The following is a 40,935-nucleotide window of genomic DNA, read 5'->3' on the forward strand; positions in this document are numbered from 1 at the left end:
TACATATTCTGTCTTACCACCTTTATTAGTGATAAACTCATATGGAGGATAATCAGCAGAAGTACCAACTACCAATTTATCTTTATTGTTTAATAACTTTTTCACTTCTTCATTGCCAGATTTATTCCCACTACAGGCCGTCAATAGCAGAATAAAAACTGTTAATATTGCAAATACCTTCTTTTTCATTTCCTCTCCTTCTGTATATTTCTCAAAGTGTTAACTTTTTTATATGAAATCAATTTTTAAGTAATAAATTTCAGTAAAATTTTTGATTTTTTATTTTATACTGTCACTCCATTTTAAAGTTCAGCTTATTTTTCATTTTCTAAATTTATACTGAGCATTTTCTCCATTTCTTCAGCATAATGTACAACTATTGCTTTTTATACTGTTTTTTAGGAATGTCTAACATTCTTTTTTCAGTTTATTTCTTATAAATACCAAATTATACTGTCTTTTGAAGAATTTTCCTCAGTATAAATTTGATATTTTAATTTTATACTGTCTTTAAATTTTTCCATTCAGCTTAATTTTCAATTCCTAGGATTTATACTGATTTTGCTTAGTCGTTTAAGTAGGTCTCATGCCAGGCTCTCCCAAATCTTTGATTTGGTGAAAGCTACGGCAAGTACTTTAGCCGTCAGCTAATCTTCGATTAGCTGAGAGGCTTCTTTACTTTATTATCGTATGTTACGTCATTTTCCGCCTGCTTACATCAATTCAAAGCTCCCTACTCGGTCGCTTTTCATTGTGTAGCAATGCGTTTGACCTACCTAAGGCTCCAGCGATTTTTCAAATCGCTGGGTGCCTGGTTAGGTCATAAAAAAAAAGTAATTCATCTTACAAGAAGACGAATTACTTTCCGCGGTACCACTTCAATAATCACAATACGATTGTGATCTCTCTTAATATAACGCCATTTAGCGAAGTAGGATACTCGAATGTTTTCTTTGTCCTACTCATCTCAACAACTCTCTTCGCTATAAGTCTGTTTGCTGCCTCTCACCATCTGCAACTCTCTGTATAACATTGTTATAGTTACTCTTTGTTTCAAAGATTTTGTTTTTTCCATTAATTGGGTATATTTTATTGTCACAATAAATTTAGTACTTATTCTATAAAAAATAGAATGATTTGTCAAAATTTTTTATTCTACAGTTTTACTTAAAACATCTAGGGTCATTCGATTAGCTTTTTCCATTCTTTCTAATTCTTCACTTAACGCTTCATCGGATTTTGGACCACCATTGATAAAATCTGAAATTAGATAAACTCTTGTACGTTTACCGTATTCATCAGGTCTGTTCATTGTCCAAATTGGATGATCTATTAGTTCGACAAATTCTACTTTATTGTCTCTGCTAGATTTTCTAATTTTAACTTCAACGGCTAGACCTTGTTCTGTTCTCCAATCACCTAATGAATTGTAGTTTTGGTTAGAAAAGACATTTCCTAAAGCGTAGTAAATGTGACCGATTCTTCCATCTGATGTTACATATTTTTCTTTTGGTTGTACGACATGAGGATGATTTCCAATGACTAGGTCTGCTCCCCATTCAATCATGTTTCTGGCCAATTTTATTTGATCTTGTCTTGGGTATGATTCGTATTCGTTTCCCCAGTGAGGGTAGACAAAGACAAATTCAGCACCTTCGGCTCTGATGTTTTCAATATCTTTTTTGATTTCTTCTGGAACAAGCATATTGATTTTTGCTTTTTGTTCTTCCGTTTTGACTATGGATTCAAAACCATTTAGCTGTTCGGCGTAGGAAAGCATTCCGACTTTTATGCCATTTACATCCATTATTAGATATGGTTCGGAGCTGTCCTTTTGTGTGCCTGTGTGTTTGATCCCATATTGGTCAAGATAGTCAATTGTGGAGTCTATTCCCTCAAATCTCGTGTCCATGCAATGATTGTTTGCTGTGCTTACCGCATCAACACCCGCATTTTTCAAAGCTTCAAAAATTGCAGGAGGAATGTTGAACGTTGGGTATGCTGATATTTCCCAATTTGGGTTTGATGTGAATTCATTGTTTAAGACGGTTAGGTCTGCATCACTCATGAAGTCTTTGATTAATTCAAAACCATAATTAAAGTCATATCCATTCCCACCAGCCATCGCCTTTGCATATCTAATTTCTGTTTTATGTGGAAATACATCTCCTAGAAGTTTCAATCTCGCTTCATGGATGACTTCTTCCTCAGTCTCTGTCTCTATTATTTCTTGTCTCGATTCCTCTTCTTTAATTGTTTCTTCGTCTGTTGTATCTATACTTTCTTTATCGGTTTCTATATTTGTTTCATATTTCGTATCTACTCCGATTATCTCATTTCCTTCTTCAAAGATATAGCAACCTGATAATAGCAAAGCGAATAACAACATCATCACTATAAATCTCTTTTTCATCTCTTCTCCTATCATCCGTAAATTATTGGACATATATATAAAATATACTACAAAATGAGGATAATGTCACATTTATATTTTCTAACTATTTACAAAATATTTTACTTGACAGTTGAATGGTTGTTCAATTATAATAAAATTAACATATGAATGAATGTTCAACTATGACATTTCTAGATACATATATTCAAAATATTTAAGGAGCTTTTTATGAATGCTGAACAACAAATAGAAAAGAATATCATTGATAGTACATCTGAATTCTTTAAGATTCTTGCAGATAACACAAGACTACATATTATAAATTTATTACTAGATAGAGAAATGTTTGTAAATGACATCGCTAATGCACTTAATATGACAAACTCATCTATATCGCATCAACTAAAAAAAATGAAAGATAACGATGTGGTAAAAAGTCGAAAAGACGGCAAGGAAGTGTATTACTCATTAAATGATGATCATGTCAAATCTATATTTTTAACTACAATTGATCATATTAAACATAGCCAAGAAGGTAAATAATGAAAACACAAAAAAATATTTTAATTGCATTTTTACTAAATTTGTCATTCTCAATTTTTGAATTTATCGGCGGGACTTTAACAGGTAGTGTTGCCATTGCATCAGATGCCATTCACGATTTGGGCGATGCTATGAGTATTGGTCTTGCTTATTTATTAGAAAGAAAAAGCAAGGAAAAACCTGATGAAAACTATACTTACGGATATGCAAGATATTCCGTTTTAGGAAGTTTTATCACAACAATGATTTTGATTTTTGGATCTGTCTTCGTAATTTATAGCGCAATTAAAAGACTATTTTATCCAGAAGTAATAAACTATAACGGAATGATTATTTTTGCGATATTTGGGGTCATTGTGAACGTCGCTGCTGCATATGTTACAAGAGATACAAGCTCATTAAACCAAAGAGCTGTAAATTTACATATGTTAGAAGACGTACTTGGATGGATTGTAGTTTTAATTGGTTCAATAGTAATGAAGTTTACTGATTTTAGTGCAATTGACTCAATTCTTTCACTATTAGTTGCAAGCTACATTTTATATAACGCGATTGGAAATCTTAATTCCGTACTTAATCTATTTTTAGAAAAATCTCCGGACGATATTAAAATAGGTGAAATTAAATCACATTTATTGGCATTAGATGGAGTAAAAGATGTTCATCACATTCATTTTTGGAGTTTAGATGGAAATAACCACTTTATAACAATGCATGTAGTGACCTGTGTAGAAGGTGATATCATTAAGGAAAAAATTCGTGAGGAACTAAAAGAACTAGGCATCTGCCATGCTACATTAGAACTTGAACTACCTGGAGAAAAATGTGAACATGATGAATGTGAATTAGAATTTGAAGTTGACACTCATCATCACCATCACCACCATCATGGACATTCACATACACATTAAAATAGCAATGGAGCTGTTGCATAATGAAATATTACGCAATGGCCCCATTTTTTTATTTCTTTAATTCAATCCTAATTACCGTATCCGCATCATTTACTTTATTTCTCGAATTCAAATCTTCTGCCAAATCAATGAAAGTAATATCATAGCTTTTGACAAATAAATTATTGGAAACATGTAATTCAGAATAATCTCTTAATAAATCAACCCAATTAATTTTTTCCTTTTGAATTTCCACAAGTGGCAGTGGACCAATTGGCTGATCAAAAATGTGCGCATATAAATATCTATCTGATTGAGTAAAATAGCCCCATTCCGGCTTATTAAATTCAGCAATGCCGCAGTTATATATCGACTCAGAATTATATTTCATCCATTCCCCAATCTCCTCCAATATTTTTATACTCTCTTGAGGAATGTTTCCCTTAGCATCTGGCCCAACATTCAACAGCATATTTCCGCCTTTGCTCACACATTCAACCAGCTTTCTAATCAATCGCTTTGAAGTTTTAAATGAATGGTCATTTGCACTATATCCCCAATTATAGTTCATTGTCAGGCACATTTCCCAAGGAATAAATTCCCCCTTCTTATTTGTTAGAGGCTTATACGGTAGGACTTGCTCAGGATTTAGAAAATCTCCAGCATATTCAGAAATTTCCTCTTCAATTAGAGATCCCATTGATTCTCCAGAAGATTCCAATCTATTATCAATAATAATTTCAGGCTGATGCTTTCTCACCATCTCTATCAATTTTGATGCCTTCCATTTTTCACCAGACATTTCATCATATGAAAAATCAAACCACATAATGTCAATCTTCCCATAATTTGTCACAATCTCTTCAATCTGATTAAACATATATTTAATATAATTATCAAAATTTATTTTTTCATCCCTAAAATTCACATTGCCACTCATTGGATGAAACGCATCATCATATTTTGGATAATCCTCATGATTCCAATCTAAAAGGCTATAATACAAGCCCGCCTTCATATCTTCCTCTCTACAAGCATCCAAAAATTCCTTCACAATATCTCTTCCAAATTGCGTATTAGTAGACTTGAAATCAGTATACTTCGAATCAAATAGACAAAATCCATCATGATGCTTCGCCGTCAAAACAACATACTTCATCCCTGCTTGTTTCGCTAATCTCACCCATTTTCTTGCATCAAAATTTATCGGATTAAACATTTCAAAATATTTATAATACTTTTCCTTTTCAATCCTCTCTCTATTTTGCACCCATTCCCCTCTAGCTGGAATGGCATACAATCCGAAATGGATAAACATCCCAAATCTTTCATTTCTGAACCATTCAGTCCTTTTCATTATATCTTCATACTTCTGTCCCATGTCGCACCTCTTTATTTAGTAGTTGTTTATTTTGTAGTTAACTTCATTATAACGTAATGGGGATATTAATAAAGGGGAATGGAGTTGAAAGGTTGGAATTTTGAATGACCTCCTAACCCCTGAACCGCATTTGAGGGAATAAATTATATTTTGTATGGTCCTAATATACCCCCCTACCGTATATTTTAGACCATGCTCAATTTTTTATGGTCCGTATATACCCCCACCCAGTATATTTGGGACCATAGAATTTCTCAGGATTCATTATTTTTGATTATTATACTTCCCTTTTTCCCCTCAACTCTATAAAACTACTCGCGATTCAATATGTTAGGGCAATAATATCTGTTAGCTTAATTTCCCTCAACTAAAAATATTCCAAATTAGGCCCCCGGCACATACGAGGGTATTATTGCTGTAAACCCTCAAACAAAAAAAAACCGATACACCCCCATTTGTAGCAGTCTTTTTTCAACAGTTCATTTTTACCTACTTGAGGTACCCCCAATGAACCTTTTTTATTAACTTTGGACTATTTTCTTTCTTTTGATTTGTGGTTTATTGAAACAAATAGTAGGATAACTGAGATGCCACCAAGTGCAACAAATGTCCAAATTCCATTATCGCCTGTGTTTGGATTGTTTTTATTGTTGTTTATAGGAACAATTTCTTTATTTGTTTCTTTATCTGTTTCATTTTCCTTTGTTTCTTCAAAATTTACTGTTTCTACTTCTTTTGGTGTTTCTAATTCTGTTTCTGTCTCAACTACGGTTTCTTCTTCCGTTTCTATATTTGTTTCGACTTCTGTTTCATTCACAGTTTCTTCTTCTGTTTCTTTTTCTGTTTCATCTACAGCTTCTTCATGGTACAGCCAACCCAATTTCATTGCACGGGATTTTGCACCATCCATAAACCAGTATGTTGGTAGATAGTTATTAATTGCTTTTTTAGCTATTGCAAATCCTTCATTGTTTTCTGTCACATCAAAGTCTGCTGGAGCTTTATAATATGAAGTGTCTGGATGGGTTGTGCCATTAAAGGTAATTTTTGCTAAGGTATTATTTCTACCATTATCTGCATGTGCCCATAAAGCATTGGTTGGTTCGTTGTAGTCAAGACCCATAACCATTCCCATTCCTGTATCGATTTGGGAGACTAATGCAATAGAACCATTTTCTGATAATGCAAAAGCATATATAAATCCATCATTTTCAACGCCCACCAAGAATAGACCATTATTTAGTGTAGAGTAATCTGAAGCTACATAAGGCATATCTGTATGGAAGTCAATAATATTTCCTTCTAACACTTCGTTTGGTATCCATTCTACAGCTTCTATTCCTTCATTATTTGGCACTTTGTAATCGGCCATGCCTCTGTTTTTTCTAGCATTATCAATTATTTCTGTAAGATCCCATTCTCTGATAGTTTTCAAACTGTCTGTAGTTGAATTTGGATCAACTTGTAGAATGATATTTCTGTTTTCCGCCTTAAATGAATTATCTCTTTCTGCCGCAATAAATAGATTGCCTTGTGAATCTGCTGTGATGCCCTCTGCATCTGGACCTGCAGCACCAGGATTATTTATATCTTTCATAAATGAAACAATTTTTCCAGATTCCCAGCCTTCGTCAATGGTAGGCATTCCATCGATGCCAATTGTCATTTTCCAAACTTTCGCTGTACCGTTGTCAACCGCCCACAATGTGTCACCAACGATATCTAAACCTGATGAATCAGATAAAAATTTAGGTTTTTCATCAACATATTCAAATGTTTGTTTTCCTGGGAATGGTAAACGGTCTAGTTCAGGAAGGATTGGTTCTTCTACTTCTTCAGCGTCTTTATTTGGCATTCCCTTTGTAAGTGGCACATCCTTAAATAATCCTATACCATCAGGGATTCTTGATAGACCGCCTTTTGCATGTACTTCCCATGCATGTTTATCTTTTATAACATTTTGTGCATCATATAGATAAACCGCATCTGAGCTACCAAGTCCAAAGCTGAAATGTTTGATATCTCCAGGAATGTCACCTTCAAATACGAAGAAACCTTTTGGTTCAATTATTGTGCCTTCTGGAAGAGGAATGGAATAATGTGTTTCATCATTTGTATCTATGTCACTTATTCTCCATCCTGAAATATCAACACTTTCATTCCCTTTATTGTAGATTTCAACCCAATCTCTATCAGAATTTGTAGATTCAATTTCATTGATAACTACATCATTTGAAGTTTCAATATAATTGAATTTTCCCATTGTATTAGGAAAATCAGCAAATTCTCCTATAGCATCCGGCACTCTTGAATAAGTTTCGTTAGCATGTGCTGTCCAGCTATATTGGTCTATGATATTTCCATCTTTGTCTAATAAAGTCGCTTCGTCTTTCTTACCTAATCCAAAATTGAATTGTTCACCTTCCTTAAAGACGACCATTTGTCTGGGTTCTAGCATTGTACCCGCTGCTAATGGCACCACATCTTCTGAATGTTTTTCAGGATCATTATCCATGATATACCAACCTGAAATATCAATAGTTTCTTCCCCATTATTTATAATTTCAACATAATCAGGGAAAGTATCACTATTTGATTCGATTTCATTAATTTTAACTGATATCTCTTTTTTTGATTCAGTTTCTCCATTTGTCTCTTGATTTTCCGCTTCAACATTATATGGTACAAATGTCAAAAGCATTAAAAATGCCAATAGCACACTAGCAATTCTATTTTTATTATACATAGTCTCTCCTTTATATTTAGTCGCTATTTTAATATTAACCAATAAATATAAAAACTATGTTTGGTCTATGTTAATTCTATGTAAACTGCCATTTAGAAAAGGAGAAATTAAAAATTTCTCCCTAATATATATAACTAAGCTAAATATTCTTTAATTTGTGCCACATCTTTATCACCTCTGCCTGAAAGAGTGACTATAATTATTTTGTCTTTATCTAATTTTGGCGCTAATTTTATAGCCTTCGCCAAAGCATGAGAGCTTTCTATCGCAGGGATTATCCCTTCTACTTTTGACAATAGTAAAAATGCTTCAACCGCCTCATCATCTGTAGCATAACTATATCTCACCCTATTTGTATCATTTAGGAATGCATGCTGTGGTCCAACGCCAGGATAGTCCAACCCAGCCGAAATGGAATACACTTTGGAAACTGAGCCATCCTCTTCAAATAGGGCTTTTGTCCTCATGCCATCAATTATGCCAATCTTGCCTTTTGCCATTGCTGCTGCATGTTCGTTAGTTTCTATTCCCTTTCCCGCAGCTTCTACTCCAATTAAATTCACTTCTTCATTTTCTAAATATTCTGAAAATGAACCAATTGCATTTGAGCCACCTCCTACACAGGCAATGACATAATCTGGAAGTCTTCCTTCTTTTTCTAATATTTGTCTTTTTGATTCTACACTAATAATTTTTTGAAACTCGCGAACGATAGTCGGATATGGATGAGGACCTACAGCAGAACCCAACACATAAAATGCATCTAAATCACTAGTCCATGCTTCAAACGCTCCATCCACCGCTTCTTTTAATGTTTGATTGCCATGAGTCATACTATGGACCTTTGCTCCCATCATTTCCATTCTAAAGACGTTTAATTCCTGTCTTTTAATATCAACGGCACCCATATAAATATCACATTCCATTCCAAATTTTGCCGCTAATGCTGCTGTTGCAACGCCATGTTGTCCTGCGCCTGTTTCAGCAATTATCCTAGTTTTTCCCATTCTCTTTGCAAGTAAAATTTGTCCCAACACATTATTTATCTTATGTGATCCTAAATGGTTCAAATCCTCTCTTTTTAGATAAATTTTCGCTCCATTTAAATGCTCTGTCAGTGATTCTGCAAAGTATAAAGGGGTTTCTCTACCAGAATATTCCTTCAAATAATAATTGTATTCATTGATAAAATCCTCATCATTAATATATCTCTTAAAAGCAGTTTCTAAATCATCACATAATTTTTTTATCTCTTCTGTTACAAATGCTCCACCAAATATTCCAAAATATCCTACTCCATTACCCATATTGATTACCTCTCTTTGATTTTAGTTCTGCAATATTTTACGTATTACAAATTCCTCTAGCTATTAAACTCCATTAAAAAATGACCATCTATCTTCCCGAAGGATTTTGTGGTCAATTGAAAAAGACCACTTAGTTAATCTAAGTGGCCGAGTTTAATTTTATGGTAACCACATAGATACAATTAGTCCACGTTGAATGAACGGTTGCATCTATGCAAAAAATGCATTATACAACCTGTATCTAGTTTTGCCAACCTTTATTAAATAATACTGTCATAATAATACACTCCTTTGTTTTTGTTAAATACAATATACTACTTTAGGAAACCCTTGTCAAGCTAATCTAAATATTTTGACGCTTCTCGAATGGTTAGATTTGATAATCCCTCTTTATTTTCTAAAATGAAGTCAGACACCCATTTAGAATCAGTTTTAGAATACTCTCTTAACGCCCATCCCATTGCCTTATTTATGAAAAACTCAGTTTGATTTAGATTATTCTTCAATATCTTTTCTAATAGAATCGTATTAGTTTTATCTTTTCTTGGTCTTTGATGGTTAATAGCTACCCTTCTAAGCCAAAAATTTTCATCCTCTGACCATTTAAGCATCTCTTCGTCTATATAGTCGCTTGGAAAATTTATGCTTCCTATAGTCTGATCTAAGCTGTCTACGGTATCCCACCAAGATTTTGTAATTACCAAATCTTTGAGTTTTTCTAAATCTTCTTCCACCAAGAATTTCTTCATTGCTCTTAAATAATCACAAGCTAAATATTGAAATTCCCTCTCAGTTAAGGTCCACAATTTTTCAACAAAACCCCAATCTATACGCTTTGTTTTCTTCGCTTCTTTTATAAACTCTTTAGAAATTTCTTTTCTTTTTGGAGACTTTATACCTAAAAACTCAAACCTATTTCTCATATATTTAGCCATCGGTTCTGCTAATTCTTCATTTCCATTCTCATAAAAAATTTGAATAATTTCCTTAGCGTTCATAAATTTTCCTCCAAACCATTATCAAAAACCCTAACATCAGCAAAATAGCTGCAAATTTATTGCAGCCATGTCTTCAAATATTAATCAACAAATTCCACCACTTCGTTGAAATTTCTTCTCTTTTTAGGTGTTATTTCTTCATTTCTATAACCAACACCTAACATTACTGATGGTTCATATTCATTCGTATCGATTATATTATTTTCTTCCAAAATCTCTATTAATGCTGAATGAATAAATCCTTCAATCGCAACACAGTCTAAATCTAAAGAGGCTGCTGCATTCATCATATTCGCTAAAGGTATGAATGTTTGCCTTCTCGCCCATTCATTTACATCATCTTCACTCTCTAGCTCCAACATACCTTCTTGGAATCCCTTAAATGCTTGTGTTACAGGTGATTCCGGATCATATTCAAATCCTAAAACATCCTCTACAATATGCACAACATGTTCGCTGGTATAATTTACATTCTTTTTATATAAAATAATAATAAGTTCAGCATTACCATTTAGAGTATTTCTCGCTCCTGGTGCAATATCGTAGATTTCTCTTCTTAATTCAAAATTACGAATAACTAAAAACTTCCATGGCTCATAACCAAATGATGACGGTGATAATCTTCCTACCTCAAGAATTGTTCTTAAATCATCTTCTGAAACCTTTCTTTCAGCATCAAATGCCTTTGTGGCATATCTTCTATTTGAAATGTCCAAAATCTCAAATTGGCTGAATTTCTCCATACTTCCCCCTAAATATATATTATATTAATATTATATAATATATTGAGGAAAATAGTAATTTATATTAATAAAACTTTATTTCTAGAAGTGGAATTATCAAAAAGCTATTTTTTCAAATAGAAAAAAAGCAAAAAGTGAAAATTTTCTACTTCTTGCTTTTTTATTTTCTATAATCTATTTCTCTTAATTACATTCATAGTTTCTTTAGATATTTGTGTTATTTTGTTAAAATCACTATTTTTAATTAAGTCACTTGGACAAACCCAAGATCCTCCAACAGCAATAATTTTATCAAAATTTATATATTCCTCAAGATTGTCTAAATTTATACCTCCAGTAGGAATAAATTTAATTTTTGAAAATGGTGAAGATAATGATTTTATAGTTTTTAAACCACCATAATTTTCTGCTGGAAAAAATTTTACAACCTCACAACCTAATTGTATTGCTTTTGTTATTTCAGTTGGAGTTACTGCTCCAGGAACAATTGGGATCCCTAATTCTTTTGACTTTTTAACCACATTCTCATCTAATCCTGGTGAAACAATAAATTTAGCACCCACATTATATGCTCTCTCTAAATCTTCAATGGACAGAATTGTACCAGCGCCAACAATCATTTCAGGCATATTGTCAGATATAATCTTTATCGCTTTTTCTGCTCCATCTGTTCTAAAGGTTATTTCCATTATTTTTATTCCACCATCTAACAATGCTTCAGCAAGAGGAATAGATTTCTTATAATCATCCACAACTATTACTGGAACAATACCACACTTTTTTATTTCATTTAAAACATTCATATTCTTGTATCAATTAAAGATAATTAATTGAAACTCCTTTTTTTAAATTCCATCGTCAAAAATTTCATTTTCTTTATCCTGGTTTAAATTAGAAATTTTATCTATACTTTCTTTCCCACATTCTATAACTGAATCGACTAATTGATCTATAGATTCTATTGATGTTCTTGAAAGGAAAAACTCAATTAACATGGCTACATTTACCCCCGTTATCATTTGACAATTCTCTTTTTCGATAACGAAAGGAAATGCTAAATTAAAAGGAGTTCCACCTTTTAAATCGACCATTACTATAACAGAGTTATTATCCCCTAAAATTTCTTTTTTTAAGTTCGATTTCAATTCTTCTAAATCACATCCATCAGTAAAATCTAATGATACTACATTGTCTTGTTTACCAGCAATCATCTCCGCTGATTCTAATAATTCTTTTGCTGATTTTCCATGTGTACATATTACTAATTTCATAAATCCTCTATTTCAATTCTTGCCCATAAACCATTATTTGTGTTAATGCTGGAAAGGGAGAATCATCTTCATTTTTTACCAATTTGTCAAATTTTATCCATTCTATATTTCTTTCGTCTATATTAAAAACTTGTTCTTCCAATCTTTTTTCAAATTTAATAATCTCTTCAGACCCATCAGAAAAAGTGATTGTTCCTTGTGTCCAATAACTATCATGTGGATAGTCACCTCTTAATACAAAACCTAACTTGTTAACTTTAATTTTTCGTCCAAAATTTATTGTTAAACACGCATTTGGGTCTTTGTTTATTCCCCAAGATTGATAAGGATAAGCTCCATGTCCATCATTTGTTAACATACCATCAATTGCATTTAGTGCAAAAAATGTCGATTCATTTCTAGTTTCTACATTTGCACTAGCATGTGGGTATGAGCCATTTTCAAAAGTTTGATCATGTGTATTTAATGCCATATTTCTATAAGAATAAATCTCTTTAGTTGTCATATATCTTACTGACATACAATTTCTAAATGATCTAAACATGGTTGATGGAAAAGCCGATTTTTCTGGATAAATTTTTATCTTGTATTCCCAGGTCTTGTTAGGGATGTAAATAAATGATTCTTCTTTTGTTGCATCAAACTTAACAGCTAAATGATTCAATGGTGACTCAGATTCTATTCTGATTATATAACCATCTTCATATCTATCTTTAAAACCTAACCATAAATTATCTTTTCCAGAAATAGTTTTTAACGTTTCTCTTTCTTGATTTAACAAAGAAATCTTAAGCATATGCTCTCCTTATTAGAACTATTTGTCTATCTTACCAACCATCCACCATCTACTGCCAAGATATGACCATTTACATAATCTGAGGCTCTGCTTGATAAAAATACTATAGTTCCCATTAATTCACTAGTTTCTGCCCAATGCCCTGCAGGTATTCTATCCAGAATTTCTTTATTTCTTTTTTCATCTTCTCTAATCGGTTGAGTATTATCTGTCTTAATATAACCAGGAGCTATGGCATTAACTTGAATATTTTTATCAGCTAATTCATTAGCAAAAGCCTTTGTAATTCCTGCAACGCCGTGTTTGCTTGCTGTATATGGAGGCACAAATTTACCTCCTTGGAATGATAACATTGAGGCTACATTTATTATCTTACCTCCACCTTGTTTTACCATTTCTATCGCAGCTCTTTGGCTTAAATAATATACTGAATTAAGGTTAATATCAATTACAGTATTCCAATCCTCATCTTTATATTCAAGAAGTGGTGATCTTTTTATTGTACCTGCATTATTAATTAAAATATCCACCTTACCATATTTCTCTAAGCAATCATTTATGACGATATTCGCCGCATTTTCCTTAGTCAAATCTATTTGTAAAAAGTGTACTTTTCTACCTTTGTCTTCTATCAATTTCCTTGTTTCTTCTATATCTCCACTTAAATAAGTAATATATATATCTGCTCCAGCTTCAGCTAAGGCTACAGCATATGCTTGGCCAAGGCCTTTATTTGCTCCTGTAATTATTGCCACTTTATCTTGTAATTCAAAATATTTCATATTAAAATTGTTTAGTTCAGACATAATATCTCCTTTTATTTCAGTTGATCCATTTCTACAAAATCCATATCATCATATGTTATATTCTCACCACACATTGCCCAAATAAAGCTATAATTTTTCGTTGCAACTCCACTATGGATTGACCAACTTGGACTTATTGTAGCTTGTTCACTTTTCATAACCAAATGTTTAGTTTCTGAAGGAAGTCCCATAAAATGAAACACTCTTGTATCTTCTTCCATATCGAAATATAAATATGTTTCCATTCTTCTTTCATGTGTATGACAAGGCATTGTATTCCAAGAGTTTCCTTCTTCTAATATTGTATATCCCATTTGTAATTGACATGATTCACAAATATTTGGATGTATATATTGATAAATCTTTCTCTTATTCATAGATAAATCATCTCCCATTTCTCTTGGAGTTATTTTATCTATTGAAATCTTAACATTTGGATACACTTTGTGCGCAGGAGTTGATACAACATAGAATTTTGCTGGATTACTTTCATTTACTGATTCGAAAATAACTTCTTTTGTTTCCTTACCAATATAGAAACCATCCTGTTTTTTCATATCAAAAACTTGTCCATCGATTGTTATTTTACCTTCTCCACCAATATTAATAACACCTAATTCTCTTCTTTCTAAGAAATAATCTACACCTAATTCTTTGTTTAACACTATTTCTAATTTTTTATTTGTTGGAGTAACACCTCCAAAAATTTGTCTGTCATCATGAGTATAAGTTAATTTTATTTCTCCCGGTACAAAAATTTCTTCAACTAAAAATTCTCTTCTTAAATCCTCTGTTGAAAAATTTCTAATATCTTGTGGTGAGTGTGAATATCTTGTATCGTATTTTGTCATTATTGATTCCTTTCTTTTGTTTTCTTCTTAACAAAAATTACTTGATTTAATATTATAGATATTATCAGAATTATAAATATATTCTTTATTCCTTTGTCTCCTGTGCTAGGATTTTTTACCTCCTTTTTCTTTTTAATATCTTTACTATTATCTTTTACATTAATTTGAGTAATCTTTTTATTATCTTTTGCCTTTTTATTTATTTATATTATTTGTTTTGTTTTTTCCATCTTTATTATTATTGTTATTTTGTTTTGTTTTATTTGTATTTGATTTATCTAATCTGTCCTCTTTTTTATTAGAATTTTCATCATTAATATGTTTATCATCCTTCTTTCTTAATCTAAATCTTAATTCAGATCCATCTTCCGCGTTACTTAAAAGTTCATATTTACTTAAATCTATCTCTACAGATTTTAATATATTTTTTCCTTCAAAAGTATTAGCTTTTATTTTATAAATAGAATCCTCTCTAGTTAAGTAATACAACCCCTCTTTTGATATCTTTACACCATCATATAAATTATATTCTTTTGGTAAATATTTAACTGCCATTATAGTTTTTGAGTTTGTATCTTCTATAACTTGATTCTCTATATCATTTGATAAAACTTTTATTTCTTGATTTTTATTATTAAACTCTCTTTCAGAGATATTTGGATACATTATATAAGCATAGGATTTAACTCTTTTATCATTATTGTTTACAATAGATATGAATTCATTTGTAACTAATTCATTAGACTGTGAGCTATTAATAGAATTCCAAGAATCACTTCTTGTCTCTTTTTTAAAAGAAATATTATTATTTTCTAATAATTTATAACCTATGTTCTTGTTTTCCATTTTATTTTTTAAGAATATATTTTTTATATTCTTTTTCTCAAAATTATACTCTTTTGCTTTTTTGCCATCTACAATTAGTTCATAGTCTTTAGAGTTTATCTTCCTATTTTCAAGTGTTGTATAAGATTTTTTATCAGTTTTATTGATTATAGGCGCTCCTAATAAAACAATTTTATTATCTACAATAAACCAAGACTTCTTTTGAAATAAGGTTTTATTATAATTTGAAAAATCCATTCCGAAAATAGCATGTTTTGAATCATGAACTAAACCTCCAACCAATGAAGATCCCATAGTTTGTTTACTTCCGCTATTTTCGCCTGATTGTCTTTGTTCAACAAGAGCTGTAACACCTGGAAGTTTTGTAGCATCTACAGTTGGCCAAAATCCATCACTATAGTGTGATAAATCTCCATTATATAGGTAAATCATGCCATCACCAGTGTACCAACCCCTTTTATTTTCTTCATTCATCTCCTCATAATTTTGTGTTCTAGATGAATGCATACTTAATGCTATGGCATAATCTCTATCAGAATTATATATAACTGCTTTATCCATATTTGCAAGATTCTTTATATATGATTCATTCGAAATAAGTTTAATAGAATTGTCATTTAATATATTATTAAATAATTCTATATCTTTATATGAAGTTAAATTATCATAAACATCATAATAAGAATCTAATTTTACTATTTGTTTTATTGTTCCTTTTAACCTATCATTTGTCTGTACATCAAATAAATCACTACTTCTAGCAATAGAACGAAGAATTTCTACTGCTGCAGCATGAGATTGTAAATTTTCTCTACTTATACCTCTTCCTCTACTCATATCCATTAACTCTCCTTTGAAAATTAATGGTATAAAAGAATTGTCATACCATTTTAAAAGTGTTTGCAATTTGTCTTGACCTAATGGTGAATTAGTTTTTTGAATAATAGGTAATAGTTGTGTCAAACCATCTATCAAAACATTACCGTATGAACCTGTAGATGCTAAATTTGTATGTGCTATATATGATCCATCCATATAAAAACCTTCGCCATTATTTACAAATTCAAATAATTGTTGCATTGATTTTATAGTTTCAGATATAGTTTCGTCATCTTTATTTAATATCCCTGCTATAATCTTTACCCTTCCCATATCAACTAAATTTCCACCTGTTGCTTTAAATGGAGATAAAGTTGCTCTAAAGATATAAGGATCAGGTACAAACTTATAAATAGGTTTTAAATATTTATGAATGTCTTCTTCAGAAAAATATCTATACATTAATGATAATGTGTTATTTATAGCTCTTGGAGTTCCTATCTCATAATCCCACCAATTCCCTACAATATCTTTATTTTCATGATAAACATTTTTGTACATCCAATTTAAAGAATTTTTTACAATTTCGATAGCTTTTTTATCATTATAAACGGATGACTCTTTATTAGTAATTTGTTTTGCTAATAACTCCAATTTCCTATATGTTGTAGTCAAAGAAGATGATTTTTCATAATCTTTAGTCTCTTCCCAAAGATATCCATCCATTTTAAAATTAAAAGTGTTGATTATTTCTTGTGCTTTCAATTCTAAATTTTCATGATTTTCTCTCATAATTTCATTTGTTGAATCATAAAATTCATTTCCAGCTATAACCTTATTCCATTCTTCTATCATTTCTAGATATTTATTATTAATATTCTTTATTTCTACACTGATTATCTTATCTTGACCATTATCGGTAGTAGAAATTATAGTTTTCCCTACAGATGTTGGAACTATAAAACCATTTTCTATTTTTAAAATATCATCTTTTATTTTATATTCTAAATTAGGTTTATTTAATAAATATTTCTTATTTAATTCTAAAGTAATTGTTTCCTCTATTGTACTTAGTTCATCTTCTCTAATAGATTCATTATTTTTTTCTTTTTCAGTTAATGATATATCGTCAATATAGATACTTCCTAACCCTTTATCATAAAATATTTCTACTCTAATATTATCTATATCAGATAATGGTTTATATATTTTTTTAGATGTCTTCCATTCATTATTTCCAGTAAACTTTTCTGAATACCACAAATTCTTCTGCTCATTACCTTTTTTTTCTATTATCCTAATATAAATATTTCCTTTTTTATTCTTTGTTTTTATATCAAAACTTAACTCATATTCTTTATCAGATTCTACTTTTAAATCTTGATTAACAACTGTTCTAAATTCACTTTGACTATCTATATATAACACATTTTTCTTATTATCTATATTTTCTAATATTTCATACTTATATTGATTTTTTATTTCTTCTTTTAATTCATCATTTTCTAAGTATTCTTTTGAAATCCATAAATTCCAATCCTTAGGAGCTTTACCAGTCCAAAACTTTTTATTTTCATTAGTTTCGGTAAAATCACCATTTTTTATTAAATTCTTTTTTTCAATTTCTTCCTGTGCATATACTACATTAGAAATAATCACGAAAGAAAAAATGTAAATTAAAATTATAAATTTATTTTTTATTTTCTTAGTATTCATAAAATCCTCTTATTTTAATCTAAAAACAAAATTCCTATCCTTTATAAGATTGATTTGTCCATAAATCGAAACCTTATCTCTAGTGACAAATAATTTATCTCCAGAGGTTACGGGCTTTCTAGCAAATATAATTTGATAATTTTTATCTTTATTCTGAATCTCAATTCCTTTTACTAAATTCATTGCAGATTTTCTTTTATTTTGGTTAACTTCTAATTTAGTTACTGTTAAATTATTTTTAGATAATATTGTCAAACTATCTCTAACTTCGTCTACATACTTTGGTTTAAAAACAATCTTTTTATTGTTTTCAATTAAATTATATCTTCGAGAATATACACTGTCCTCGATAGTAATTTCATCATCAAAAAACCAAAGATTTAATATTTTTTCGTTATGTTTCAGATTAATATGATTAATACTAGAAATAATATTAATTTTTGGATTAATCTGTAAATATTTTTTCATTACATCATTTTTAGATATTCCATTAACTCTATCATAAATAATATAACTTTCTATTTCAGATAAATAAATTATATTTCTTCTATATAATATGTTATTTTTAGAATACCAATTCATTTCTAATATCCAACCATATTTAAAATAGCTAAAATTATTTAATAGTGGTTCTATAACAGAATTATAACCCCATGATTCTCTAATCTCCATCGCATCAAAATTTTCAACATATATTGAATTATGAGCTTTTTCAGATTTTAAAAATATTCTTTCTTTTTTTTCGTCATATGAATATCTTCCAGGATCCACAATAAAATTTATACCATCAATATCTAACGTGATGGATCCATTGCTAGCATGTCCATGTGAACTACCATGAGATCCATTAAATGCTGAAAAATAAATGGTATCATTTTTTTGAATAAACAATCCTGATTGTTTTCCAAAAAATGTTTCTTTATATTTTATGTTTTTATTATCTATATCTATATCATTTTGTTTGCCTATAAATATTGACATGTCATAATTAGATTTTTTATCATTTAACATCTTTAACGATCTATAACAATCATAAACAAAACTTAATTTAACATTATCACTATCATTTAAAGAAAGTAATACCTCAGAGTTATTTATATAATAGTAAGTAACTCCAATTATATTTTTTAACTTTTCTTTAAGATAATCAATTAATTGTATATCTAACAATCTTTCAAGATTGTATAAATACAAAAATGACATTGTCACTTCATGATGATATAAAGGGCTTTGTTCCCAATGAATATTATCATTATAAAATTGAATGTCTAATTGAATCTTTAATTTATTAAATACGTATTCTTTAAAGTTATCATCACTCGTTAAATCAGGGTGCAGCACAAGCCATGCTGCAACCCCAGTTAATGAGAGAACACCCCAATTACTTAAATCATATTTTCTTATGTAATTATTTTTAATATAATTAATTTGATATTTTATACTTTCAATTAGTATATCTCTTTCTTTATCATTAATATCATCAAAAAAACTTACATATCTGAATGCTTTAGCCCAATTTAATAGTCTAATGCCTACATCTAATGGACGCCATGCTTCAGGATTCATTTTATAATCTTTATTACATTCTATGAAATCATACAAGTATTCTTTAAATTTCTCTAAGTATTTCTTTTGATTTGTAACTTTATATGCTAAAGCTAAATCATAAATAAATCCATGTCTATTTAACATATATGTCCATTCTAAATCTTGATTTGGAGTTCTATTCCATTTATAATCATAAAAATTATACTCAACAAAACAAGTTTCCATATCCAAACAGTCAGTATATTTTATTTTATTTTTTAAGTAACTATCACATCTTTCTTTTATATCGATAAAATAAGGATTTATTTCATATTTATTAACGACTTGATTTATCGTACTATTATAAATTTCATATATCCGATTCAGATTAGATGTGTTCTTTTTTATAAACAAAGCTTAGCTCCTATTATGCTAATAGACCTAATGCAGAACCTATTATTCCTATAGCAAATAATAATATTAATAACTTATAAGTTGACCATTTCTTTTTCTTTATTAAATAATAAACAACTCCAGTCAAAACTACAGGTAATAATCTTGGTGCAATTTTATCCATAATTGTTTGCAAAGAAACAATTTGTTCTTTTCCTTCAACCATTGTAGAATATTGTAATCCTAAATTCATTTTTACAAATGATGCAGCCAAACCTGATATTACAGTTACACCTACAATTGCTGCAGATTCTGAAATTTTTGAAATTTTTTCACTCAAAGTATCAATTACACTTGTACCTAATTTAAATCCAAGGTTTCCCATTAGTAATTTTATTATTAACATACTTAATATCATTACAGCCCAGAATCCCATTGGTGCAAATCCTAATCCATCTAAAGCTAAACCTGCAAATATCGTGGAAAATAATGGCGCTAGTCCAAATTGTGCTATTGAATCTCCAATTCCTGCTAAAGGTCCCATAAGTGCCATTTTAATATTACGAGTATCTTCTACGTCTTGATCGTTATCATACATAGCTAATTGAATACTTGTTATAAAAGGTAACATATGAGGATTAGTATTATAAAATTCTAAGTTTTCTTTTGATACTTCTTTTAATTTTTCTGGATCATCTTTATATATTTTTTTTAGTGCTGGAAATATTACATTTAAATAACTAACACCTTGATATGTTGTGTAATTAAATGCATTTTGTAGTAAATATGATCTTATTGAAGTTTTTGTATAATCTGATTTTTTTAATTTTCCTTTATATTCCTTCACTGTAGTCCTCCCCATCATTATTAGTAGCGACTATAACTTTATTATTAGGTGTTGAGAAATAATAAATTAAGGCAAAAACAGCTCCTAATAAAGCAACACCCATTGTTGGTAATTCTAAATAGGCTACAGCAACATATCCTAATAGAACATATGGTACTAATTGTTTTTCCATCATAACAGATAAAATCATCGCAAAACCTATCGCTGGAATTAGACCTCCTGCAACACTAAATCCTTTAATTAACCATTCCGGAATAGAATTTACAAATGCTTCCAAGCCTGGTCTACTAAATACTGCTGCTAATCCAATAATAAATCCAGCAATAAAGAATACTATGTAAGTACTATTTGCAATAAGTCTAAATTTTCCAAATTTACCTTCTTCAATAGCTTTAGCTGCCATTATATGATTACTTGCAAATATTGTATATAAAGCAGTTGTTACTAATTGGAATAAAACAGCAAATGGAAATGATAATGCTAAAGCAGATTCTGGGGTTACTCCACTATTTTTTAATGTAATAACCATAATCGTTCCTACGATTCCTGGTCCCACAGGATTTGGTGGTACTGTTCCACCTGCTCCAACTCCAAAACCCATATATGCTAATTCTGCTAAAGCACCAAAAACTAATGCTGTTGGAATATCTCCAAGAATTGCACCAACTAAGAAAGCCATTACTAAAGATCTATTTGAATAAATTCCTAGTAACTGACCTGAATAACAAAAAGCTGTTACTAAGGCTATTAATAACCCTTGTAATAATGTTATTTCCATACTTTTCTCCTTTTCTTATTTTATTTTTTCTAATATTTTTTCAACATCCTGTTCACCATCATTTGAGACAGGCGATGTTTTAGTAGTGAATTTTATACCATATTTCTCTTTCATTATTTTTAGAGCTTCTCTGTCTTCCTCTCCTAAATAAATAAATTGAGAAATTTTTTCTTTACCTTCTGCAGCATGTATATTCCCTACATTTACTTCTTCCATAGGAAATCCCGCTTCACATAACCTTAGTGCATCTTTAGGGTTCTTAATTAAAACGAAAATAGTTTGAGTTGGTGCTGCTTTCCAAATTATTTCAGCAGTCTTTTTTATGTCCCAAAATCTTACCCCAACCTCTTTTGGTAATACTGTTTTCATTAAAGTTTGTTGGATTGGGTCTTTAGATACTTGATCATTTGCACAAATCAACAAATTTACACCTAAACTTTTGCACCAAAGCTGACCTTGTCCATGAATTAATCTTTCATCAATTCTAATCATTTTTATATTGGGTTTATTCATATTTTCCTCCTACCAATACATATTCCAATATTTTTTAAATCTAATTAATGATTCTAAATAATAATAGTCTCCCCAAATATTTCCTTCATTTACACCTTTACCAGAATGCCAAGAATAAACACCTTCATTTATTAGAGAAATAATTCCATCAGCTTTAATTTCTGTATAACTTTCAATTAGATTCCTTAAAATTAAATGCTGTGCATTTCTATAAATTTTTTTATATTCATTTGTTTCTGGCAGAAAATTACACATTTGATTCATTCCACATATTGCAATTGCTCCCGCAGAAGTATCTCTTGATTGTTCTGATCCTTCTCCAAAAATTAAATCCCAATAAGGTACAAAATCTTTTGGTAATCTATTAAGAAAATAATTTGTAACTGATTCAAATAGGTCAATATCTTCTTCATTATGTAAGTATGTATAATTCAAAGCTATTCCATATATTAACCAAGCTTGACCTCTTGCCCAACTAGAATCATCAGAGTAACCTTGTCTTGTTTTTCCTCTAACAGGTTCTCCTGTTTCCGGATCAAAATAAAAAGTATGAAATGCAGATGAATCTTCTCTAATTGCATTATTTATAGTTGTTTTATAATGTTTTTTTGCTATATCCCTGTATTTAGAATCTTTAGTTTCTTCTGATGCCCAATATAGTAAAGGTATATTTAATAAACAATCAACTATTAATCTATAATTATCCTTTGCACCTAATTCTCCCCATGCTTGAATGAATTCACCTTTTTCTTGATATCTTGTAACAAGTTTATCGGCAGCAAGTAATGCAGCTTTTTTTGCTTTCTCATTACCTGTTAGCTTATAAGAACTAACACAAGATAAAATATAAAGGAATCCTAAATCATGATGTTCTACTTCTATATTGTTTTCAATTCTATTCAAAAAATCATCTACATGTTTTTCTGCTAAAATTTTATATTTCTTATCACCCGTTTCTTCATAACATAACCATAACATTCCTGTCCAAAATCCATTTGTCCATTCGATATTATCAATTTTCTTATATTCATTATTTTCAGTAGCTGGAGTAGGATATTTTTCTCCTAATAAGCTTATATTTTTATCAATTTTATTTATTGCTAAATCAATTGCTTTTTGAATTTCTTCTTTAGTTAAAAAAGAAGATTCATTAAATCTTTCAATATTATTTATTCTTTCTTTGGTAACTTTCAAAATTTCCCCTTTCTTATCACATTAATTAAGTGGTTAACGTGATAACTTGTTAACATCATAATATTATAAGTTTTTTTGAAAGTCAATTATATTTTAAACCTAGAAAAGAATTTAGGAAATCGTATTTCCATTTTAAACTCATAAAATGTTAGAATTTACCTAATAAAGTAATAAATTAAAGCCTTTAGAAAAATGTTTAATTTTATTAACAAATGATTTCCAAGTATATTTTTAAACAAAAAAACTTCAAAACTATCTTTCAAGCTTTGAAGTTTATATATTAATAATATACTTTATCTATTTTTTATGAATTCCTTTAATTCATCTATTGTTGGCAACCCCTCATTATCAGATTGATGAGTAATTTGAATTGCTCCTATGGCATTGGCTCTTTCTAAAATATCGTAATCAGATAAATTATCTAGTATACCTGTAATTACACCAGATGCAAATCCATCCCCTGCACCGACAGTATCTATAATTTTATCTACTTTGAAGCCTGGATGTAATGTCGTTTTAATTTCACCTTTTTCTTTTATAAAAAAAGCACTTCCTTTCTCACCCAACTTAATAATTACATTTTTTACACCATAATCTAAGTAAAATTTCGCTATCTCATCCACATTTCTAAATCCAGTGAGGATTTCTCCTTCATTTTGACCAGGAAGAATATAATCACAAATACATCCAATAGCATTTATTCTTTCTATCATTATTTCTCTACTCTCCCATAATGATTCCCTGATATTAGGATCAAATGTAACAATAATATTATTTTCTTTAGCTTTTTTCACCAAATTATATACAATTTCATATGTTTGATTATTTAAGCCCATAAAAATTCCTGTTATATGAAGTAAATCTATATTAGAAAAATCAATTGATTTTATATTATCTAATGTCATTTGTGAAGCAGCAGAATTTTTTCTGTAATAAGCAATCTCAGGATCACCTTCTTTAGTTTTTCCTTTTAATTGTATGCCTGTATTGTAATCTTTAACTTGCATAATATTATTAGTATTAATATTTTCGCTTTTTAGAAATTCAATAATATTGTCTCCAATAGGATCTTTTCCTAACTGTGTAAAATAATAAGCCTTATGACCTAATCTTGTTACACCTATTGAAACATTAATCTCCGCACCTGAAACAAGACGTCTAAATTCTTTTACAGACTTTAATGGACCTTCTTCTTTGGAAACAAATAATCCCATAGCTTCCCCAATTGTTAATATATTTGCCATTTCTACTCCCTAGTTGTGATATCAAATCTATAATACTTACCTACATAATAACTATCTTCAATTTCGAAAATATTATAACCATCTTTATAAATTATTTTCTTTATCTTAAAAACATTATTGTCACTTATATTTGATATATTAATTCCCTTATTTTTTAATATTTCATCAAGCTTTTTACTTGGATCAAATTTATCACAAAATATTTTCATATCCATTGGATAAGATAAGTCACTTCTGTCTAATTTTAATATTTTCGAAACACTTTCTCCTTTTTCAATTGAGTTAATGATATTTTCATCAAGATCTACATTTATAAAATATCTATTTTGTAATTTCCAAATTTCATTATTCAAAAAACCAATTTGTGTAACACAAATTAAATTACTTTTTTCTTTTTCATTAAGTTCTTTAACAATGCTATTAATCTTTTCATCTTCTACATCTGGATACCAGACAAAAGTGATTTTGTCTTCAATAGAATCATTTTTTAGTGTGCCTTTTTTAAATCTCTCACTAAACTTAACTGGCTGAAAAGTTAAATTTTTTCTAACATAACTTCCCTTTCCTTGTTTTCTAACTACATAACCTTCTACAATTAAATCGTTTAAGGCTTTTACTACTGTAGTAGAACTCACATTATACATAGAGATAAGTTCATTTTCTGAATAAATTTTATCACCGGGTTTAAATTTACCACTCGAAATTTCTTTTAAAATATCCTCTTTTATTTGCTCATATTTATGTATTCTCTTTATCATATTAAATTCTCCTAAACTAAATAATATTTTGAAAAAAGTTTTTTTATTATATAACCACATTAATACGTTAAGTTTATTCTATCATAACTTACATGTAAAAATAAAATAAATAAAAATTAGTAGAATCTTCTTATTTAATTTGCATATTTCAAATACATAACCGTAGAAACTTCCTTAAATCCTAATCTCTCATAAAGTTTTCTCGCACCAAAATTATCTTCTTTAACCATTATCTGAAATGGTTCTTTGTTGGTATCTATCAAATAATTGATGATATTTTTTATTAAATAACTTCCTACTCCTTTTCCTCTTTTTTCTTCTAAAGTTGCAAATCCAAATAGATAATTTGAATTGTAGCTATAATCAACTGAACAGGAAGCTATTACTTTTCCATTTTCTTTAAGAATATAGACGTCTTTATTTTCACCTACTATTGGTTCCTTCGCATATCTTAAGGAAACATCTATTGGCATATCGAAGCTTTTAGATTGAAATTCTGCAATTGCATCCACATCTTGCAAGCTAGCTTTTTTCACTTCCCATAAAGGATTTTTTTCTATCTCGTATTTTTCTCGATCTCTTTCTAGAATGATGTCTTTATCCTCATCTATTTTTAGATTCCATTTATCAAGTAATCCTCTATTAGATTTGATAAAATTATATTCCGTTTTGAAATAGATATTTTTAAGATAATTTATTTCTTTTTCAAAGATTTTTATTAATTCTGAGGCAATTCCTCTTCTTCTAAAATTAGGATGAACAATCAAACTAATCTCTGCATCGTCTATTTCATCTGCATAGTTTGAAAGAAATCCTACTAATTGATTTTGTTTATAGGCTAAGAAGAATGCCGGCATATCTTTATCAAAATTGTATTCATTTGAAAGATAAATGTCAGAATGTGTACCATCAAAGTCTTGACAAGTGCTGATTAAATCTATCACTTCATTTTTTTGAGTTTCAGTTAAAATTGTTGTAGATAATATATTCATAGTATTCTCGCTTTTTATTTAATATTATCATAAATATCTAATAAATTAGCACCATATTTTGATTTTGAAAAATGTGGTGCTAATATCTCTTCAATAATAGATGGAATGTATCTAGAGTTCTAAAGATCATATCGGTGATAATATAATAATGTATAATAAAATACCAAAATATTATCAACAGGCCTAGCATATTGGGAAAATTCAAAAACGCTAGGGTCAAAAACGGCTTCAAAACCCTAGTGAATTGAGATAATACGAAAACGCTAGGGTCAAACTAGGGGAAAAGTTCGATTTTTAGCCCCTGCAAATTAAGAAAATTCAAAAACGCTAGGGGCAAAGCTCGATTTTTAGCCCCTGCAAATTAAGAAAATTCAAAAACGCTAGGGAAAAAGCTCGATTTTTAGCCCTTGCAAATTAAGTAAATTCAAAAACACTAGGGTCGAAAGTGTTTCCTTCTAGATCTATGGCATTTATTACTTTTGTACATTTTTATATTGTCATTTACATAAATCCATTCTAAATAAGGTTCATTAATAACTGATGAAAGGTTCTCACCAACAGATATTGATGTACCAAAAATATCTGAAAATATCTGATAAGAGCCCCCTACATCCATTGATGGGCCTCAAGTGATGAATGGCGAAGAGGTACGGTATAGCTCCTACAGATATTGATGAACCATTATTTAACCAAAAAACATCCCTCCAAAAGTTGCCCCTAATTTCAACTTTTGGAGGGATGAATATTGCAATAGATTTGTGTCGTTTTATTTTGAGTAGTTTTTTATAAAATCTTTATATTTGTCTGGATTAATGTCGTATAGATGTCCATTATATTCAATTGTAGAATCTCTAAAGGTGATTAGATAGTCTGTGTTGCTATCTAATATAAGTCGAACTTCTAGCAATTTTTTTGTTGGATCGTTTCCCATTACTAAATATTTTTTGTGAACTTCACTAAGTTCCGATTTTATTTTGTCGATTTCTTCTAATTTATCTATAACTTTAATAATTTTTTCATTATGAACAATTTCTACTTTTTTAATTTCTTCTGTTTTAGGAAGTTTTAGCATATTATTGTTAATATAAAGTATTAAAGGTATAGCGATTAGAATTAATCCTATTATTGCATTTTTTTTATTTTTCTTTTTATCGATATTTTCAAACATATATTACCATTCAGCTATTGTGCCATCGTAATTTTTCCATCTTGGATTTGTCCATACTAGTCCTTCAGCGGAAACCTCTCTGATTTTTTCTTCGTCTAATTCAAGGCCTAGACCTGGTTTATCAGGGATAGCTACATATCCGTCTTTGTATTCAAATATTTCTTTGTTTTTAACAAAGTCTAATAGGTCAAATCCTTTATTGTAGTGTATACCTAATGATTGTTCTTGAATGAATACATTTGGTGTACATACATCAACTTGCAATGTTGCTGCTAGGGCTATTGGACCATATGGGGCATGAGGAGCAACCGCCATATCGTGTGCTTCTGCCATAGCTGCGATTTTTCTTAGTTCTAGTATTCCACCAACTAATGCTACATCTGGTTGAATAACGTCAATTACACCTTCTTTAAAAATGTTTTTGAAGTCCCATCTTGTATATAGTCTTTCACCTGTTGCTAGTGGAGTAGTTGTATGATTTGATATTTCTTTAAACAACTCTTCATTTTCAGGTAGTACTACTTCTTCGTAAAACATTAAATTATATTGATTTAATTCGTTTACAAGAATCTTTGCCATTGGTTTATGAACTCTACCGTGGAAATCTATACCTATATTTAAGTCGTCACCAAATTCATCACGTAAAGCTTTTACTCTTTCAGATACTTTCTTCACTTCTTTTAGAGAATCTATGTAATGTAGCTCTTCAGTAGCATTCATCTTAATAGCATCAAATCCTCTATTTACTCTGTCTCTTGCTTGTTCAACAACATCATCAGGTCTATCCCCACCTATCCATGAATAGACTTTGATTCTATCTCTGGCTTTTCCACCTAATAATTGCCAAACTGGAACTCCTAATGCTTTACCTTTGATGTCCCAAAGAGCCATTTCGAAGCCTGAAACTATAGTACCTCCAATTGGGCCGCCTCTAAAGAATGATCTATGCATTTCTTGCCATAGTCTTTCTATTTCGAAAGGATCTCTTCCTAATAGAATTCTCTCACCCCATTCTCTAGCACCATTTACAACGGCTCTAGTTCTTGTACCAGAAACCATTTCTCCCCAACCGGATAAACCTTCATCTGTACTAATTTTGACAAATATCCATCTTGGCTTTACTTCAAACACTTCAATATCTGTAATTTTCATTATTACCTCTACATTCCTGCTTTTTCTTTGTCTGCTTTGAACTTCTTATATTTCTTTTCTGCAAATACATATATAACAATTAATGCCACTACTAAGATTGGAACAAAAATTAATGGTTTTGTTCTGAATGCTTCAAATACAATATAGCTTACTGTTAATGATACTGATGCAAATGATGAAATTAATTGTCCACCAAAGTCTAGTCCAGTATGAACTGCAAAGTCTGTTAAGAATGGTGAAGTTGCAGTACCAGCATAAAGTATTGCTGTTGTTGTAAATGCACCAATTACAATAGATCTAAATAAATTACCATTTGTTAAAGCAACGATTAAAGCTACTCTAAATGTTATAACAGCTAAGTCAGCAAAAGGCATTACTCTGTTTCCTGGTAATATTGCTGATAATAGTATTGTAAGTGGGATTAAGATTAATGCTGTTGTGATAACTGTACTATCCCCAACAACTACTGCAGCGTCCAAACCAATAAGGAATTTTCTATTTTTGAATTTGCTCTTAGTAAAGTTTGTTGCCGCTTCTGAAATTGGCATCAGACCTTCAACAAATAGTGAAGTCATTTTTGGTATTAGAACCATAACAGCTGCCATGTGTACACCTAAGTTAATAATATCCCAAACCGCATATTTTGCTAATATACCAACTGCACAACCTAAAATGAAACCTAAAATTGTTTGTTCACCAAATACACCTAGGTATTTTTGTGCGTTATCAATTTTTAGATTGATTTTATTTAATCCAGGGATCTTATCAATTAACCAGTTCATTGGATAAGCGATAACTGCTGTAGATAAGAATGACATAGTTGGAAGTGAAACATTAGGTATTCCAAAATATCTTTCAATCAATGGACTTGTCCAATCTGATAACTTAAATGTTATAAATGCCATTATAAATGCTGATAATCCAGCTAGCACTAAATTATTTGTTAAAAAGTAAAGTAAACAACCAACAATTGCCATATGGTGATAATTCCAAATATCTACGTCTAATGTATCTGTAGTATTAGTAACTAACATTAATAAATTTGTTAAAAATATTATCCCAATTATTATAGGTATTATTGGTGATGCCCATGTTACTGAAGCAATAGCACCCCAGCCCACATCAATGATATCTAAATTTAATCCGAAATTTTCTACCATCGCTTTAGATGCAGGTCCGATATTTCCTGCTAACATATCAATAACAAGTTTAATACCAACAAAACCGATGCCGACTGTTAAACCTGATCTGAATGCTTTTGCGATGTTCATTCTAAATGCTAAACCAACAACTGTAATTATTAATGGTAATAATACATATGGGCCAGCTTTTATTAATGATTGAAACGCATCATATACAAAATTCATAAAACCCTCCTAACTTAATTTTTCTTTAATATCTTCTAACACTTCTGAAGCACCCATGCCTGTAAGTAAAGCCATACCGCTAACTACAGGTTTAGTCACGCTTGCATTATCGTACTTGCCAGTAGCAATGATTAAATCATAAGCATCTTGTTTTGAAGGTACTTCTAATAATTTACATTGATCTACAGTTGCAGCAATATTATTTTCTTTAAGAAAATCTCTTACTTTTGATGCCACCATTGTAGAAGTCGCTACTCCATTTCCACAAGCCACTAATACTCTTTTCATACTAACCTCCTATCACATTATTTTTTATCAAGTTTGTTAATTCTTGATGATCTTTTATAACCAACATTTGTTTTAAAAGTTCTTGGCTTTGTATCGCTCCAAAAACTTTTTGCAATAATTCTAAATGAGCTTTTGGTTCTGCAACAACTAACATAAACACAATTGATACAGGTATCTCTTCACTTGGATCATCCATCTTATTAAACATAACAGGTTTCTTTAATATAGCTACAGCTACCTTTCCCTCATTTACATAAATATGGTCAGAATGAGGTACTGCCACATTAATCTCTCCAACTTCTAATCCAGTCGGATAGTTATGTTCTCTTTCCACAATCTTTTCAGGATATTCTTCCTTTACAATGCCTTTCTTCAGTAAAATATTAGATAATTTACTTAGCACTTCTTCATAGTTATCCGCTTCAAAATCAGTGAATACTAAATTTGAATCAAAATAATTATTTTCCATCAATTACTCCCATTTCATTTTCAAATTCTTTTAAGGATTTTACTAGATTTTCTATATTGCCATTTTTGACATCTTCTTTATTAAACATGCTTGAACCAACTCCAACGTAGCTATATCCACCTTTAATAAAATCCTTCACATTATTTTTGCTAACTCCTCCAACAGCCATTAATTTTATTTCTTTTCCTAGTGGTCCTTTTAATGCTTTCGCATAGTCATATCCCACATTTTTAGCAGGAAAAATCTTTACGATATCAGCACCATAACTAAACATTAGATTAACTTCTGATGGTGTCAGAGCAGAAATCACTGTCACAACATTATTTTCTTTGCATTTTTTTATGCTTGATTCATCTAACATAACTGGTGTAAGTATAAAACCAACACCCGCTTCGATGGCTTTATCCACGTGTTCTGCATTCATTATCGTTCCCATTCCCACAGAAATTTCCTTAAATTCATCAGATATTTTTTTCGCTGTTTCAAAAGCATCTGGTGAATTTGTTGTAATCTCCATAGAACGAATATTTGAACTCATCATAGCTTCAGCAACATTTCTGACTTGCTCATAATCATAACCCCTAAGAATAGCAGTAACTTTTTGAATATCTTCAACTTTCATTATGTTAAATCCTCCATTTTCTTTAAGACTTTCTCCATATCTGAAGAACTATTGGCACTTATAAATTCTTGTTTGATTTCTTCATTTTGAAGTCCATTTACTAAATCGAAAAAAGCGTAAAAATGTTCATTATTTAATGATGAAAGACTAATCACATATTGTATTGGATCTAATCCTTCCACTCCGAATGGCACAGGATTTTTCAACTTAATTAAGCTCATCGCCGTCTTTTTAACGCCTTCCTCACTACTTGCATGTGGAATGGCTACCCCCTTAGAAACAACGATATATGGACCATATTCCTCAATATTTTTTATCATAGCATCTGTATATCTTTCTTCTATAATGTCATTTTCGAGTAATATACGTGAGCTTTTAACAATTGAATCCTTCCAATCTTTCGCTTCGATTTCAAATCTCATAAATTCAGGTTTCAATATATCGCTCAGATCCAGTTTATTGTCTAGTTCTTTTGTTTTTTCTGTAATATCATATATTTCAGTTTTCTTCGATCCAGACTTTATTTTCTTCAGTTTTATTTCATCAATTTCAGTAATTAAATCTTCAATAAAATCATCATCCAAAATATTTTTAATAAATAGATAGTCAAATTCTTCAGCTATCTTCACATTTGATAAGACAATATCTATATTTTCCTTATCTAAAAATTTTCTATAATTTTGTGTATTTGAAATATATATATTTGCATAAGGCACCACATTTTTTATTTTTTCCTTAATAAAGTATGAAGTCCCTACACCAGCAGCACATATAATCAAAAGATTTATATTTCGAATCAGATTTTTTTGCTTTTCGATGGCAGCAATTAAATATATAAGGATAAAGCTTATCTCAGTATCGTTTAATTTCCTATTAGCTATTTTATTAATCTCCCCGATAGACTCTTTTACAATCTTGTACAAATCAGGATTTTCTTCTATGATTTCGTCTATAAAATTATATTCTTCAAGTTTCTCGGCTTTTGCATTTAAGATAGAGGATAAATGTTTAGATAGATTTTTCAGAAGCTCTTCATCAAAATTCAGATCAATAGATATCTTGCTTGAGATATCTTCAATAAATTTCCTTGTGATTATCTGAATTTTTGGCAAATCATTATTTTTATATTCTTTATTTTCAAAATTTAGACTATCTAATAATCTTCGCAATATATGTCTGTCAATATCATTTATATTAATCTCAAACTTATTATCTAGATTTTGAACTAAATAATAGATAAAATCTCCTTTTGAGGAATTAGATAAATTTTGATTTTCACTTTTTTCTAACAACAATAAATAAAGTGATAAGAAATACTTAAGAATGTTATAAGAATACTCGGTAAGTTTCTTACCGCTATCTTCTTCAGTTTTCTCTAAAACATCATCAATTAAAGAAATATATTCTTTATATGATATTCTTTCGTCATCTAATTCTAAATATTCATTTTGATTAAAAAATCTAATGACATTGTCCAAATCAAATTTTAATAAATCAATGATCAAATCATATTTAAACTTTGAATTTATCTCTTTTAGAATAATTCCCTTAGACGCCAAAGAGATCAGCTCATGATTATAAATACTAATAAAGCTCTTTACTTTGTTAATATCCTTCATCACTGTAGATCTAGATACTTTCATAAATTCTAGTAAATCATTTATAGTAAACATATTTTTCTTAGTCATGGCATATAATATGATTACTACATCTCTTTCAGTAGAATCTAAAGTATATTCGTAATAATCAAGATTATTCAAATATTCTCTAATATTAATTTCTTTGAGATTTGTGTACACCACCCCATTTTCCACAACAATCAAATTCGCACAAATATGTCTTAAAAACACATTTATTTCTTCAATATCATTTCTAATAGCTCTATTAGTCTTATTAAAAACTTTTGATAATTTGTCTATTGTCGTTTCCCTATTTTTATGGAGATAAATGCACATTTCTGTTTTTTTCTTATCCATACCTACCACCTTAATTTGATACTATCACTATAACTATATACTGAAAAGATTTAATACGTTCTGTTAAACGGAAGTGTATTGTACTATTGATTTAAATAGTTTTATTTTAACTTTTTAAGGAATGTTTCTCAATTTAAAACAAAAAAAAGAGGTTTCCCTCTTTCATTTTCTTTATTCTTCTGTCAATTTACCATCTGTAATCTTAAACACTCTATCACAATATTCTAAAAGTCTATTATCATGAGTAACCATGACTGTCGTCCTATCAGATTCTCTTGTTATATCTTTTAAGATTTCAACAACTTTGATAGCTCTTTCGGTATCTAAACTTGCAGTTGGTTCATCAGCTAAAATTAGCTTTGGTTCTGGATAAAGTGCCCTTGCAATGGCTGCTCTTTGCCTTTCACCACCTGATAAATCTCCTGGATATTGTTTCTTTCTTTTTAGAATGTCAAACTTTTCCATTAATTTTTCTGCTTTATCTTTATCAAATTTCTTCTTTTTGAATTTATCAACAAGTTCAAATTGCTCTTCAATTGATAAATATGGCACTAAATTTGACGCCTGCAAAATAAATCCAATTTTATCAAACCTTAGATTATTTCTATCTTTTTCGCTCAATGATGTAATATCTTCTCCATTAAAAAGTATCTTTCCTTCACTCGGTTTCTGTAAACCACCCATAATGGTTAGAAGTGTGGATTTACCTGATCCAGAAGGCCCTATAATTGCTATCAACTCTCCAGAATTTATAGAAAAGGAAGATTCTTTTAATGCTTCAATAGTTTCATCCCCATCTTGAAATGTTTTCTTTACTTTTTCAAATTTCACTATTTCGCTCATGTTTACTCCTATTCTAAAACTTCTAGTGGATCTACTTTGGTAACACCTCTAACAGAGAATATCGCACCAAGCATTGAAATGACTACTATTAATACTGCTATTATTAAATAGAATATATAATTTGATTTAAATGGAACTGTCTGTGGCAACAATAATTCTGAAATTAATGTTAATCCAAGTCCCATTAAAACTCCAATCAAACTCACTAAAAATGTCTGTGTAATCACTGAATTGGCGATGTATTTATTTGATATACCTTGCACTTTCATTATGCCAAATGTCTGTTTCTTTTGAATGGTAATGATATACATAAATACGCCCAACACAATTGTAGATATCAATATTAAAAATCCAATCATAAGTCCGAATGTAAGTACTTGTGCAATATATCCAGGTAATTCTTTTATAAAATCATCCATTGTGATGACATCATATTTTTCATTTGATTTTAGATCGTTTTGTCCGTGTATTAAAATCCCTGCGACTCTTTCAGGAACTGTATTTGTCGCTTTTGAAACAGTGTCTGCATCTTGCGCTTTAGAATTATTTGGTTTTTCTCCATTTTTTTCTTCTGCTTTGTTTTGATTAGCATCTTTCTCATTTTCTGTGAACATCATATTAGTTGAAGAAGCTTCATACAATTCTGTGTAAATCACCGAACCAACATTATATTTTGATTCTTCCGTAAAACCGACTACTTCATATTCTTTATCATTTAAACTTAAAACTAATTTATCACCTATTTGTACATTATCTTCTTTTTTCAATGAGATAGAAGCAATGACTTGATTTTTATTCTTCGCTTCATTTCCTTCTATAATCTTTGGATATGCCTTTGAACCCTTATCCAGTCCAACAAGCACTAAATCAATAGTGTTTTTATCAGTCTCTGACCCATTTTTATATGCTACCGCTCTAGATAAATTTATTGGAGAAATCTCATAATCCTTAAAATCCTCTATCGCTTCTTTCTCCATCATTGAAGAAGCTAAATTTGAATTTGTACCAGCTTTTAGCACAATCTTATCTGCATTCCAATTTTCTACCGCCGTTGTGTTATCCTTAGCAAGTCCATATGCTAATCCTGTAAGGAAAAACACTAAATAACTTATTAAAATTACTATACCAATAATTAAAATAAATCTTCCTTTTTCTTTTTTCATTTCTTTAAGTGCTAAAAACATTATTCCTCCTAATAAAATTAGACTAATACATACTTACCCTTAATAAACCACACCACGCAAAAAATATTTTAATTTTATTGATGACTCTTTTCTTTATTAATCATCACATCCAGTAACATTTCATAAACTGGCTTAATCTTAATCATTTCAATTACAAGATATGATATCATCGCACCTAAACTTATTGGTAAGAAGTAAACAAATGCTCCGGTCATTTCAAGTATTAAAAGCATGGCTGTGATTGGGCTTCTTACAATCGCTGAAAAATTTGCAGCCATTGCAATTAGAGAAAATACTATGATGTATTCTTGTCCAATTAGTCCAAGTGAAACCATTACACTTGCAAAAACATTCCCAATAAGGGCACCTAATACAAGCATTGGTAAAAATATCCCACCTGGCATACCTGAACAAAACGCCAATAGAAGTAGTACAAATTTAGCGATAAGTAAAAATATTTGTGTTTGAATGTCCGCATTTAATTCTATAGGCATAAAGATAAAATGTTCTCCAGATCCAAATAGATTTGGGAAATTGATGATTACAAGTGCTGTAAACACAAATGGAAACACTATTTTCAGATAGACTGGCAATTTAATCTGATTATATAAGACTTTTAGGTGAAATATCCCTTTAATGAAAAATTGAGATAAAAGTCCAATAATTACGGATAATAAAATAATTAAATAATAGTTTCCTATAGGAATTTCCTTAAGGTGACCTACGTCTATTACTGGTTTTGTACCAAATATTAAACTTGAGACATAGTCGGATAAAAATGCTGCTGATGCAGCTATTAAAAATATGTATCTATCAAATTTTTGATGCAATTCTTCTAACACAAATACCAATCCTGATAAAGGCGCATTAAATGCTGAAGATAATCCCGCTGCTGCTCCTGCTGTGATAAATAGCTTTTTATCCTCTTCCTTTCTATTGCCTATTTCTCCAAGAGAATGACCAACAGTTGCTCCCATTTGCACTGAAGGACCTTCTCTACCAACCGTCAATCCAGAAACAAGTCCTATCAAACCACCGATAAATTTAAATGGTAAAACTTTTTTCCAATTAATAGACATTATTCCCTTCATTTGACCAGAAACCTGTGGAATACCTGAACCTCCAATTTTTGGTTCATTTTCTGTCAATTTTCCAACTATAAGTCCAAAGATAAAAATTACTAATAATACTAAAATAAGATTTACAATTGAAAATTTGGCACTTTCATAAAATAATATCATCTTTGATTGCAAGAAAATTACTAGTTTTCTATAAATAGATATCAATATACCAACCAAAACACCTATTATTGACCCATACATCACTAAACTAGCCAATTTCATCGAATCAGCCCTATGCTTAATTTTATATAATTGTTTCATTATAATTAACCTCCGAAAAAAATTATACTACTCAGCTTTCAAATTTTAAAATTTAATTTTTTATTAAGTTTAATATAAAAATTATTGGTGTATAATATATGTAGAAACAATTTTAGGAGAAAGTTGTGAATATAGAAATTAGAAAAGAAACATTAGAAGAACATAAAATAGTTGAAAATATTGTAAGAGAATCTTTTTGGAATCTTTATCAACCAGGTTGCAATGAGCATCTGATTTTACACAATTTTAGAGGAAAAAACCACTATATTGATGAACTTTCCAATATAATTTTAGTCGACGGTATAATCGTTGGGCAAATAATGTTTAGTAAAGCTGAATTAACAAATATCAAAAATGGCGAGAAACTAGATATCATCGTTTTTGGACCAGTATCCATTCTTCCTAAATATCAAAAACAAGGAATTGGTGAAAGACTTATAAGGGATGCTATCTCTAGAGCTCGTGATTTAGACTATAACTATATTTTAATCTTCGGAAATCCACAATATTATCATAAATTTGGATTTAAGACCGCTCAGCATTATGGCGTAATCATTGAAGGTCAGGACTTTCTAAAAGAATTAGATTATGTAATGCTGCTTGATTTGCAGCATGATGGTATGATTTCACAAGAAAGTGGACCATGGCTATATAAAAATCCCGAAGGCTATGATGTAGACGAAAATGAATTAAAAGAATTTGACAAAAATTTTGATAAAAAATAGTGCTGATGCCCTGCATCAACACTATTTTTTACTTATCCAACCTTAATGTCTGTACATAATCCCACAAGCTCTTATTTCTTAAAGCTTGTTCATCAATACCTAATTCAGAAAGAATGGCAGTCTTTTCACCATTTAATATCTTTTGACCCCACCTTGGATCATGGATTAAACTTCTACCAACCACCACCATGTCTGCTTTTGATAATACATTTTCCACATCTTCTGCCGTTTCCACACCTCCTGGACAAAGCACCGGAATCCTTCCATTTGCAGTATCTACTACATAATCAATTATCGGTTTATCGGCATATTCTTTTTCTACAGAAACTCTATCATATTCATTAGTTGAAAGATGAAGATAATCCAATTCTTTCACAGATAATTTATCAACTAGATAAAATGTATCTTCCATTCTTAGACCTGGTTCCTCAAACTCTTCTGGGGAAAATCTATATCCCACAATAAATGGATTCTCAGCATTTTCCTTAACTGTAGCAATCACCCCATCAACAAGCTCATCTATAAACTTAAATCTTTTTTCTCTCGAGCCGCCCCATTCATCCTCTCTTCTATTAGAATGAGCAGAATACATCTGTTGAATTAAATATGTATTTGCCCCATGAATCTCTACTCCATCAAATCCAGCTTTTATCGCCCTAACTGTCGCCAATTTAAAATCCTCAATTACTTGCAATATTTCTTCAGACTCTAAAGCCCTTGGAACTTCCGCACCTTCTCTTAATGATTTCACAGCACTCGCAGAAACAGGCTGTTTACCATTCAAAACTTTACTTGATGTCATGCGACCCGCATGAAATATCTGTACTATCACCTTAGCACCTTTTGACTTTATCGCATTCGCTAATTTTCTCAACCCCGGAATAAATCTATCATCATAAATGCCTAATTCACCATGCCATCCCTTACCAATCTCCTGAACATTTGCCGCAGCAGTTATCACCGCCCCAATATCATGCGATCTATTTTCATAATATTCAATCTCATCTTTTGTAACTTCCCCATTATAGAAACTTAGTTGAGTTGTCATAGGTGCCATGACAATAGGATTTCTCAATTCAACACCATTTGGCAATCTCACTTTTTTCAAATTTAACATAAAACACTCCTTTTATTTGTTCATCAATATCTGTTGGGGTGTAAATTCCATCAGTTATTGATGAACCCTTTTATTTTATTTCTAATAAGGATATACCCTATTTATGGGAAATGTATAAGGGATGGTGGTAATGTGTATGGATATTGTGGTTACATAGCAGAAATATATAGAAGTAGGTTTGGAATTAGTTGATGTTAGCGAGGTTTGTATATTTTATCATGATTTAGATATTTTATAATGGAATTTATGGTCTTAATATACCCCGCCTAGGTATTTTTTGGACCATAACTATTATTTTTATGGTCCGTAGATACCCCTCCCCAGTATTTTTTAGACCATACAATTTGAGGATATTATAAAAATTATGGTCCCTAGATATCCCTCCCCAGTATATTTGAGACCATAGTTTTACAAATTTATATAATATTCTCGACTGAATCTTTTAAATCTATGGTCCATTCTATACCCCCCCTGGGGTATTCTGAGACCATAAATTTCGTAGACGTACTCCATAATATACCCCCTAGGGGTATTTTGGGACCATAGATTTCTAGGATAAAGTTATAGATAAACTATAAAAAGGTAATAATTTTATAAAAAAATGGAAATATCAACATTTATTTAATGTTTTTATCTTTTTAACTGTTAAATCAATACATTCATCATAATTCATTGGAATTCTCTTTTTGACAAATATTGATAACCCCATTAACATACCTCATCAACACCTGATAAAGCTTCCCATCTCCCAAAAAATCGTGATGAATCAACAAAAAGAGACTGCTGAAAAACAACTCTAGAGTCATTTTTCAACAGTCTCCTATTTTAGTTTTGAATTAGATATTTAATTAATATCTACTTCCTTTTACTGCACCAGATTGATCAAAATCGTACCATTTTCCATCTATAAATTGACGACCTGTAACTCTTGTACCTGTGCCAATTCTGTAGAATTTCCATGAACCATCTACCTTTTGCCATCCTGTTGCCATTGTGCCTGATTTTCTAAAGAATCTCCAAGCACCATCTATAAATTGTTCACCTTTAACCATTGTTCCAGATGTCAATCTAAAGAAGTATTTAGCACCATTTGCTGGGTTAGTCCACCAACCTCTATGATATTGTTTTGTTGGACCAGCTTGTGATAACCATGAAACTCCATTTTCTGTGTAGACTTGATCGATACTGTGACCATTTCCATTGAAGTATTTCCAATTGTATTTACCAGTTTCTTGACCATTTTCATCTAGGATTGGAGACCATTTCCATTCGGAAACTGCTTGGTAACCAGTCTTTCTATCAGAGAAATTCCAGTGACCATCAAAGAATTGCCATCCTAATGCAACTGTTCCTGATTTTCTGAAATACATCCAGTGGCCATCAATATATTGTCTTCCTGTTACCATTGATCCTGAAGATAATCTGAAGAAGTATTCAGAATTATTTTCTGTATTTGTCCACCAACCTCTGTAATATTGTGTTGTTGGGCCAGCTTGTGATAACCATGAAGAGCCATTTTCTGTATAAATTTGTGCAATGTTATTTCCCTTAGAATCGAAGTATTTCCAATTATATTTACCTGTTGGTTGTCCATCTTTATCTAAGATTGGAGCCCATCTCCATGCAGATTTTACTTGTGAACCATCTTTATCGTAGTAGTTCCAGTTATCTCCATTTTGATCCCAACCAAATTTCTTTTCAACTTCTTCCACTTGTACGTAAAGTGATTTACCAAGTGATAAGTTATCTCCTAAGAATGGTAATTTAATTGTATTACCTTCGAATTCTACAATTGTTTCATAGTCTGTAATTGCTGAAGCATTCGCATCTACAACTTTCACTAATTTGTAGTTATCTGGTAATTTGATTTCAAATGTGTAAGCATCAGCTGGTAATTTATTAAATCTAATTTCTCCCTTAGCTGTTGTAGGTACATTTTCAATTACTTTTCCTGCACTATCTTTAACTACAACTTCAAATCCTGTTAGATCTTCTAGTTTTGTTACACGACCTGTTTGCCATGTATCACCCTTAAATTCATCTGTATGGAATGTGAAGTTAAGTTTACCGTAGTTTCCTTCATAAATTAATACTACTTCTTTATTAGAATCAAGTACTACCTTGTCTCCTGCTTGTGCATCTGTCTTACCATCACCATTTGTGTCATAACCTAAGAATGAGTAATCTTTTGTGATTCTTTGTTCTCTTGGTAGTTCTGGTAATGTTACTTCTGTACCTTTTGCATCTTTTACTGCTTCTGGAGCTGTTACACCTTGTACTTCTTT

General features: G+C 30.3%; 36 protein-coding genes and 1 other annotated feature (1 of these 37 running past the window's edge). Of the genes, 3 read left to right on the forward strand and 33 right to left on the reverse strand.

What is annotated here, in order from left to right:
• Positions 1-189 carry the 5' end (the start) of an ABC transporter substrate-binding protein/permease gene (locus tag HMPREF9709_RS08095; RefSeq protein ID WP_005399126.1) on the reverse strand. Its footprint begins 1,242 nt before the window's first position, so the window shows 189 of its 1,431 coding nt (coding positions 1-189); it begins with the start codon at positions 187-189; the stop codon falls past the left edge of the window.
• 657 nt (positions 190-846) lie between these two features.
• Positions 847-1,066 (reverse strand) — a binding site (T-box leader).
• Between the two features lie 84 nt (positions 1,067-1,150).
• A complete protein-coding gene (locus HMPREF9709_RS08100) occupies positions 1,151-2,413 on the reverse strand; it encodes a CapA family protein (protein WP_005399127.1) in 1,263 nt (420 codons plus the stop codon).
• A gap of 210 nt (positions 2,414-2,623) precedes the next feature.
• Between HMPREF9709_RS08100 and HMPREF9709_RS08105 the strand changes: the two genes are divergently transcribed.
• Entirely contained in the window at positions 2,624-2,938 is a 315-nt protein-coding gene (locus HMPREF9709_RS08105; protein WP_005399128.1) for an ArsR/SmtB family transcription factor, read from the forward strand.
• A complete protein-coding gene (locus HMPREF9709_RS08110; protein ID WP_005399129.1) occupies positions 2,938-3,849 on the forward strand; it encodes a cation diffusion facilitator family transporter in 912 nt (303 codons plus the stop codon). The genes HMPREF9709_RS08105 and HMPREF9709_RS08110 overlap by 1 nt, the downstream gene beginning before the upstream one ends.
• A 52-nt stretch (positions 3,850-3,901) precedes the next feature.
• Here the strand turns inward: HMPREF9709_RS08110 and HMPREF9709_RS08115 are convergent, their stop codons facing one another.
• The 29 genes from HMPREF9709_RS08115 to HMPREF9709_RS08265 all read right to left on the reverse strand — a co-directional run bounded on the left by HMPREF9709_RS08115 (position 3,902) and on the right by HMPREF9709_RS08265 (position 36,808).
• Positions 3,902-5,212, reverse strand: coding sequence for an alpha-L-fucosidase (locus HMPREF9709_RS08115; protein WP_005399130.1), 1,311 nt, complete (start codon positions 5,210-5,212; stop codon positions 3,902-3,904).
• 532 nt (positions 5,213-5,744) lie between these two features.
• On the reverse strand, positions 5,745-7,958 hold the full coding sequence (locus tag HMPREF9709_RS08120) for a lamin tail domain-containing protein (RefSeq protein ID WP_005399131.1): 2,214 nt from the start codon (positions 7,956-7,958) through the stop codon (positions 5,745-5,747).
• 134 nt (positions 7,959-8,092) lie between these two features.
• Positions 8,093-9,265, reverse strand: coding sequence for a tryptophan synthase subunit beta (gene trpB / locus HMPREF9709_RS08125; RefSeq protein ID WP_005399132.1), 1,173 nt, complete (start codon positions 9,263-9,265; stop codon positions 8,093-8,095).
• A 338-nt stretch (positions 9,266-9,603) separates the two neighbouring features.
• Positions 9,604-10,263 (reverse strand): DNA alkylation repair protein, encoded by a 660-nt coding sequence (locus HMPREF9709_RS08130; RefSeq protein WP_005399133.1) that lies wholly within the window; start codon positions 10,261-10,263, stop codon positions 9,604-9,606.
• Between the two features lie 80 nt (positions 10,264-10,343).
• Positions 10,344-11,006: an NAD(P)H-dependent oxidoreductase gene (locus tag HMPREF9709_RS08135; protein WP_005399134.1), complete on the reverse strand. Its 663-nt coding sequence runs from the start codon at positions 11,004-11,006 to the stop codon at positions 10,344-10,346.
• 167 nt (positions 11,007-11,173) lie between these two features.
• Positions 11,174-11,809: a bifunctional 4-hydroxy-2-oxoglutarate aldolase/2-dehydro-3-deoxy-phosphogluconate aldolase gene (locus HMPREF9709_RS08140; protein ID WP_005399135.1), complete on the reverse strand. Its 636-nt coding sequence runs from the start codon at positions 11,807-11,809 to the stop codon at positions 11,174-11,176.
• 42 nt (positions 11,810-11,851) lie between these two features.
• The gene (locus HMPREF9709_RS08145) at positions 11,852-12,277 is read right to left on the reverse strand and encodes a PTS sugar transporter subunit IIA (protein WP_005399136.1); all 426 of its coding nucleotides are present in this window, start codon (positions 12,275-12,277) and stop codon (positions 11,852-11,854) included.
• Positions 12,278-12,284: 7 nt separating this feature from the next.
• Positions 12,285-13,073 (reverse strand): hypothetical protein, encoded by a 789-nt coding sequence (locus tag HMPREF9709_RS08150; protein WP_005399137.1) that lies wholly within the window; start codon positions 13,071-13,073, stop codon positions 12,285-12,287.
• A gap of 26 nt (positions 13,074-13,099) precedes the next feature.
• Positions 13,100-13,879 (reverse strand): 2-dehydro-3-deoxy-D-gluconate 5-dehydrogenase KduD, encoded by a 780-nt coding sequence (kduD, locus tag HMPREF9709_RS08155; protein WP_005399138.1) that lies wholly within the window; start codon positions 13,877-13,879, stop codon positions 13,100-13,102.
• A gap of 11 nt (positions 13,880-13,890) precedes the next feature.
• Positions 13,891-14,730: a 5-dehydro-4-deoxy-D-glucuronate isomerase gene (kduI, locus tag HMPREF9709_RS08160; RefSeq protein WP_005399139.1), complete on the reverse strand. Its 840-nt coding sequence runs from the start codon at positions 14,728-14,730 to the stop codon at positions 13,891-13,893.
• Positions 14,731-14,925: 195 nt separating this feature from the next.
• On the reverse strand, positions 14,926-18,111 hold the full coding sequence (locus HMPREF9709_RS08170) for a polysaccharide lyase 8 family protein (RefSeq protein ID WP_005399140.1): 3,186 nt from the start codon (positions 18,109-18,111) through the stop codon (positions 14,926-14,928).
• Positions 18,112-18,120: 9 nt separating this feature from the next.
• Positions 18,121-20,052 (reverse strand): heparinase II/III family protein, encoded by a 1,932-nt coding sequence (locus HMPREF9709_RS08175; RefSeq protein ID WP_005399141.1) that lies wholly within the window; start codon positions 20,050-20,052, stop codon positions 18,121-18,123.
• A gap of 13 nt (positions 20,053-20,065) precedes the next feature.
• The gene (locus tag HMPREF9709_RS08180) at positions 20,066-20,878 is read right to left on the reverse strand and encodes a PTS system mannose/fructose/sorbose family transporter subunit IID (RefSeq protein ID WP_005399142.1); all 813 of its coding nucleotides are present in this window, start codon (positions 20,876-20,878) and stop codon (positions 20,066-20,068) included.
• Positions 20,865-21,656 (reverse strand): PTS mannose/fructose/sorbose/N-acetylgalactosamine transporter subunit IIC, encoded by a 792-nt coding sequence (locus HMPREF9709_RS08185; RefSeq protein ID WP_005399143.1) that lies wholly within the window; start codon positions 21,654-21,656, stop codon positions 20,865-20,867. The genes HMPREF9709_RS08180 and HMPREF9709_RS08185 overlap by 14 nt, the downstream gene beginning before the upstream one ends.
• Before the next feature lie 15 nt (positions 21,657-21,671).
• Positions 21,672-22,169, reverse strand: coding sequence for a PTS sugar transporter subunit IIB (locus tag HMPREF9709_RS08190; RefSeq protein ID WP_005399144.1), 498 nt, complete (start codon positions 22,167-22,169; stop codon positions 21,672-21,674).
• 9 nt (positions 22,170-22,178) lie between these two features.
• Complete coding sequence (locus tag HMPREF9709_RS08195; RefSeq protein ID WP_005399145.1) at positions 22,179-23,363, reverse strand: glycoside hydrolase family 88 protein; 1,185 nt, start codon at positions 23,361-23,363, stop codon at positions 22,179-22,181.
• A 293-nt stretch (positions 23,364-23,656) separates the two neighbouring features.
• Positions 23,657-24,607, reverse strand: coding sequence for a sugar kinase (locus tag HMPREF9709_RS08200; protein WP_005399146.1), 951 nt, complete (start codon positions 24,605-24,607; stop codon positions 23,657-23,659).
• A 2-nt stretch (positions 24,608-24,609) separates the two neighbouring features.
• Positions 24,610-25,365 carry a GntR family transcriptional regulator gene (locus tag HMPREF9709_RS08205; RefSeq protein WP_005399147.1) on the reverse strand — a complete coding sequence of 252 codons (756 nt, stop codon included), beginning with the start codon at positions 25,363-25,365 and terminating at the stop codon, positions 24,610-24,612.
• 134 nt (positions 25,366-25,499) lie between these two features.
• Positions 25,500-26,357: a GNAT family N-acetyltransferase gene (locus HMPREF9709_RS08210; RefSeq protein WP_005399148.1), complete on the reverse strand. Its 858-nt coding sequence runs from the start codon at positions 26,355-26,357 to the stop codon at positions 25,500-25,502.
• 766 nt (positions 26,358-27,123) lie between these two features.
• On the reverse strand, positions 27,124-27,525 hold the full coding sequence (locus HMPREF9709_RS08220) for a hypothetical protein (protein WP_005399149.1): 402 nt from the start codon (positions 27,523-27,525) through the stop codon (positions 27,124-27,126).
• A 3-nt stretch (positions 27,526-27,528) separates the two neighbouring features.
• Entirely contained in the window at positions 27,529-28,677 is a 1,149-nt protein-coding gene (gene dgoD, locus HMPREF9709_RS08225) for a galactonate dehydratase (RefSeq protein ID WP_005399150.1), read from the reverse strand.
• A gap of 8 nt (positions 28,678-28,685) precedes the next feature.
• Complete coding sequence (locus tag HMPREF9709_RS08230; RefSeq protein ID WP_005399151.1) at positions 28,686-30,044, reverse strand: PTS galactitol transporter subunit IIC; 1,359 nt, start codon at positions 30,042-30,044, stop codon at positions 28,686-28,688.
• 9 nt (positions 30,045-30,053) lie between these two features.
• Positions 30,054-30,332, reverse strand: coding sequence for a PTS sugar transporter subunit IIB (locus HMPREF9709_RS08235; protein WP_005399152.1), 279 nt, complete (start codon positions 30,330-30,332; stop codon positions 30,054-30,056).
• A 1-nt stretch (position 30,333) separates the two neighbouring features.
• Positions 30,334-30,801, reverse strand: coding sequence for a PTS sugar transporter subunit IIA (locus HMPREF9709_RS08240; protein ID WP_005399153.1), 468 nt, complete (start codon positions 30,799-30,801; stop codon positions 30,334-30,336).
• Positions 30,791-31,423, reverse strand: a complete 633-nt coding sequence (locus HMPREF9709_RS08245; protein ID WP_005399154.1) for a bifunctional 4-hydroxy-2-oxoglutarate aldolase/2-dehydro-3-deoxy-phosphogluconate aldolase — start codon at positions 31,421-31,423, stop codon at positions 30,791-30,793. The genes HMPREF9709_RS08240 and HMPREF9709_RS08245 overlap by 11 nt, the downstream gene beginning before the upstream one ends.
• Positions 31,423-33,399: a BglG family transcription antiterminator gene (locus HMPREF9709_RS08250; protein WP_005399155.1), complete on the reverse strand. Its 1,977-nt coding sequence runs from the start codon at positions 33,397-33,399 to the stop codon at positions 31,423-31,425. Before HMPREF9709_RS08250 ends, HMPREF9709_RS08245 begins: the two co-directional genes overlap by 1 nt.
• A 171-nt stretch (positions 33,400-33,570) precedes the next feature.
• A complete protein-coding gene (locus HMPREF9709_RS08255) occupies positions 33,571-34,242 on the reverse strand; it encodes an ABC transporter ATP-binding protein (protein WP_005399156.1) in 672 nt (223 codons plus the stop codon).
• Positions 34,243-34,250: 8 nt separating this feature from the next.
• Positions 34,251-35,426 (reverse strand): ABC transporter permease, encoded by a 1,176-nt coding sequence (locus tag HMPREF9709_RS08260; protein WP_005399157.1) that lies wholly within the window; start codon positions 35,424-35,426, stop codon positions 34,251-34,253.
• A 74-nt stretch (positions 35,427-35,500) separates the two neighbouring features.
• Positions 35,501-36,808 carry a ClC family H(+)/Cl(-) exchange transporter gene (locus HMPREF9709_RS08265; RefSeq protein ID WP_005399158.1) on the reverse strand — a complete coding sequence of 436 codons (1,308 nt, stop codon included), beginning with the start codon at positions 36,806-36,808 and terminating at the stop codon, positions 35,501-35,503.
• Between the two features lie 125 nt (positions 36,809-36,933).
• On the opposite strand from HMPREF9709_RS08265, the gene HMPREF9709_RS08270 reads away from it, so the two are divergent.
• Positions 36,934-37,533, forward strand: coding sequence for a GNAT family N-acetyltransferase (locus HMPREF9709_RS08270; RefSeq protein ID WP_005399159.1), 600 nt, complete (start codon positions 36,934-36,936; stop codon positions 37,531-37,533).
• 28 nt (positions 37,534-37,561) lie between these two features.
• Here the strand turns inward: HMPREF9709_RS08270 and HMPREF9709_RS08275 are convergent, their stop codons facing one another.
• Both HMPREF9709_RS08275 and HMPREF9709_RS10090 read right to left on the reverse strand, forming a co-directional pair.
• Positions 37,562-38,650 carry an NADH-dependent flavin oxidoreductase gene (locus HMPREF9709_RS08275; RefSeq protein WP_005399160.1) on the reverse strand — a complete coding sequence of 363 codons (1,089 nt, stop codon included), beginning with the start codon at positions 38,648-38,650 and terminating at the stop codon, positions 37,562-37,564.
• A gap of 848 nt (positions 38,651-39,498) precedes the next feature.
• A partial coding sequence (locus HMPREF9709_RS10090; protein ID WP_005399161.1) for an N-acetylmuramoyl-L-alanine amidase family protein occupies positions 39,499-40,935 on the reverse strand: 1,437 nt, incomplete at its 5' end.

The sequence above is a fragment of the Helcococcus kunzii ATCC 51366 genome (genome assembly GCF_000245755.1).
In the GTDB taxonomy this organism is placed as follows: domain Bacteria; phylum Bacillota; class Clostridia; order Tissierellales; family Peptoniphilaceae; genus Helcococcus; species Helcococcus kunzii.

Excerpts from the sequence above, each read along its gene's own strand:
- HMPREF9709_RS08120 (WP_005399131.1), bottom strand. The coding sequence starts at position 7,958 with ATGTATAATAAAAATAGAATTGCTAGTGTGCTATTGGCATTTTTAATG.
- HMPREF9709_RS08220 (WP_005399149.1), bottom strand. The coding sequence starts at position 27,525 with ATGTTTGAAAATATCGATAAAAAGAAAAATAAAAAAAATGCAATAATA.
- HMPREF9709_RS08260 (WP_005399157.1), bottom strand. The coding sequence starts at position 35,426 with ATGTTTTTAGCACTTAAAGAAATGAAAAAAGAAAAAGGAAGATTTATT.
- HMPREF9709_RS08200 (WP_005399146.1), bottom strand. The coding sequence starts at position 24,607 with ATGGCAAATATATTAACAATTGGGGAAGCTATGGGATTATTTGTTTCC.
- HMPREF9709_RS08135 (WP_005399134.1), bottom strand. The coding sequence starts at position 11,006 with ATGGAGAAATTCAGCCAATTTGAGATTTTGGACATTTCAAATAGAAGA.
- HMPREF9709_RS08105 (WP_005399128.1), top strand. The coding sequence starts at position 2,624 with ATGAATGCTGAACAACAAATAGAAAAGAATATCATTGATAGTACATCT.
- HMPREF9709_RS08275 (WP_005399160.1), bottom strand. The coding sequence starts at position 38,650 with ATGTTAAATTTGAAAAAAGTGAGATTGCCAAATGGTGTTGAATTGAGA.
- HMPREF9709_RS08240 (WP_005399153.1), bottom strand. The coding sequence starts at position 30,801 with ATGGAAAATAATTATTTTGATTCAAATTTAGTATTCACTGATTTTGAA.
- trpB (WP_005399132.1), bottom strand. The coding sequence starts at position 9,265 with ATGGGTAATGGAGTAGGATATTTTGGAATATTTGGTGGAGCATTTGTA.
- HMPREF9709_RS08110 (WP_005399129.1), top strand. The coding sequence starts at position 2,938 with ATGAAAACACAAAAAAATATTTTAATTGCATTTTTACTAAATTTGTCA.
- HMPREF9709_RS08190 (WP_005399144.1), bottom strand. The coding sequence starts at position 22,169 with ATGAATAAACCCAATATAAAAATGATTAGAATTGATGAAAGATTAATT.
- kduI (WP_005399139.1), bottom strand. The coding sequence starts at position 14,730 with ATGACAAAATACGATACAAGATATTCACACTCACCACAAGATATTAGA.
- HMPREF9709_RS08235 (WP_005399152.1), bottom strand. The coding sequence starts at position 30,332 with ATGAAAAGAGTATTAGTGGCTTGTGGAAATGGAGTAGCGACTTCTACA.
- HMPREF9709_RS08185 (WP_005399143.1), bottom strand. The coding sequence starts at position 21,656 with ATGGAAATAACATTATTACAAGGGTTATTAATAGCCTTAGTAACAGCT.
- HMPREF9709_RS08210 (WP_005399148.1), bottom strand. The coding sequence starts at position 26,357 with ATGAATATATTATCTACAACAATTTTAACTGAAACTCAAAAAAATGAA.
- HMPREF9709_RS08245 (WP_005399154.1), bottom strand. The coding sequence starts at position 31,423 with ATGAAAGTTGAAGATATTCAAAAAGTTACTGCTATTCTTAGGGGTTAT.
- HMPREF9709_RS08100 (WP_005399127.1), bottom strand. The coding sequence starts at position 2,413 with ATGAAAAAGAGATTTATAGTGATGATGTTGTTATTCGCTTTGCTATTA.
- kduD (WP_005399138.1), bottom strand. The coding sequence starts at position 13,879 with ATGTCTGAACTAAACAATTTTAATATGAAATATTTTGAATTACAAGAT.
- HMPREF9709_RS08145 (WP_005399136.1), bottom strand. The coding sequence starts at position 12,277 with ATGAAATTAGTAATATGTACACATGGAAAATCAGCAAAAGAATTATTA.
- HMPREF9709_RS08170 (WP_005399140.1), bottom strand. The coding sequence starts at position 18,111 with ATGAATACTAAGAAAATAAAAAATAAATTTATAATTTTAATTTACATT.
- HMPREF9709_RS08140 (WP_005399135.1), bottom strand. The coding sequence starts at position 11,809 with ATGAATGTTTTAAATGAAATAAAAAAGTGTGGTATTGTTCCAGTAATA.
- HMPREF9709_RS08150 (WP_005399137.1), bottom strand. The coding sequence starts at position 13,073 with ATGCTTAAGATTTCTTTGTTAAATCAAGAAAGAGAAACGTTAAAAACT.
- HMPREF9709_RS08250 (WP_005399155.1), bottom strand. The coding sequence starts at position 33,399 with ATGGATAAGAAAAAAACAGAAATGTGCATTTATCTCCATAAAAATAGG.
- HMPREF9709_RS08230 (WP_005399151.1), bottom strand. The coding sequence starts at position 30,044 with ATGAATTTTGTATATGATGCGTTTCAATCATTAATAAAAGCTGGCCCA.
- HMPREF9709_RS08205 (WP_005399147.1), bottom strand. The coding sequence starts at position 25,365 with ATGATAAAGAGAATACATAAATATGAGCAAATAAAAGAGGATATTTTA.
- dgoD (WP_005399150.1), bottom strand. The coding sequence starts at position 28,677 with ATGAAAATTACAGATATTGAAGTGTTTGAAGTAAAGCCAAGATGGATA.
- HMPREF9709_RS08115 (WP_005399130.1), bottom strand. The coding sequence starts at position 5,212 with ATGGGACAGAAGTATGAAGATATAATGAAAAGGACTGAATGGTTCAGA.
- HMPREF9709_RS08255 (WP_005399156.1), bottom strand. The coding sequence starts at position 34,242 with ATGAGCGAAATAGTGAAATTTGAAAAAGTAAAGAAAACATTTCAAGAT.
- HMPREF9709_RS08265 (WP_005399158.1), bottom strand. The coding sequence starts at position 36,808 with ATGAAACAATTATATAAAATTAAGCATAGGGCTGATTCGATGAAATTG.
- HMPREF9709_RS08130 (WP_005399133.1), bottom strand. The coding sequence starts at position 10,263 with ATGAACGCTAAGGAAATTATTCAAATTTTTTATGAGAATGGAAATGAA.